The organism is Microcoleus sp. F10-B2, assembly GCF_036704965.1.
Classification (GTDB): Bacteria; Cyanobacteriota; Cyanobacteriia; order Cyanobacteriales; family Microcoleaceae; genus Microcoleus.
In genome coordinates, this window is sequence record NZ_JAUBTB010000021.1 from 1 (window position 1) to 57671 (window position 57671).

The following is a 57671-nucleotide window of genomic DNA, read 5'->3' on the forward strand; positions in this document are numbered from 1 at the left end:
GGTTTTTGGCTGGCATACACTATAACTAATGATTGCTTATTTTTTTATATTATACAATCTAGCTGCGTCTCAGCTTATCACCAATACCACTGGCACTAAGGCTACAGCCGGTGGTGCAACAGACTCTTCTCTCGTTGGCGTGGCATTTGACGTATTGAGCGGCGTTACTGCATCAGTTAAATCGACTGCAGGCAGCACTTTTACATCGTTTTGGGAAAACGTTGATATTAGCGGTTTGCAAGACGGTTTCGACTATGGCATTAGCACTCCGCGCAATAGCTTTAATGGTGGAAACGCTAATGGAGGCTTATATAAAAATGAGTCTACTTTCGTTAGCTTTTTGCTAACTGGCAGTAGCCTGAGTGCGGAACAGGCACAAAGTGCTTTGTTGGCGGGATTTCAGAATGGTACGCTCAAGGCAGGGGTTCGCTTCCAGCAGGTAAGTGGGTCTAATATTGGCACCAGTGACAAAGTTATGGCGGGAGTTTCCGCTGATGCTGAGGCAGTGCCCGAACCAACAACTATTGCAGGTATGGTGATGGGGTTGGGAAGTTTAGTAGCAGCACGCCGCAAGCAGGCAAAAAAGGCTACTGCCTAAATTTTTTCAGGGGCTCGGGCCATCCATCGCCAGAAAAGCTCGCCGCATTTCTGTCAAACAAGCTTAACTTCTAGTATCAACTCATAAGAGCCAGCGCAGCTATCCCGCCTCTGGCTCTTATTTTTGCTCTAGATTGACAAAATCTCAAAATCCCGAGAAAATATCAACCAATTTGTGGTAAGTTTTTGTGTCGGTTGCTATGTGGCAATCTTCTGCAAGTTCAGTTAAACGCGCTCTCAGCAATGTTTTTGCCAATTTTCCCCCTCGCTCAAGCAATCCCGACACCTCCGACCCAACAAGTTATCATCGAGCGAGAATTCCCGCTACCGGAAAACGAACTGGATTTACCACAACCGCAGACAACGGCCCCGCTGAACACTGTGACGGTGCCCCAGCAAGTGCGCGTTTTGCCGGGAAAACTCGACAGCATCCCGGTTTTCAACAGCAACAGCCCCGAAGTCGTGCAAACCGAAGGCATTTTGCTCTCCACATTTCCCCCGGAAGGAAAACAAGTACCTTCTGCACACTTAAACTTTCCCTTCAAAGGCAGATTTGACATCTTCGCCCACCACATCGCCAAAGCTAAAAATCGCGCCGAAACTCGCACCTTATTTCAAGGAATAATTGTCCGCAATCCCAACTCGGAACCTGTTACTTTAAATGTCTTGCAAGGAGCGACTTATTTAACTCGGCCGGATGCCTTGTTTGTCGATTTGCCGTCGTATTTAGAAAATCGATTCGGCACTGTGTTTGCGGGGCCTGGAAGCCGCATCACGAGCGATGTATTGCGGGGGTTCAGACAAGCCATTTTGCCCGCTGCGATCGAGATTCCGGCGAATGAGAGCCGAATGCTGATGAATTTGCCGATACCTGTGGGGAATGTGACGCCTTCTTCCAACGGTCGATCGACCTTAATGCGAATGTCGAGCAGCAATTCGGTTTATGTAGCATCGTTAGCAATGTTTGCTCCTAAAAGTCAAGGAGGAGTCGAGCAAGATCCGACTTTAGAACAGTGGGAAAATATTTTAAATACCAAAGGTTTAGCGGGGCCGAGAGATTTAGCACCAACTCCGAGAGGCGAAAATCCGGTGCAAAAAATTTACGGCCGCGTGGCGGGAGTAGCGGAAGGTTCCCAGTGGCAAGCTAAAATTACGGACAATTCGAGAACCGATTATTTAACTATTCCCAAGCGCGGCGAGTCATTTTCTTATGCTTTGAGCACAACGGATACGGGGACTTTTGGCACCGGTCAAGTTCAAAGCGCTAAAATGTTAGCTCGCTATCCCGATACTGCTTATTTTGCTCACGGTAATTACGGGATTCAATACAACTTGACTTTTCCGCTTTACAACAAATCTCGCGAGTCCCAATCTGTTAGCATTAAAATGCAAACACCGATCAAAGCAAATACAGAATCGGGGGGATTGATGTTTTACGATCCTCCCGAAAATCGGATCTTTTTCCGAGGGACAGTACGGGTAATGTTTAAGGATGATACGGGCAAGACTTTGACGCGCTACATTCACATCGTGCAGCGCCGGGGACAGCAGGGGGAACCTTTGGTGAATGTGAATATGAAGGCGGGGGAACGCCGTTTGGTGCAGGTGGATTTCTTGTATCCGCCGGATGCGACGCCGCCGCAAGTTTTGACTGTGCGATCGAGTAATTAGTTATTGGGTGACTGTATATTTACACTGTGCGAAACGCGGCTGAATTTCTCACAACAAAAAGTACGATCGCTACTCGACGGGCTCGCCCTTAACATACAAAGATTCGAGAAACTTAACGGCTTCATCAAGCACAGCTTCCGGTAACTTCTCAACAATCGCGATCGATTTTTGACGGATTTCTCGATCGACTGCTTTGGATTGTTGCGAGTCAGTGTCTGCTAAACTGCTATTTTCAAATTGCTTTTGCTTTGATAAAGCTGTTTCTGGAGTGACAAAAATGCCAACATCTGCCGGAAGATTTATAGTTTCATGATTGTAGCATTTAACAACGAGATTTGTCACATTCATCGCTACCCGCTGATTAAATCGGAAAACTTCTGAAAAAGTGCGTGAAGCGCAGCTATCCCGTAGGGAATCGCCGCGAGTAGTCTGAAGTAAATGTTCTCCCACTTGATTGACTTCTGTTGTAAAAATAAATTTGTGTGTATCCGTACCAACTGACACCCAAACCTGGTGAGTATTAGGTTCGCTCGCAGGTTGAATAGACAAAACTTGCACTTTCATCGTATTAATGAGTAATATCAAATCCGTTGGTATCGGAATTATTGATCTCTCTCTTCTCTTCCTCTGTGTCCTCTGCGGTCTCTGCGGTTAAATCATTCCGAAATTAGACATCTCATTAAAAGCTAAGTCTAAATCCCCCTTTCCTGCCAATAAGAGTAAAAGGGGGATTTGGACGATCGCTAAAGCGTCAAAGATTGAGGATTGGTCTCAATCAATTTCGCTAAATCTTGCAAGAAAGACGCCGCATCAGCCCCGTAAATAATCCGGTGATCGCAAGTAATATTTACCTGCATTTGGCGCTTCACTCCCATCAAACCATCTTCATTAGCCACTACTTGCGGCCGCGAAGAACCGATCGCCAAAATCGAGCCTTGATTCGGCGGCAAAATCGCGTCAAACTTGTCTACTCCAAACATTCCCAAATTGGAAAGAGTGAAAGTTCCCGTGCTGTATTCATCCGGCTTCAACTGCTTGGTGCGGGCGCGATCGACTAAATCCTTCCAAGTGCGGGAGAGCGAATAAATATCGAGGCGATCGGCATTTTGCAGCACCGGCGTAATCAAACCGCCGCCGTCCATCGCCACCGCTACCGCCACATTAATATCAGCGCGGTATTGAATTCCCGACTCCACATAACAAGCATTCAGCAGAGGATGTTTTTGTAAAGTTACTGCTACAGCCTTCGCCAGCATACCCGTCATCGTGACGCCCTTCGACTTAATTTGTTTGTAGAGTTTGTCGAGATTATCAGTAGTAATTGTGTAACCCACGCGGAAAGACGGCACGCTCAAACTTGCTTCCATATTCCGCACCACCGCATTTTGCAGCGCGTTCATCGGTACTCTTTGGCCCGAAAGTGCCACCGCCGGGACTGGTGCGGGTGCGGGTTTGGCTGCTGCGGGGGCGGGTGCGGGTGCTGTGGGTGCTGCGGGTGCGGGTGCTGCGGGGACTGTTACCGGTTGCTGAACCGGAGCGGGTTGGGCTTTGCCGGCTGCTGCTTCCACATCCTCTGCGACAATGCGACCGTTGGGCCCGCTGCCTTTGATAGAATTCAAATCTACTTTAAATTCTTTGGCTAATTTGCGAGCGCGGGGAGAAACGACGCTGCGGCCGTTTTGGCGGCTGACATTTTGCTGCAAACCTGCTGACGATGTAGCTGCGCTGACAGGAACGGGGCTGGGAGCGGGGGCTGCTGCTGCGGTTGGGGCGGCGGCTCCTTGCTGCTGAGCTGCAGCGATTTCGGCTTCTGTTTCTGCTACGAGGGCGATTGCCGCCCCCACCGGAGCAACTTCGCCCGCAGGTACGATAATTATTGCTAAATAGCCTTCGTAGAAAGACTCCACGTCCATGTCGGCTTTGTCGGATTCAACGACTACCACCGTTTCGCCTTTTTCTACTTTGTCTCCGGCGGATTTGACCCAGGAAACAATTTTGCCCTCTGTCATTGTCGAACTCAGGGCTGGCATGAAAACTTCGCGAATCATCTGTAAAAAGTCCTTTTGTTTTGGTAATAGGTAATCGGTATTTGGCAATTGATAATTGGCGATCTGCCACCGGCAATACTTATTATTATGCCAGTCTCTGGCATTCTTGATGTGTGACTGTTGACTCAAAATCAATTGCCAATTACCGATCGCCAATTACCACTTACCAATTTCTAAATATCACCTCGAATTTCTTCGACTATGCCGTCGCGGAGGAGAATTTCTACTTGCATTTTTTGAATCAAGTTTTCTCCGAGCCCGACAGTGAACGTTCCGTCAATTTGACCTTGACTCACTTCTTGTTCCAGGTCTAGCACCTGCACTTGCTGAAGCTGTTGCAGGTTTTGGTTTTTCTGTTCAAGCAGTTCGCTTTTTCTTTGATTCACCTGGACTTGAATGTTTTCTATTTGCTGCATTACTTGCGGGCCTGGGGGCTGCAGATTTTGCTTTTGGATTTCTGAAATCATCCGCTGCCCTTGCATTTCTAACTGTTGTAGCTGAGAATCTATTTGGTTGATTTGGGCTTGGAGTTGCTGTTGAGCTTCTTCTTTCCAGCGGGGAGTAACGACGACTTTAACGTTAATCGATCGCTTCAAGAGTAATTGTGGTTCCATAAAGTTGTTGCTTGTCAATTAGGAATTAGGCATTAGTCATTAGTCATTAGTTGGTAAACATGAACTAATGGCCCAGGACTGAGGACTCGGACTCGGGACTCGGGTGTTGGGATAATTTTTTCTTTTCCATTCCCCAAGTCCTGCGAATATTTCAAAACATTCCGTCAATCATATCGCGGTAGTGTTGCGTCACAACCGGGCGCTTAATTTTCAGGGTCTGGGTCAACATTCCATTTTCGATCGAAAATGGCTCCTGAATCAACCGGAACGGGCCGATGCGATCGTCCGCGCGGTATCCAGGGCGATTTTGCACCTCTCGGTTCAATTCTTTGCGGAATAAATCTTGAATTGTCTTGCTATTCCAGTCAATTTCGTGTATTGGGGGATTCTGAGTTTCTGCCCATTTCTGCACGGCTTCTGCATTGGGGACAATTAAGGCGCCGACTGATCTCTGGTCTTGACCTACTAGCATAATTTGGTCGATGTAGGGGCTGCGGACGCAGGCGTCTTCTATGGGCTGGGGTTCGATGTTTTCGCCGTTGCTGAGGACGATCGTATCTTTGGCCCGCCCGGTCAAGATTAAGTCGTTTCCCGGTGTCAGCCAGCCCAAATCGCCGGTATCAAACCAGCCTTCGGGGTCGATCGCCTTGGCAGTCGCTTGGGGATTAAGATAATAACCTGCCATGATTTGTGGCCCCCGCGCCAATACTAAACCGCGCTGGCCTGTTGGCAGTTGCTGTCTGGTTTCTGGGTCTACTATTTTAATTTCCGTATGGGCGATCGGCTGACCTGCGGAACCTTTAAGATTGTGCCAGGGACGGCGCACAGTTAAAACCGGCGAAGTTTCGGTTAAACCGTATCCCACCAACAAGCCGATATTCGCTATTTCAAAGAAATTGTCTAAATGCGTTGCCAAAGAACCACCGCCGCTAATTGCCCACTTAAAACGTCCTCCCGTAGCTTCCCTGACTTTTTGATAAACCAATTTTTCGGCGAGGGCGTGGACGGGCGTCAACAGAATGCTTTTTATGCGGGCGATGAGTTTTTCGGAAGCAGAAGCCGGTTTTAAACTAAGAGTTAATCCTTGGAAAATGCGGCGGTTCTCGATGTATTGCTGGCTGGCAGATAACAGGAAATTAACCAATTTTTGTTTGTTGGCTGGCTGTTCCCGAAATTGCTTTTGTACGGCCTCATAAATCGATTCCCAGATGCGCGGAACGCTGACCATGTACTGGGGTTTGTAAGTTTTCAAGTCTTGTTTGAAATAGCGAATACTGGTGTAAATTTGGGTGCATCCTTGGGAAAGCAGGAAGTATTCGACGCTGCGTTCGTAGGCGTGCCAACTGGGCAGAATGCTGAGGGCAGATTCGCCGGCTTCGGGCTGGAGAATTGTGCCCAAGGTGGTGAGTTGGTGCAGCAGGTTCCCGTGAGTCAGCATGACGCCTTTGGGTTTGCCGGTGGTGCCGCTGGTGTAGAGGAGGGTGGCGAGGGTTTGAGGCTTGTGGTTGGTGGGTTTGAGGGGGCGGTTGGCCCCTGTGCTCATCACTTGGGAAAATTTGACTGTGCTTAGGGTTTGGCTGGTTTCCGGTTCTTCGTCGGAGAGGAGGACGACGAGTTGGATGGGTAAATCGGGGAGGCGGTGTTGCAGTTTTTTGAGTAATGCCAGGTTTTCGACTACCAAGGCGGTGCTGCCGCTGTCTTGGATGATGTACAAAAGTTCTTCGGGGTCGGCGGTGGCGCCTCGAACGGCGTTGGCGGCCCCAGCCATCATGATGCCTTGGTCGGCTATCAGCCAGCGGGGGCTGTTGTCTGCGAAGAGGGCGACGCGGGGAGGGACGGCTTCTCCTGGATGTGGTTCGATGCCGAGGGCTTGGAGGCCTGTGGCGAATTGCTGGATTTGTTGGTAGAGGTCGGTGTAGGTAAGCTTGATTTCGGGCTGGCTGTGGGGGTCGTGGAGGGCGACGGTTTGACCGAATTGTTGTTTGACGATCGCCCAAATTTCGGGTATCGATCGAATGGAAGTGTAATCGATCAGGCGGCTGAGGTTAGCGCGATCGCGATCGGTCAGTTGAGATGATGCGTAAGATGCTGGGCCGTTCATAAGGTATTTTCCTGAGTTTGTGCAGATAAAGTTATTGGCTATTAGTTTAATATCACAGTTATTTTAGAACTATCTGGCAGTGCCGTGACAGTTTGCCAACCTGCCATTGCCTATTCAGAAAATTAGAGATGCAAGATGATGAAATTTATAGTTGCATAGAAACATATGAATTTATCAAGGTTGATAGTAATTGCTTTAAATGCGATCTTACCCTTATTTGGAAATGCGCTTTACTCCGAAATTGCGACGGCGCAACCGGAAAACAATAGGCGAACATTTGCCGATTGGTGCCACCAAAAAGCTGATTTGAGTCCAGAAACTAAACATACTGTTGATGTGCTGTTAAAGGAAGCAGGGACTACTGAGTGCAATGAGGCCGATCGAAAACTTTCTAGTCTCACGGAGCTCGACCTCAGCGTCAATGAGATCGGCGATATCAAACCGCTAGCATCCTTGACTAACCTGACTGAACTCGACCTCACCGGCAATGAGATCGGCGATATCAAACCGCTAGCATCCTTGACTAACCTGACACAGCTCTCCCTCAGCCTCAATGAGATCGGCGATATCAAACCGCTAGCATCCTTGACTAACCTGACTCGGCTCTGGCTCAGCGGCAATGAGATCGGCGATATCAAACCGCTAGCATCCTTGACTAACCTGACTGAACTCGACCTCGGCGTCAATGAGATCGGCGATATCAAACCGCTAGCATCCTTGACTAACCTGACTCGGCTCTGGCTCAGCAGCAATGAGATCGGCGATATCAAACCGCTAGCATCCTTGACTAACCTGACTGAACTCGACCTCGGCGTCAATCAGATCGGCGATATCAAACCGCTAGCATCCTTGACTAACCTGACTGAACTCGACCTCATCGACAATCAGATCGGCGATATCAAACCGCTAGCATCCTTGACTAACCTGACCGATCTCTACCTCAGCGGAAATCCGATCGCACCCAAGACTTGTCCTCTTTCGCCAGAGTCTATCTGTAAGTGGGAACCACCACCCAAACCATAAAACTTGAAAATGATGCCTGATCGCACTTCAATATTTCAATGACGATCGCTGTGTTGCTGATAAAGTACGATCGCCCATTCTATCCGCACATCGGCTTCAGTCAGAGGTAGATTGTCGGGAAGGTCGATCGTAATTTGCATGATTTATGGTAGTTTTAGGTTTTTATTGGCTTTTAAGTGCGATCGATAATGTCTCGAATTTGATTTGCTGGGATGTCATCTTGGTCTGACTTGGAGTAGATAACGATGAGTAAGATGTAGGTATCGCCTCTGAGTTGATAGATAACTCGGTAGCCACCACTTTTGCCTTTTTGGATGTCGCTGTTTTTGAGGCGGACTTTGAATACGGTGTAGCCAGTGCCGGGGATTTGGTCGCCAATTAAGTTGCCAGACTCTAGCTCATCAAGTAGCGGTTTTAGGTCGGTGCGGATACTGCGGTAGCGTTTAATTAAAGTGCGAAGTCGTGTTTTGAACTCATCGGAAAAGACAATCTGGATTTGGGGTGTCTCGTCAGTCATCAATCCCTTCCCACAGTTCGGAAATAGGATGTAATTTGCCTTCTTTAATTTGCTGGAGGGAGTTACGGAGGCTGGCTAAGACGAGTTCGGCGGGTTCGTCATCGGGATCTGCGGGCGGAGTGACAATATGGCGGCTGATTAATAGTTGGTAGAATTCGTCCACAGACATTACAGCGAGTTGAGCGGCTCGATCGAGACTGAGGCTGTGTTGCTGATAAAGTACGATCGCGAGTTCGAGTCGGACATCGGCTTCAGTCAGAGGTAGATTGTCGGGAAGGTCGATCGTAATTTGCATGATCTATAGTACCTTTTATTTTCAATTGTCTCTGAAGTGCGATCGTTACAGATTCATTAAAGTTTGATTCATTCGCTGTATTCTTCTAGATTAAAACGAGTAGATATATCAGCACTTTAACATAGCTGGGTGCTTAGGGCGCACCTTATCCCCCCAATAAAATTGAACTATGAGTGGAACAGGCATCCTGCCTGTTCATGAAACTCTTGCAATATCTCAGATTTAAGCAACACGGCGCGGTGCATCAACCATCGGCGCAGTGCCAAACAAATGCCTGAGGTAACTGCGACTGAGCTCGCGGTTCCAGCGCCGCAGCCGCACCATCACTCGCGTGAATGTAAAAGTCAATTCCAACACCAAAGAAAGCTGTTTGAGACTGAGTGAAGTATTAAACACATCATTGCCGTGCGTGCGTTCAATCTGATGGTGTTTCAGCAAAGCAATCAGGTTTTTGGTAGAGCCTTTCAGTTGATTGAAGTAACTCTGGGAGAATGCCCAGCGGCTGAAACCCCAAAACTTAGCCAAATGATTTATCTCATCCTGTAAAGGCTGGGAAATTGCCTGTTGCAGCGCTCCTGTTGAGTGTACCATCAACCATAAATAAACAGAAGTAGCTCCCCACTCGGTACTCAAGCGACTAATCACGTGTTTGTAGGTATCTTGCCAAGCATCACCTGTGGATTGACAACCCTTCACAGAGTTGGGTTTAACTTGCAGTTTTTCCCCTGTAAGTTGCTGGTAAATCTTCCTAAATGTCGGGCAATGTTGGCGTTCTTCTTTTTCCCAAACACCTATTTCTAAAATGTTGCCGTTGTCATCAAAAATTCCTCCCATAAACCGCGCCATTTGCGGGTAAATAGGCTGTAAGTAGCACCAACTTTCTCTGCCGTAGCTGCGGATGGGAGCTTCAATTTCTGCCGCACTTGCCAAAATTTGTAAAAAGATTTCTGGCTTGACACCAATAATTTGGTCGCGATTGATTCCTTGCCAATCTATGGGCTCCCAAGGGCGGGGATGCGGACTGGAAAATTGCCGGGGTAGATCCGAAAGTCGATCGCTCAAAACTTCCAATGACATATAATGGTCGATGAGAGAGTTAATCCTGGCCCGACTTTGCAAGTAGCGAGGGCTTTGATACTGATTTCCAGCCAAATCAATTGTATACACCTTACCAGTAGCTTTCATGGTTTCTGCCTGTTTTTAACTTTTACAGCTATTGTGCAAAAGGCATTTGGGAAGTCGCAACGAGTAACGTGCAGGCTGCTCAATTACTAGCAGTTGGCTTGACTGAGCCGAACTCAGGTGAAGCGGCATGAAGTAGGGTGAACTAAACAGCATTTGATAGCGGTAAGGTGCGCCAAAGAGCACCCTTATTCCTATCAATCATCTGTAGGGAAACGGCAGTGCCGTGTCCGTACCCCATAGGGAAAGGGCAGTGCCGTTTCCCTACTGAGAAAGGCTGTATCAGCGTTCATCTGCATACATCTGCGGTTAAAAACCGACATAATTTTGCCGCCACCAAGCGCGCACCAACTTAATCTCCTCAAACGTATAACGTTCTTCCAAAAACTCATAAATTGCTCTCAGTTTCTCATCCCCCATAACTTCAATTGCGTACACTATCGCCTGCTGGCGTTCCGGTTCCACCAACAAATTGATATCAACTTCCCTGCCCATTTCCATCAATTCTACCAGATGCCCAGAAATAGTATTAGGACTCATACCCCGCGCATTAGCTATTCCTTGAACTGTCAAACCTTGTCGGTATAATTCCCAGGTTTGCATCTGCGAGTAAGACGCAACGTTGGAAAGATTGGGAAGATTAGCGACATCAGAAGATGCAGCACCACTTGGCAATCCTTGTTCTTGGCAAAAACTGCGAATTGCCTCCAAGAAAACCTTGCCGTACTTATCTCGCTTGTTGCTGCCAACGCCGTAAACCTCCTCGAATTCTCTGAGATTTTGCGGGCGTTTTTCTGCCATGTCTCGCAAGCTTTTATCAGCAAAAACTACGTAAGGTGGCACAAATTGTTCGTCGGCAATTTGCTTGCGTAGCGTCCGCAGTACGGTAAATAAAGCTTCTACTTCTACTGCCAAAGACCGAACTTTTCCTTGTACTTCCCGCTGGGGTTCAATGGCGATTTCAACGGTGCGCTGACGTTTCATAATTTCCCAACTTTTTTCATTCAGTTTCAAAATGGGAAAGCCGTCTGTTTTTTCGTCTAAAAAACCTTGATTTAACAGCGAACGACTCAATTTTTTCCAATCGTCGGCACTTCTATCTTTGCCAATTCCGTATGTAGAAAGCTGGTGGTGCTGGTATTGCAATACTTTTTGACTTTTTGAGCCTCGCAGCACGTCAATAATATGATTCATGCCGAATTTTTCTTGGCATCTCGCGACGCAAGAAAGAAATTTCATTGCCTCAATCGTCCAATCTTCTACGGGTTTTTTGTTGCAACAGTTATCGCAATTGCCACAATTTCCGGGAAATGAATCGCCAAAATAACTTAACTGAACTGTGCGGCGGCAATCGCTGGAGTCTGCATAGTTAATTACTCGCCGTAACTGTTGGCGGGCAATGCGCTGTTCTTGCGGATCTGGTTTTTGCTCGATTATGTATTCGATGGTTTTGACATCGCCGTAGCCGAAAAATAAGGTACAATGGGATGGTTCGTTGTCTCGGCCTGCGCGGCCTGATTCTTGATAGTATCCTTCTAGATTCTTGGGTAAGTCGTAGTGAATTACAAACCGCACGTCTGGTTTGTTGATGCCCATACCGAAGGCAATTGTGGCTACCATTACTTGCACGTCGTCGCGAATGAAGCGGGTTTGATTGGTGGCGCGATCGATATCGTTCATCCCGGCATGGTAGGGTAAAGCTGCGATGCCACTTTGCTGCAATTTGTAAGCTACTTCTTCAACTTTTTTGCGGCTGAGACAGTAGATTATTCCCGAACCGCCTTTTTTTTGGATAATTTGCAAAACTTCGGCAAAACTGTGCTTGGTTTTGGGGCGAACTTCGTAGTATAAATTGGGGCGGTTGAAGCTGGCGACGTGGATGTAGGGATTTCGCAGAGTTAGCTGCTGGATGATGTCTTGGCGGACGCGCTCGGTGGCGGTGGCGGTTAGTGCCATAATGGGAATGTCGGGATATCGATCGCGCACTCGCTGCATTTGCCTGTATTCTGGTCGAAAGTCGTGTCCCCATTCCGAAACGCAGTGGGCTTCGTCGATCGCAAATGCCGAAATTCCTAACTTATTTGCTACTATATCTAAAAACGGTAAAAATCTCTCACCGAGCAAGCGTTCGGGTGCAACATAGAGCAATTTAATCTTACCTTCGAGAATTGCTGTTTCGCGCGATCGGGTTTCCTGACTGCTCAAAGTGCTGTTGAGAAAAGTCGCCCCAATTCCATTATCCTGCAAAGCTTCCACCTGGTCTTGCATCAGAGCAATTAACGGCGAAACAACCACAGTCAATCCCGGTTTCAACAAAGCCGGTAATTGAAAACACAAAGACTTGCCACCGCCCGTCGGCATGACAATCATCATATCCCGTTTTTGTAAAGCAGCTTCCACAATTTCCCGCTGCCCCGGGCGGAAAGAGTCATAGCCAAAAAAATGTTTGAGTGCTTGTTCCAGGGACAGCGGCACAGAAGATATGGGCGGATTCGACCCTGACATTTGCAGTAGTTGGTTGTTGGCTTCAACACTATTCTATGCTTTTTGAGCACAAATACAGTTACAATAATTGAGAATCTCAATTTAAGCAGAGAAACTGATGCCGAAAGCAATTTGGAATGGTGCCGTCCTGGCCGAAAGCGACAAATGCGAAGTCGTAGAAAACAACTATTACTTCCCCCCGGATGCCATCAAACGCGAGTTTTTCAAGGATAGCAGCACTCACACTACTTGCGGTTGGAAAGGTGTCGCTAGTTACTACAGTGTCGAAGTGGGCGGACAAGTTAATAAAGATGCTGCTTGGTACTATCCTACTCCGAAAGATGCTGCTAAAAATATTGCCGGATATATTGCTTTTTGGAAAGGAGTTAAGGTAGAGGCTTAAAGCAGTTTTGAATTACTCTATTCAGAACCCCAACTTCTTGAACAAGTCTGGGTTCTGGATCTTATTTCACTATTCTCAAGAACAGGCAAGATGCCTGTTCCACAAAGAGTGAATTTTCTTGTATCTCCACAATTAATCTTTTTCCCAAACGGCGACAGCTTCCCATCCCAAACCGCGGCGAACAACAATCGGTTCGCTTTGTGTCAAATCGAGAATGGTAGAAACTTGATATCCCGGATCGGAACCGTCATCGACAATCACATCCACTAACTTAGAAAAACAGTCAAACAGTTCAGCTTTGCCAAAACTTTCTGCTTTTGCTGCAGGGACTGGTGCTGCACCTTCATCATCGGTGGTAATGTGAGCGGAAGTTGAAATAATCGGATTTCCCAAGGCTTCCAACAGTGTAAAACAAAGCCGCTGGTCGGGAACGCGAATTCCCGTGGTTTTGCGTTTTGGGTTCATTACCAACCGCGGCACTAACTTTGTGGCTGGCAGCAGAAATGTATAAGACCCGGGTATTAACCGCTTGATAATTCTGTATGCTTCATCGCTGACGACAGCATAGTCGGTGATATTTGACAGAGAAGAACACAGGAACGTTAAAGGCTTATCATTGGAGAGTTGCTTGATCTGCCTGACTCGTTCTACGGCAGACTTGGAGTTGAGATCGCAGCCGATCGCGTAAACTGTATCTGTCGGATAAAGCATCACTGCCCCATCTTTCAGAGATTTTGTAATCTTCTCGATCCGGTCTTTTTGGGGTGCAACTGGATGCACTTCGTAAATAGTTGCCATGTTAAGCTATTTCAGGCTAAGTGGGCGATCGAAATATCGAGTGAAACAATCAATGCTGAAAATTAATTGTTAATAATGAATAAAATAGCTTATTTTGACTGTCCAACCGGCATTGCTGGCGATATGTGCATCGGAGCTCTTCTTCACGCCGGCGTTCCTTTAGACTACCTAATCGAAAAACTCAATTTGCTCGGCATTTCGACAGAGTACCAGTTGCGGACGGAATTAGTCCACCGGAATACTCAACAAGCAACTAAATTTTATGTGGATTTAAGTGCCGATTTATGGTTAAAACCAGAAAATCCCGCTAGCGACTCCACACTCGATCCCTCGGAAACGGAATCCCCGACTTTCGACGCCCGCCACCACCATCATCACGGTGAAGAACATTCTCACAGTCACGGCGAAGCAGATGCCGAAATTAGCCACACTCATCACCGCCACTTGCCCGAAATAGAGCACATCATCGTCTCGGCAAAATTGCCTCCGCGCGTGGAAGCCTGGAGTTTGGCAGTATTCCGCAAATTAGCAGATGCAGAAGGTGCCGTACACGGTATCCCCGCAAGCGAGGTTCACTTTCACGAGGTGGGGGCGACGGATGCAATTATTGATATTGTCGGTACTTGTTTGGGTTTGGATTGGTTGGATATTGACGAATTTTACTTTTCGGCGATGCCGACTGGTGCAGGTACGGTGAAGGCGGCCCACGGTAAGTTAGCGGTGCCGACGCCGGCGGTGATGCGGTTGTGGGAAACGCACCGAGTGCCGGTTTATAGCAACGGGATCGATCGCGAATTGTGCACGCCTACGGGAACTGCGATCGCCTGTACTCTCGCCTCTGCTTTCGGCCCACCACCGTCGATGCAAATTCAGGCGATCGGTTTGGGTGCAGGTTCTCGAATGCTGGCAATTCCTAATATTTTGCGCCTCTGGATTGGGGAGAAGGAAGAGGGGGAGAGGGGGAGAGGGGGAGAGTGGGAGAGTGGGAGAAAGACGGCTACTAATTCCCGATTCCCCATTCCCGATTCCCAATTACCGATTACCAATTCCTTAGAAACTATTGCGGTATTGGAAACGCAGATTGATGATTTGAGTCCGCAGGCGATCGGCTATGTTTTTGATGCTTTGTTTGCCTGCGGAGCTCTGGATGTGTTCACTGCGCCAATTGTGATGAAAAAGTCGCGGCTGGGGGTTTTGTTAACTGCGATTTGTCATCCCGAATTTGAGGATGCTTGCGAAGCTGCGATCTTTCGCGAGACTACTACTTTGGGAATTAGGCGATCGACTCAACAGAGAACTATTCTGCACCGGGAAATCCAGGCAGTTCAAACAGAATACGGTGAAGTGCAAATAAAAGTTGCGAAGTCTGGACAAACGATTGTTAACGTGCAGCCGGAATACGAAGATTGCGCGGAAATTGCCAGACTTAAAAATATTAGCTGGCGGGAAGTTCACCGCTTGGCGCTGGAAAGTTGGTACGATCGCACTTAATCAGTTCGCGATCGCACTCCGACAAAGAAACCGGGTTTTTTACCGAATCTGCGCGCCACAACGCAGTATTTTCGTAAAAAACCCGGTTTCTGACCACCCCTGCGTAAATCCTAAGAGCAATCAAGGCCTCTGATATCAATTCCGGTTGCATCGGAATTAATATCACCCAAAATCACGACACGGCAGTGCCGTGTCCCTACAATAAATCTGGCGTAGGGACACGGCACTGCCGTGTCCTGGCTTATCATTTCGGCGCAGCCGGAATTGATCTGATATCGGTTTTGAGATGACTGGATAAATTCAGCAGATTAACCGCAGCATAATCTGTCTGGCTTGCTGTTCGATCGCGCAACTAAGCTAAAATATTGCCGAGGTGCTGTTTGAGTTGAATTGCAGTTGCAAAATGGGTTAAGAGACATTCAATTAAAGGATACAAAATCAGTTTAATTTATGAGTCGCCGATCTAGTCTTGGGTTTAGGATTCAATTAAAACATGAGTTTTTATGAGTTAAGTTTGTTTGCGATAATTTCTTGCTCAGCAGTTTGGAGCAAGCGTTCTCTGACATACTCGACGATCGCAGGCTGTAGCGTTAAACTTGTCGGTGCGGTATTGTCGGGCGATCGCCGATTTTCGATGAGCGATCGTTCAGCCAGCCCCTCCAATGCTTCCATCAGTTGCCGTCCCGAAACTTTGGGCAAAATTTCCGCTTTTAACTTCGCAGGGGTCGCTCCTTCTTGATTGATGGCGATCCAGTACATGATTTGTTTTTGCAGGGGTGACAAGCGATCGAACTGGCGATCGAGCAAATCCCAGAAATCGCTAAAAACAGTATTTTTTTGCACTAAAAATGCGTGAATATCACCACCAAAAAGTGTTTTAATAGTCGTTGCAGCAAGTTTGAGGGCGAGGGGATTGCCGCCAAAGTAATTGACAATATCTTGACACTGCAATAGCGTTGCCTTTAATCCTTTGGCCGCGAGGATTTGCTGGCATACTGGCGGTGAAACTCCGAAGAGTTTGAGCGATCGCACGGGTAAATTTTCGCCCGATCGCACAGCAAACCCCCCCGGTTGTTCTCGTCCGGTTAAAATCAGACAACTTTGGTGAGGTTCGTCAGCAATGCGCGCCAATAACTGTCGGTAATCTTCATAGCCTTGTTGATATTGTCCGCTGCGATTTCCCCCTTGCAAAATCGACTCCAGATTGTCTAAAATTAACAAACAGCGTTTTTGTCGCAACTGTTCCATGAGAGCATCAATAGAGTGATTGTTTGTGGCTGATGAATTAGTTAAAATCGGTAAAATATTGCTGAGGATAACATCTAAGGTTGGTGCTTGCTGCAAACTCCGCCAAATCACAAATTCAAATTGAGATTGAATTTGCTGAGCGAGTTTGACAGACAGAGAAGTTTTGCCGATACCGCCAAGTCCAAAAATACCGATCAGACGAGTAGAATTGCCGCTAATCCAAGTTTCTAATGTTTCGAGTTCCTGTTGCCGGTTGTAAAATTGGGAAACATCGATCGCTTCTCCCCAATCTTGAGTGGTGCTATCTGCTTCGCTAGCGTGCAAGATGCCCGCACTGCAATGCTGGTAGCGGCGCAAGACTGCTTGAAGATTTTGCTTTGAGACTTTTTCCCCAAGAATTTGAGAGAGATTTCGCCACAAATGCGAACCGACGTGTTTGATATGGTCGAGTTCGTAAGCTAAGCGATCGGCTATCTCTTGATAAGAGTATCCCTCCCAAGTTTCCAGAAAGACGCGGGATTGAATGTCATTGAGTTTTTGCTTTTTGTTTGCGGATTGTAACAGACTATCAACTAGGGCGATCGCCTCTTGTCCTTTCATAGCTTGCCAATTTGACCTATTCAGTAAATTTACTGATGTTTCATGAGTGCGAGTTGCTGTTCAGGAAAGAAAACAAATTGACTGAATTAACCGCAAGGTAATCCCTTTTATACTTGGCGGTTTAAACCGATACTAAACAAGCTTTTGTTCGCATTCGGAGACTGAAAAATAAGGGGGATATTTAACCCGGATTTTGGATGAGGTTAATTGCACAATCTCAGATATCAAATCTCAAATCGATTGAGTGAATTTACGTAAGTTTACAAAACCCTGTCACTTTTTCTCACCGGCAGGGCGATCGGGGGGGTTTATTCTTTGAATTAAGGCAGAGCAAAAGTCGCTCAGACTGTTGAAATTTAAACTTCATTCAAGACATTGACACTAGAGGAAAAATATGAAACCTTCTAACGAATGCTTTGAACTAATCAAAAAATGGGAAGGACTCCATAAAAAGCTTTCTGATGGACGGATTAAAGCATACCTAGATCCGGTTGGGATTTGGACAATTGGTTATGGCTCTATTGAGCATTTGGATCTCAATAGACCGATTGTAGAGGGTGATATTATCACCCGAGAAAAAGCAGAGCGATGGTTACAGATTGAAGTTCGGGAAAAAGCAGAAGATGTTGAGCGCTTATGCAAAGTTTCGCTCAAGCAGTGTATGTTTGATGCTCTTGTTTCCTTCACTTACAACATCGGGATTGGTGCATTCGGTGAGTCAACTCTGTTGCGGGAGCTAAACAAAAGCAATTATGAAGGAGCAGTCAGGGAATTCGATCGTTGGGTACATGGTGAAGATAATGGCACAAGAAGACCATTCCCAGGATTGGTCGATCGTCGAAACGACGAAGAAAAATTATTTCGGCGCGATGGTTTTTCAGATATAGATGCAGCAATAGGCTTTGTCACAAAGCCTAAAGATTTGGCTCAACCGCCGAAGGGAGATTTTCCCTATAAACCTGCTCCCGTACCATTACCGTTCACTCGTACCCTTCAGAAACGACATATTGGAGAAGACTGTTACATACTTAATTGCGCTCTAGCAGGACTCAAATTTCTTCGTTTAGGTTCTCAGCCTAACGAATTTACTGACATTACGGAGAGCGCAGTCAAGCTTTTTCAAACCCGCGAAGTTCTTAGCCGAGTTGATGGAAAAGTAGGGCCAGAGACAAAGAGAGCAATAGAGAATGCTCTCAAACGTGCGCGTGGAGAGATATCTGTACATTCATCTGGGCTAGATGGAGGTGTATACTGCCGTCTCACACGTACACCAAGAGATGCCTACGAAGGACTTGAATGCTGCAAACTCGATTTCGTAAATCCTCAAGGGAATGTAGTTGTTGATTCATTAGACGTTATTTCTGGTGTACCGGGTGCTCAGAGATTTTTAATGTGGGATGATCCTGAAAGTCAACCGGGCAATCTGGCACCTATCCCACAAGATAACTACTACATCTCGGATATCGACTGGGCAGGTGGCAAAGACAATTACAATGCTTCACACCCCATAGATGGAGATGGACTTGGACCTGTATGGGTAGAGCTGGTTAAATCACAAAAGGCTAAAGAAAGTTGTAGGCTAAAGAATATTGGCTGTCGCGATGACTTCGGCTTTCATGCTGATTGGAACTGGATTCAAAGTGGTAGAAGCGCAGGCAGTGCAGGATGTGTGTGTCCTACTACAATTGATGATTTAAGAAAACTTGTGAAATTGCTCCGCAAGTACGATCCACGCCTGTTAGTTGTGGACTGGGGACTGTAGATATTTTTAAACATTTAGGAGGTTAATCAAATGCCACATTCTTCTAGCCTTGAGACTAAACCAAATTCTTCTGAACACGGAAAAGAGTAAGTAAAGTTGAGTTATATGGATGATTAAAGCAGCCGGACGACGTGCTTGTAAAATCTGTTGTACTGACTGTTCTCAGCATAAGGTGCATCTACTTCAAATTGGTGCAAATTTTAAAATGAGAGGAGAATAAAAAATGCAATCTCAATCTGTAATTCCAGAAAAAACAAAATATTTAAAGAATGAAGTTAAAGAATCAAGTCGATCTTCACTTGAGGACAAAAGACAATATTTAGAGAAGGAAGTTAAGGAATTAACTCAAGAAATGACTCGGCTCAGACGAATCAATCGGAACTGGGATGGAGGTTTGACAATTACCACGATCGTTCTTACTTTAATAATTACCCTTTTGTCTACCTGGGATCGAATAGACGAGCAAGACAAAAAGATAGCTACTGGCATTCTAGGCGGAGTTATCGTTGCTATTCAATCAATTGGAAACGCATTTCCCGTTAAACAAAGAGCGGGAGCCTATCGTATTCTTCAAGCGCAAGCTAATAATTTGTTGACTGATGTTAAGTATGTAGAAGGTACAGAAGAATTGAAGGCTCTTGAATCTCAGTTTTATTTATTAAGAAGTGATGCAGCAAAAACTGAAAGCTAGTAGATGGAAATCGGGCATTTTTGTTAATTAATAACAAGAAATATCGCCATATTTATCGCACGCCATCACCCATTTATTTCCTCACTAAATAACCGGAAATGAATCTGGCAGGTGCGATCTCAATTTCTCCTGATTCAACAATTTACCCATTTAATTAATAGTTGACTTTCCTGATGCAAGAAATCCCGGAAAAAATTAATGCTCAATTCAAAAAATGGCATCAGTATGCCTATATTTTCCATTTCATTTATCTGTTTTTGGGAGTAAGTTAAATCGTGTCATCTTTACTTGTGGCGACCTTTGTTGAAGAACTCGGAACTCATCGAACAAAAGTGCTTTCTGCAATTAGCGCAATTTCATTAGCCTTGATTAACACAACAGATGTTAAACGAAAAGGCAATGGGTTTCGTCAAGCTCAAAGACACTTAAGAGCTGAATCAATAAGATTTCACACTGGTAGTAGCTCACCCGAAAAATTAGTGGCAGCTTTCGCCGACGCAGAAGCGATGATAGGAGAAGTAAATTTTGACCCAAAAAAGTTATTTGAGGATTAGAAGATATGCTTACAACTGTTATAACATCTATCATCACAGCTTTGGTAACTGCAATTATTACTACTGATGATTAAAGCAGCCGCCGCGCTTGTAAAATCTGTTGTTGCAACAGCTCAAAAGTGTGCTTTTTTGAGTTATCATCTTTCTCAACGATCGCCCTTATTTGCTCCATCAGCTCGATCGCCAGCGGTACGCCAAGCTGCAATTGTTCCAAAACCTCCCGCTGAGCAAAAACGGTTTCCGGTGTTCCTTCTAAAATTAGTTTTCCTCGATCCATTACAAACACCCAATCAGCCCAGCGGTAGATGAAATCGAGGTCGTGACTTGCTAAAAGGATCGTGGTTCCGGCGCTGTGAATTTGTTGGAGTAAACCGATCAATTGTCGGGTGTGACGCGGATCGAGATAGGCGGTAGGTTCATCTAGCAGCAGCAGTTTGGGCTTGAGAACCATGATATCGGCGATCGACACCCGCTTTTTCTGCCCCAAACTGAGATTGTGAATTGGTTCGCGGGCGAGTTCGCTTAGATCGAATTGGTCGATCGCCTCTTGCACCATTCTCGCAATATTCGGTTCTGCCAAACCCAAATTGTACAACCCGTAGGAAATATCTTCTTCTACCGTCGAAGCTACTAATTGATGTTCGGGATTTTGAAAGACGAGTCCGATTTGTTGGCGCAGTTGCATCAAGGATTTGCGATCGTAGCGAAAGGGTTCACCTTGCCAGCTAATGATTCCCTGTTGCGGTTGATATAAGCCATTTGCTAACAAAAAAAAGGTAGTTTTGCCACAGCCATTTTGACCTATCAGCCCGCACCGTTTCCCAGCGGGGACTTTTAGATTTAAACCCTGAATTGCCACTCGCGAACCGCAGGGATATGAGTAGGAAGTGCGATCGAATTCGAGAATCCATTCAGACATATTCGTTATTTTTTATTTTTTATAGCCTTGTTCCCAGGCTCTGCCTGGGAATAAATACCCGGAGGCTCTGCCTCCAATTACCGATTACCGATTACCAATTTCCATTGTATTTGTGTCAGTTTTCATCTATTTTTGACAACTGCCAAAGTTGAATTTCATAACACAAATGCTGCTCAAAAAGTTGGCCCGCCTCCAATCCTTCAACCACTAGCTTCTTGAACCAGCGACGAAATATCCAACGCAGGAATTTGTGGACTGGAGGAACTGCGATCGCAATCAAATCCGCAACATAAATCATTGTGTTCAGTCCAAACCTGCGGAAAGTATCGACATACAGGTCAATCGTCGGTAAAATATGAGCCGAAATATCCTCAGTTTTTACTACATTGAACCCCGCTTGCATCAATGCAATCTGAAGCTCTTTCACCACGTGACAGTTAGAAAACATTCCCTCTGTATAGTTAACATCAGAGCGCATCATATCGGCAAGCAGTACATAACCACCAGGATTGAGGGCAGTGGCAGCACCCTTAGCAATATCAACAGCCGACATATACTGGCTACTTTCGCTAAAGAGAATAAGATCGTAGAAATGGGTTGCTTTGAAGTCTTCAAACCTCGTGAGGTGGAAAATTGCCCGATCGCCCGTACACTGAAGAAAGCGCTGTTGTTGGAACGGATCGGGTGCGAGCCCCTCCACTCCAAAACCTCGATCGAGCAAATAAGCCGCATTTCCCCCTATCCCGCATCCTACATCCAGCACGGTTTTGATGTCTTTGGGGATAAAATCCAAGAGTTTATCTGTGTAAGCTTGCTGAGCGACGCGCAATCGTGCGATCGTCAGTTCCTCAGCGGGCACAGGTAGGGTTTTCCAATAGCCGTAGTGAAGGTAGGGCGAATCTGTCAGACCCAAATAGTAATTAAGCGCTGCATTTTGGTAGCGAGTTACTTTGGAAATTTCGATTGATTTTGGCTGCGACATTCGGAAAATTTAGTAAGTTTTAGGATTTTGGGCAGAGTTGAAATTCTTCCCAGCGCTTGCATACCTGTTCATAGCACTCAACAGGAGAAATTGCCAACTTTTGCAACAAATTGATATCAATCTGAGCGTTGGCGATCGACAAAAATATAATTGCTTCCTTTGGTTCGTAGCCAGCAATGATTTGGAGCAGATTTGAAACAGTGTTCTCCTCTATTTCTAGTTGTTGCAAATAAACGGTTGCCTCCAAGTCGGAAATAAATTGCAGATCGTACTTTATAGTATCTACGCTCCAATTCACAGAGCCGTTAATGGGAGTATTGATTTTGCAAGCAACCAAGCCTCGTCCTCGATGCAAAAAACCGTTCCAAGCAGTATGTCCGATCGACAAAATATTCTGATGAATAAACAAGTTTTGCCAGTAGCCAAAACTACCCTGCCAAACACTATCTTCCACTCGCATTTCTTTTCATTTCCCTTAAAATAAGATACCCTTTAGAACACAAATCAAATTACATCAGCGTTCATCTGTGTTTATCTGCTGATATCTGCGGTTAAAAAATCCCAATCCAATAATAAAAAAAATAATAAACTCACCATCATCCATACCTCGCAGATGAAAAACATGATTGTAAACAAATCGGCGGGCATTCTGACTCAGAGAAGCAAAAATCTCCTTACAGTTGCGGGACAGCGCCGGATTCGCACCGAACTTTCCCCCTTGCGTCTGATGGCTGTTCTCCATCAGAGCCGATCGATATACGGGAATATTACCACTATTTGGAACATTTGACAAAAAACCGTCCGCCTATTCACCAAACTCAATATTTTCATACAAATCGGCCAGCGAAATTTCCACAGCAACAGATGTTAAACTCAGCCGATCGCCCATACAGCTATATTCCGAAAAGATCCACTTATTCGCATCAGTTTTAGAGTATTGCTCCACCTGTAGCCGATATTGGTCGATTAATAAATATTCCTGAAAACTAGGAATACTGCGATAGGCAGCAAACTTTTCATCGCGGTCATAAGCTTTAGTACCTTTAGACAGCACCTCAGCAATTAGCAGCGGATTGGTAATTGTATCCGTCCGTCCAGATTGCAGCTCGATCGGTTTCGCCACAACCATCATATCTGGATAAGTATAATTGTTAAGCTGCGGAACCCAAAGTCGCTGATCCGATGCAAAAATACTGTAAGGTTTACCCTTGAGACTCACCCTCAAAATAGCATTTAAGATGCTGGTAATTTCATTATGATTCGGTGTGCTGCCAGCCATCAGAACAATCTCCCCATTGATAAATTCATGCCGATCCTGAGAATTGATTTCCAATTCTAGATATTCCTGGGCCGTGTAGGTTTTGGTTTCAACTGGCGCGATCATACACAACGCTCTCCTTTAATCTACTCATTTCATTTTATATTAAAAATTTTGCTAATTCAACAGAAAAGTAGATTTTAATCATGCTAAGAAACAGGCAAGATGCCTGTTTCACAAAGAGGGAATTTTATTGTGGGGTGGGCAGGAAAGCCCGCCCCTGAAAGACTTATTGAGAATGTGCAAGATGTGAGTGCGATCGCACTTAACAAACTTACCGCAACGGGACAAAGTTATAGCCAGTGCTTCCTCCTTGTTTAACTTGCACTAAAATCGGCTTACCAGCCCGATCGCCTGTGGACAAAAACTTCACATCCTCGCTCGATCCTGCGGCCGAGAAATTCGGATTTCTGAGTGCTTGTTGCAACCCTTCCCGCGTATTGCTTTGCCCCAAGCCAGCGATGACAGCTTGAGTAGCGTCAAAACTCGTTGCGGTTCGCCAATTCACAACGCCTCCCCAACGCTGACTGGCATTTGTAGGAAATGGATTGTTGGGATTAGTTTCAGGATGCCAGGGAACGGGCAAAACAAGCCCGTCAACGTCCTTTTGCCCGTCTTTTAGCGTTTGAAAGGTGTAAAGAGTTGAACTGCTGTAAAGCGCTAATTTGCCTTGATTTGCACGGGCTAGATCGATCGCGCGATCGATGCGATCTACGTGGGATGCTACCATCAATCCTTGTGCACCTTGGCTAACAGCATCCGCGATCGCAGTGTTAGGATTAAATGTCGGCGCTGACAAGTCGCAGACAGTAGGAACTAATCTGCCACCTGATGCTGAAAGAGAAGCAATAAATTCATCCCTAAACGAAGCCTTGCCAGCAGCTTGAGAGTCGTAGCAGAAGGCTATATTGGTTTTGCCGACTTGTTTGACGATATACTCTGCTAAAGGAGCCGTCATCGATCGAGTATTGGGGACTGTCCGAAAAATATAGCTGCCAAAACCTGATAAATTATTCGTACTGCTGGTAGGTGTAATCATCACCAGTTTCTTTTCCTGATAAATTGGAGCGGCTGCTAAAGAGGCATTGCTGTCATTATGTCCGATTACCGCTAGAATTTTGGGGTCATTTGCTAATAGTGCCGCAACTTCTTTTGCAACTTCTGGACTGTTATTGTCATTGACAATTTCTACTTGCAAACCGGCACCGTTAATTCCTCCCCTAGTGTTGATTTCATCTTGAGCTTGGGCGACACCTCGGAGGATTTCTTGGGCGATGTTGGGGTTGCTGCCGCTCGGCACGCTGACGGCAATTTTCAGAGAAGTGCGATCGCTTACTCTCGCATTATTCAAATAGATTACCGTTTCCGGGTCGTTGCGATTTTGTTGCAGCGAAGCCTGAAATTTTAGAACAGCTTCTTTGTAATCTCCTTTGGCAAAAGCTGTAACGCCTGCTTGCTTTTCGGCTGTTGTTTGCGATGTCAGCAATATCTGATTTCCTAAACTCATGCGAGTTGCGATCGCACCCGATGGACTCGCACCCGATGGACTCGTTCCCGATCTAGGTGTATCTGAACTTGTGGATGCGAATAAACCGGGAAGGAACTTGTATGCGGCCAACCCAATTAAGCCGAAAATGATTATAAAAACAATGGGCGGTGGACTTTTTCTTTTGTTAGTATCTTGATACATGATTGGTTCTCCTTATTTTGATATTATTTGGAGCCTCTTCCTCCGGGTACGCATTCCCAGGCTCTGCCAGGGAACAAGAATAATTAGTCCGATCGCACTTAACAAAGTTACCGCAGCGGGACAAAGTTATAGCCAGTGCTTCCTCCTTGTTTAACTTGCACTAAAATCGGCTTACCAGCCCGATCGCCCGTGGGCAAAAACTTCACATCCTCGCTCGATCCTGCTGCCGAAAAACTCGCATTTCTGAGTGCTTGTTGCAATCCTTCCCGCGTATTGCTTTGCCGCAAGCCAGCGATGACAGCTTGAGTTGCGTCAAAACTCGTTGCGGTTCGCCAATTCACAATTCCTCCCCAACGCTGGCGGGCATTTTCTGGGAAACGGCTACCGGGATTAGTTTCAGGATGCCAGGGAACGGGCAATACTAAGCCGTTAACGTCGCTTTGTCCGTCTTTTAAAGTTTGAAAGGTGTAGAGCGTAGTGCTGCCGTAGAGTGGCAATTTGCCTCGATTGATGCGAGCCAGAGAAATGGCACGGTCAATGCGATCGACGTGGGGTGCTACCATCAATCCTTGTGCACCTTTGCTGACAGCATCGGCTAGGGCATTGTCGGGATTAAAAGAGGGTAATGAAAAGTCGCAAACAGTGGGAACTAATTTGCCGCCAGCAGCAGTAAGAGATGCCACAAATTCATCTTTAAATGATATGTTATCCGGTGCTTGGGAATCATAACAAACGGCAATATTAGTTTGACCTGCTGTTTTCACTGCATATTCTGCTAAAGGAGCTGCCATTAAGCTAATATTGGGTACTGTCCGAAAGATGTAGCTGCCAAATCCTGATAGATTATTGGCAAAGCTCGTCGGTGTCACCATTACCAGTTTTTCTCGCTGATAGATCGGAGCAGCTTCGAGAGATGCGTTGCTAGCATTGTGTCCAATTACTGCTAGTACAGTCAGATCTTTGGTCAATGTTTTTGCAGCTTCTCTGACCACTTCTGGACTGTTGTCATCGTTGACAATTTCTACTTGCAGTTTTGCGCCGTTGATGCCACCGCTAGTATTGATTTCATCCTGAGCTTGGGCAACACCTCGGAGGATTTCTTGGGCAACATTGGGGTTGCTACCAATGGGGACGCTGACAGCAATTTTCAAGGAAGAACCATTGCTGGAACGGGCATTATTCAAATAGATAATGGTTTCCGGGTCGTTGCGATTTTGTTGCAGCGATTTCTGAAAATATTGGGCGGCAGCTTGGTAATTTCCCTCAGCAAAAGCTTGAACTCCTGCTTGTTTGTCAGGTGTTGCGTAGGATGTCAGCAATATCTGATTTCCTAAACTGATACGATTGCCAATCGCTCCCGATGCGATCGTTGCCGGTGTAGATGTCGATGTCGATGTCGATGTCGATGGAGGTGTATTTGAATTTTTGGCATTCAATAAACCGGGAAGGAACTTGTATGCGCCCAACCCAATTAACCCGATGGCAATAATAAAAACAATGGGCGGTGGGTTTTTTCTTTTGTCAGTATTTTGATCCATGATTTTTTTGTTTATTTTGATACAGTAATTTTTCCACAAATTACTGTTCACGTCAATTCATTTAATTCATCGATCTAGTTCATAAAAGTCATATTTGTAATAACTGTTGCAGGAAGTGCGATCGCCCTGATTCAAATCCGGCCCGCTAAACTAACAAAAATAGGAAAATAATCAACAATAGCCCTGGACGCGCGGGTACTCAGAAACCGGGTTTTTTACGAGGATACTTGGTTACAACCCGCAGATTCAGTAAAAACCCGGTTTCTTTGCTTGTGATGCGTAAGTCTCGTTGATATTAACCGCCGCCACCGCCACCGCTACTAAGGATCGCGAATTAAATAATTTACACATATTTGTGGGATGGGCGTCCCGCCCGTCTATCGGGGACGGGCGGGACGCCCATCCCACAACAAACAGGAAAAGTGGATTTTATTTAATTCTCATTCCTAATCGTGAATATAATGCAGGACTTACCCACTCCGACCAAAGAAACCGGGTTTTTTACGAAAAGACACGTTATAGCTCGTAGATTCGGTAAAAAACCCGGTTTCTGGCCCCCATTCGTCCAGAAATAACAATAAATTTAGCGTTGAAATACCGCGCTTAACAAAGTTAAAACCGTGCAACCAAACACGGCTTCCAATGTATATCTTCGCGAAGGTTTATAAGGGTAAGAATTCCAAACGCGCAGTTCTCCATTAAAGCCGCGCGACGCTAAACTCAGCGAGACTTGACGGTAGTTTTCCAAAGTTCGCTGAAGCAATTGCCCGATTAAAATGCCTAAACTGTGCATTCCCAGTTTCCAAGTGCGATAGCCGCAGCGGGAGTTTTGGGCTATCCAAAGTTCATCGGCGATCGCCAATAAGCTAAAAATAAACCGATACATTAGTAATAGCAGTTCTGTGACCAACTCTGGACAGCGTAATTGTCTGAGAATCTGCAAGATTTCGGTAAATGGAACCGTCAAGAGGATGAAATACATACAGCTTGTCGATGCGAAGGCGCGGGCAAACAGCAAGCTCACTTGGTATATGCCAGAGCGGCTCACATACAGATAAAAAGTGCCGGTGCTGATGCCCCAACCTTGCCAAATATCCCACCCAATTGCGGGGATACGATCGCCCGCAACCGCACCCAGCGCCAAAGCAGGCAAACTTGTCAGCAAAAACATCAACGGTAGCGACAGCAACCGCAAATACAGTTTCCCCGGAATCCCTGCATAGACGACGATCCAGACGGCCAACCAAAGGGCGATCGACAATTGGACGATCGCCCCAGAAACCAGAGACAGAATTAAAAGGGCGATCGCAAAGGATAACTTGTGAGATGGCGGCAACCCCCGCAAGCGATTTGTATAAGCCAGACTGTCAATCTGATGGTTCATTCCAAAGTCTTCCAGTCCGCGCAGGCGGACTTTGTATGTGCAGAAGCGAATTCTATTCGCCGTTTATTCGCCATTTATTCCGACGGCGATTCATCATCAGATTTATGAGATTCCGTGCGCCCCTTGTACAGCCCGATCGCATACCCAATTACGCCAGCCCCTAGCGCCGCTTGAGTCGCAAACAGCAAACTTTCAATTTCTCCGCTAGCAGGCTCAAAAAAGTGGTTAAACCAAGGTTGATAGTCAGGTTGAATTTCCGCAATCGCTTTCTGTGCTTCCCCATCCGCTCCGCCGTATTCACCCCGGACAAAAACTAGGGGCATAACGGCAAGCGCGATAACAGCAATTACCAACATCCAATTTTGTTGTGAAGTAGCTTGCTGATTTCTTGTGTTTTTTTGACTCACGGCTTATGACTCCTGTCTCAATAATTTCAAAGTTTCCAACTCCGGCTTTCCGTAAGAATGCAGCCAATTCCAGACTAATACAGTCAGCAATCCCTCACTAATCGCCAGGGGTACTTGAGTGATAGCAAAGATGCCAGCAAACTTGAGAAACGAAGCCATAAAACCGCCGCTTGCTGCGGGAAAAGCTAATGCTAATTGAATCGAAGTCGTCACATAAGTCAGCAAATCTGCCAAAGCTGCCCCACAAAAAATTGCCGCCCGCTGCCTGCCAGTTCGCAACAGCAATTGATAGATAAAATAGGCAGCGAAAGGGCCGACAATCGCCATCGAAAACATATTCGCTCCCAGGGTTGTCAAGCCGCCATGCGCTAACAGTAACGTTTGAAACAGCAGAACTAAAGCCCCCAGTACCGCCATCACCGAAGGGCCGAACAAAATTGCACCCAAACCTGTACCCGTTGGGTGAGAACAACTGCCCGTTACCGAGGGAATTTTTAAAGCAGAAAGCACAAAAGTAAACGCACCCGCCAAAGCAAGCAATAGTTTAAGTTCCGGGTGTTCTTTTGTAATGCGAGTAATCGATCGCAAACCTACTGCAAAAAAAGGCAACGCCACCATCCACCAAAACGCAGCCCATTGCACCGGCAAAAAACCTTCCGAAATGTGCATAGCTGCGGCGGGCGTTGCCGAGCCCAAGACAATATAACAACTCAAGCCAGCCATCAATCCCAAGCTGACCAATTTCCGATTTCCGGTCTTCACGCTGAACCTCGCAGATGAGACTATGTAAATTAACACATCGGCGGGCATCCTGACTCAGAAAGCGACATGACCTTCATTACAGTTGCGGGACAGCGCCGGACTTGCACCGAACTTTCCCCGTTTCCTCTAATGGCTGCTCCCCATTAGAACCGAATCGTTAGGCTTAGTATAGTCGATCGCGTAAGTCTCAGCAAATATTTTACAAAAATTCATTCAGATTAACTCAGTCAAAATTACCTATCCTATTTTCTTTTTTTCCTTCGCGTCTTCGCGGTTCGTTCAATCAATACTATCGCCAAACAAATCAACGGTATAATATTAATTAGTTTTGAGGAAAGCCACCATGTTAGATTACAACTTTCCGAGGCACTGGCCCTCAGCCGACGAACTACCAGACTCAGATGAAACACCTGTGGATAACGAACTGCAAGAATTAATACCGGGATTGCTAAAAGCAATCTTGCTGATACTTTGGTCAGAACGCATGGACTGGTTTTTTGGTATAGATATGGGTATTTACCATCACCCAGAAAAACCTGCCATCGTGCCAGATGCTTTCTTGAGTTTAGGTGTAGAAAGATTTTATGATGAAGAATTGCGTCCCAGTTACGTGCTGTGGGATGAAAATGTTTTGCCGACTTTTGTGCTGGAAGTAGTTTCCCCAACTTATCGCAAGGAATACAGCACAAAGTTGGAGGAATATCAAGCTTTAGGCGTACTTTATTACGTCATTTATTCTTCCCGCCGCCGCCGTAAACCCCGTTTGGAAGTACATAAGTTAGTCAATGGGAAGTATGAATTACAGCCAGGACATCCAGTTTGGATGCCAGAAATTGGTTTGGGGATTGGTTGTGAAAGGGGAAATTATTCTGGGGTGACAAGGGAGTGGTTGTATTGGTATGATGCCAATGGAAAACGTTATCTGACTCCTGAAGAACAGGTGAAAGAATCAGCGCAGCGCGCCCAACAGGAATCGCAGCGCGCCCAACAGGAATCGCAGCGCGCCCAACAGGAATCGCAGCGCGCCCAACAGGAATCGCAGCGCGCCGATCGATTAGCTCAGCGATTGCGAGAGTTGGGGATAGATCCTGATAATCTGAGTTGATGGCAATCAAGAGCACCAGACTGACGGACTCTGGACGCTTAGAAACCGGGTTTTTCAACCGAGGTCGATCGTCCTCAACGAAAGCTTTTCTGGAAAAAACCCGGTTGCTGCATCCAGGAATATGTGAATATTTATCGCAAAAATCAGGAAAGATGCAGCTAGATTTGAAAAAAACAGAGAGTTTGACGGAAAACATTGAGATGCAGCTCGAAAAAATGACAATCAGCAGAGGTTATTAAACAATGGTCGTGGATCTGCGTTCTTACGATGTCATCGGCTTTGGTGATGAAGTTCCAGGAGTTCTAGCTGTTATCTCGGCGGCCAGAGAATATCGTCGCCGCACAAAGCGTTATCCGCGAGTTCTGCTGATGTCTAAAGGAAGCTTGCAAGAAGGAATTGGCGGGCATTTGGTAAGAGGCGGCCTTGCTTATTTAGATAGAAGTCAGATTAGTGAAGAACTTCAAAAATCTTTAAATTTAGATATCTTTGGTTCACCGGCGGCAATCTATAAAGAGTTCCTGCAAAAATCCGGTGTCACCGCAATTGCACTTGACCCCCGCAAAGCCAGTGCAGCGCTGAAAGAAATGCTGTTACAAGCTGGAGTCGATATCCTCAGCAAAGTAGAAATTCAATCAGTCAACAAAGAAGGTCAGAAAATTGCCAGTATAACCACATCTAAAGGCATAGTTTATGCCGGCAAGCAATTTATTGATGCCACTGTCAATGCCGAATTAGCTCAAGCCGCCGGCGTGAGAAAGCTGAAGGGATTTGAAACATTTGGTCTGCCTAATTCAGAACTTCCAGTCACCCTCGTTTTTGAAACCCAAGGACTCACTGCAAGAGCACTGAAAGAACTCGATTACATTTATCTCAAACGCTTCACAAACCTCGCCGATTCCGAGAGTCAATATTTTTTGCTGTACGCAGCAGGCAAGGATGCCAAACTAGCAGAAGAACTTCGGCGGGAAATGATCGACACTAGAGGCAATCTCAAAACTCTGTGGGCGGGTAACGATTACATAGATGTTCGCTCGCCGGCTCTGTCTGTAGCTTACCACTCCTTTAGAGGAATAAAACTATCTTTTCCTGAAACCGGCGTAATTTTAGATGAGGGAAATATAGCAATACTTCCAAATCAAAGACTTTCGTGGAATGCGATTTTATTTGCAGTCAGCGCCAGCGAAGCAGAAGCCTTAGCGAGAAGCGGAAGCAAACCCACGGCTAATATGCAAAAGGAGATGTTATTTCTTACAACTTGGCTGAGGAGTTTGGGGGCTACTTCTGTTACTTATGCCTCAGAACTTTATATCCGACACGCCGGCAATGTGACGGGAGTTGTAGAACCTTTAACTGGCGCACAAATGCTGTTAGGTGGCGTACCAGTTAATGAGGCACTGGCAACATTTAGCTATCATTTTGATGTCCGCGGAGGCATCCCGGGTATTGGCGAGAAAGCAAACAGTTTAGGATGGTTTAAAAGTCTGAGTTTTAAACAGCCTATCTTTAATATTGGCATCCGCCACGCATTAATTAAAAACGTTCCTAACCTGGCAGTAGTCAGTCCGTGTTCTGGATTTGAAGGGTTGGCCTGTTCTGTCGGCAGAATAGTTGAATTCAACGCCGCAGTTGGTCAAGGTGTGGGTATCGCTGCGATTAATGCGCTTCTAAATAACAAAAATCTAGCCGATGTATCTAACCGAGAAGTGAGACAAGTTCTCGCTGAAACAGGTCAGCTACCTAAAATTTTTGGAATTCCAAATAATAGTGATGGAATGCTATTGGCGCAATTTGAGAATCTTGTCAGTTCGGATGCTATTGCGTGATATCAATTCCGGTTGCACTCCTCCGGAATTGTTGACTGTTGAATGTTGACTGTTGGCTGTTGACTGTTGACTGTTGGCTGTTGACTAAAATTATGCTTTCCTGACAACTAGCTGTTTGAAATTTGAACAAATACCGATGCAACCGGAAAGGATATAATAGCAATTTCAATAAACAATGCAGTAGTAGGTTGGGCAGGGGGAATGAAACTCAAGCCAAAAGTTTTTACCAAAAAATGAGTGAAATTGCTATTAGTATTATGCCACATCGAATGACAACCATTAAGTTGGTTTGTAGTGAGGAATTTAATCCTCATAAAATTCTGAGCACTTCCGCCGTCACTACAAACCTATAACGGTGATTTTACCGGAAATTGTACAATACCTCGATCGCCTGCACCGAATTATTGTGCTGCGCGGCACTAACCGGTTAAACAACTTTTCAACTTGAGACTTCACTTGATGTTTCCAGCTTGGTTTCCCGCACAAACAAGAAAAGCGGGAAAGCACATGAAAACGAAACCAGCACACCCAGAAGTATGTACAGCCCTACAAAACTTATATCCAATCGTTTTGACTCAGCGTAAATCCAAGTGCTTCCTGCTAGAGTTGCGATAAACAAATCTAAACTTACCGATTTTGCAGCAAGATTAGCCGAACTCTCGTTTACAAAGTCGAGCAAGCCAGCATGGCTAAAAAACTGTAAGTTATAGTACCAAGGCAGCACAAGCCCCAGAATTGCTAGGATGAGATAAATGATTCGCTTAACGCTCATAATTTTACCCTACCAGTTCTTTGCTCAACTGTATTACCCTACTCGCTAACAACCAATCCTTACTTTTTCTGCGGGCACTTCGGATGAATCCCCCCCTGCAAACAAATGTAAGCAATTTGACTTTTATCTAAATTTTTAGCCTCCGCAAAATCAACTCCTTGGAACCGACCGGATTTACTACCAGTCGGACTTTGAATAAATTGATCCGGAGCTGTTTTCCCCAGAAACACAGCGCCTTTAAAATTCGCTCCCGCTAAATTCGCGCCCCTGAAATCAACAGAACTCACCTCCGCATTCCGAAAATTCGCATCTTGCAACCGAGCATCTTTTAAATTCACGTTGGCGAGTTTAGTCGAACTCAAATCGGCATTTTGTAAGTTCGCGCCGCTCAAATCAGCACCGGACAAATCAGCACCTTGCCATTCCGATTTAGACAAATTTGTCAAGGACAACTGAGCGCCTTGAGCCTTCACTTTGCCCAAACGCGCACCTGACAAATCTGCTCCCGACAAATTCGCGCTTCCTATATCTGCCCCGGTAAAACTTGCATTTTTTAACAGTGCTTGCTGCAAATTTGCTCCAATTAAAATAGCACTGCTAAAGTTAGCTGAATTCAAATTGCCGCTTGACAAATTAGCTTTGTTCAGGACAGCGCGCACAAAAGTAGTCCGGTTCATTACAGCACTGTTCAAAGACGCCCCGGTCAAATTTACTCCTTCCAAATTAGCGCCGCTCAAGTCAGAAATCCAATCGTCAAAGGTAGCCGGACGCCTGTCTTCGCCGGTGCCGTAAAAGCGAGCTCCCTGCAAGCTGGCATTGGTTAAATTGGCATTTCTCAGCTTAATTCCCGACAAGTCAACTTTGTTTAATACTAAAGTAAACTGAGACGGGCCGGCAGGGCTTTGAGCTAAATCCGTGCGGCTGAGATCCGCGCCGTTGAGCTGGCTGCTATACACTGTGAGAATTTTGCCGATCGCCCTTTGTACTGTTCGCTGGCGGGCGGCCGCTAAGTCGCGTTCCGGCGCTTTGCCGCCGAAGCGCAGGGAATCGAGGTCGTTGCTGAGGGCTTGATTCAACCGCTGCAACTCAGGCAAAGCTTTCGGCCCGCTACTGACTAAAGCTTGCTGGATCGCGTCCAGCATGGCGCGGTTGTCTTCTTGAGCGAGCAAATCCGCTAGCAGCGGTACGGCGCGGGAGTCTTCCACCGCCCCCAAAGCCAAAATTGCCGATCGCCTGCCCGCTGCCCCGCTAGCTGATGTGGGAGACAATTTGCTGACTAAAGCCACAAATAATTCGTCGTTCCGCTGCCGCGAATCCCGCATATTTGCTTGACTTTGAGTGTAGATGAGAGTGCCGACAAACAAAGTTAAAATCAATCCCGCGCTACCGATGGTAACTATCACTAAAGTTGTGCCCGGGTGTTGGCGCATCCAATTCCACAAACTGCGATTTACTTTCAGCCCGCTTTGTGGAGTCACAACCAAAGCCGCAATCTGCGCGTCTTCCTCAGTCCAATCTGGACTCTTGACAGGATTGTCAGACAGTTGATTCGATCGAGCGTTGACGACCAAAGTATTCGCGAGGCGATCGTGTCCCGCTTGCCGTTTGTAGCGCCACGCAACCGCGCCGTCTGCGAGCACTGCCAAGCCGCACAGCCCCCCTAAAATCACCAAATCCGGAAACGCACCCGTCAAGCGCCAAATGCCGTAAGCGACGCCCAGAGGCACTCCCCAGCGCCCCAAACTTTCGCGAATTAGCACTTGCCCAAAACCCGGAGGAGTACCAGACGCTGTGACAACTTTGACGCCGAACCAGCGTTTGGGGAGAGTTTGACCGGTTCTCGCCAGCAAAAACAGTTGCCACCCCGCTAACACTGCCGGTGCCAGCAGCGCCCCTGACCAGAATAGATTAGTTAGGGGTGCGACTCTGGGGCTGCGATCGCGCACGGGTATGCCCAAAGTACGGGCGACGGTTTCGGATGCTGCTGCTACTGAGGAATTGAGCGGCACTGTTTGAGATTCGCTGTTAACCAATGCCCCGATACTGAAGGGAACGAGGGCGCTGGCGGCAATTAACGAAATTTCCACGGCCCAAGCGCCGCACCTGCGAACCAGCAGTGGCATTTGCTTGGATTGTGTTTGCCAAGACGGATCGGGTTGATTGATGCCGCTGGGCGCGGTGGGGTTAGCCATATTTAGAAATTCCTATTATTTGTCGTTAGTATTTGAGGACTGGGGGGAAATTGCCAATTTATATGCTATGTAGATTAGCACTCCGAGAACGGCAAGAGTCATCAGCGCGGAAATTAGCTGTACGACGCTATTGAAGACTGTCAGGACAATTATCGCTCCGACGGCAAAGGCAGCCACCTGCCCGGGTTTGGGGAGTCTTTGAAACTTGTCGAGTAATTGATTGTATAAGGTTCCGAGAGCTTGATAGCTGTCGGAATTTTGTGTAATGAGTGGCGATCGTTCTAGTTTAGCTTTTAGTTCTCCGAACGCTTGCTGCCAATTGAAGTTATGTTGAGGATTCATAAAAAAATTCGGAAGTTTGTTTAGATTAATGTGTTCGGAACTGCCATTATCCCCTACCGTCAAAGAACTAGAACCAAATGCCATTGTGTGAGGAAACATGAAGATCCATTATCCGGGCGATCGCGGCAAACTGTGGTTTAGCTCGATCGTGACCCTAGCCTTGGCAATGATTTTAGCGGATGCCGGTGCCCTTCGGAGCCAACCGCTACAAATTGCCCCGGGATTTCCCGAACCGCTGGGAGTTTCTGGAGTTTCCGGCGGCCCGAACAATAGCGGCGACTGCGGTTTTGTCTCCCAAGCACCGAACCACGTCATCGAAGTAACGCAGGATTTGCCTTACTGGCGGATTGCAGTACAAACCGCTGGAGCTCCAAGTTTGATGATTCAGGGGCCGAGGGGGCGTTTCTGCGTGCTGCCGGCGAATGCTGCTGCGGGGAATGTAGAATTTTCCGGTTATGGGGACAAGGGGACTTATATTATTTTTGTGGGCGATCGAGCTCAAGGTCAACACCCTTACTCTCTCTCGATTTCCCAAAAGCGAAATTAAAAATACAGCGGGATTAGGACGCTTGCTGTGAGAAAATGGCTTTTTTGCGATCGTAAATAAGCCGGAGTTGTGACAGCAAGTGCGGGCAATAGGGATTTCATATCAATTTTGTATTTGGTTTTTCACCCACTTCCGAAACAATCTGAGAGTTTGACTCGTGCCCGCTGTTTGGCTTTGTTCGCAATATTGAGAAATAGCTTCAATAATTGGCAGGTTGGGAAAAATCGGACTAATTTCAGATTCAACATATTTCCCATCTTGAAGCACATTAATCAGAAGCTTGTTATTTTCATAGCGCCATATTTCAGGTACTCCCAAAGCTTCATAAGCGTCCAGTTGAGTTTTGGAAGTTAGATCGACTTCAATTGCTAAGTCAGGCGGCGGATCGACAGTTAAGTCGATCCGCTTTTTACCAATCATTAGAGCGTGATTCTGAATGTAAAAGCAGTTGTCAGGTTCAATTCCTTGTAACATATTTTTTCGTTTAAAAGTCGTCGAACCAAAACATTCTCGATCAATTTCAAGTTCTTCAAGTAATATTTTCACCATATCGCCAATGATTTCCTTATTGAATTCGTGTTCTGGTAGCGGCATCCTAATCTCCAAAGTTCCTTGACTGTAAGCTATTCTAGAGGCACGGTGTTCTCCCAACTCTTCTAAAATTGCCTCAAATTCCTGCCAGTTGACATCATGGAACAGCACTCTATGTCCTGGGGGTACACTGATTTGCCTTAATTGCAGCGTTACCATTTGAACCTCCGATTTATTTAAGTTTATTATAACTGATACCATCTTTTAAGTTGATGGTGTACAGCACCCCCTCAACTTAATTTACTGGTAAATATCGCCAAAAATCGAGCTGTCTAATCTGAGTTTTTTTGCTGCTTGTACAGTTCCTTAAACTTGCGCTGCTGCTCGTTGTGGTCTACGATCGGAGACGGATAAGGAAGAAGTCGGCGTTCTAAAGGCGAAATATTTCCTGTTAGCAAAAGTTTAGTATCAACCCGGCGCAATTCTGGAACCCAGTGCCGAATATATTCCCCTTCTGGGTCGAATTTTTGAGCTTGACTGGCGGGATTGAATATTCGCAAAGGTTTCGGGTCCATGCCGCTCGATGCGCTCCACTGCCAGCCGCCGTTGTTAGCAGAAAGGTCGCCATCTATCAATTTTTGCATGAAGTATTTTTCGCCCCACTGCCAGTTAATAATTAAGTCTTTGGTGAGGAAACTGGCGACTATCATGCGGCAGCGATTGTGCATCCAACCTGTCTGGTTTAACTGCCGCATTGCTGCATCGATAATGGGATAGCCAGTTTTGCCCCGACACCAAGCTTGAAAGAGCTTTTCATCGTTTTCCCAAGGAAAGTCTTTGAATGCTTGACGGTATGGGCCGTCTGCTAATTCTGGGAAGTTATACATAGCGTGTTGGTAAAATTCCCGCCACGCTATTTCCTGTTGCCAAGTGCGGATGCTTGTGCACGCTTCTTCGCTGCGGCAAGTTTCCATTACTATCTGGGTAGCTTGCCAAACAGTGCGGATGCCAATTGCACCAAATTTGAGGGCGGCGCTGAGTTGAGATGTGCCGTTAGTTGCGGGGAAATTGCGCTGTTCTTGATATTCGTAAATTGCCCGATCGCAAAATTCTTCTAATTTTTGTTGCGCTGCATCTTCTCCGGGTTCTATTACTAATGGGTTTTCCCAAATAAATCCCAAACTAGAGGCAGTTGGCAGTGTTTCAATTGCACCTGCTTGGTTGGCGACTTCTTGTTCTTCTGCGGTTAATCCGGTCATTAATTCCAGATAAGTTATCGGCAGTGTCTCTACTGGTTGGGCTTTGGGTTTACTGTTCCATTTTTTCCAAAAGGGTGTATAAACTGTGTAGGGAGTCCCTGTACCGCTGCGAATTTCATCGGGGGCGTGCAGGACTTGATCCCAGAAATTTTGAACTTTAATTCCTGCTTGTTGGAGGGCGTTTGATACGGACAGATCGCGCTGTTTTGCGTATGGTTCTACATCCCAGTTCCAAAATACTGCTTTGGCATTTATAGCTGTTGCTAATTTCGGTATTCCGAGACTCGGGTCATCTTCAATTATCAGCAATTGGCTGCCTGCTTCCCTGTAACGCGAGGAGAGTTTTTGCAAGCAGCCGATCATGTAGGTGACTCTGGCTGGCGCTACGTCATCGCGATTTAGGATATTGCGGTCGAGACAAAAAATCCCGACTACTTTCGGGCTTTGCTGGCGCGCTGCTGCCAGTCCGATGTTGTCAGAAATACGCAAGTCGCGGCGGTGCCAAAATAAAATTAGATCGGACATTCGATTTTAGATTTTAGATTTTAGATTTTAGATTTTACAGTCCTGGACACACGCGGGGTCAAAAACCCGGTTTCTAAGTTAAGATTTATCGGTTTGATGCACGATTATAAGAAACCGGGTTTTTTTCGTCAGTCCTATTTAAGTCAAAAATGGACGCGCCAAGAAAAAGCTAGAAATTGATTTCGCGTCAATTGGTTCGCCAGCTAAGATAGCTTTTTCTAATTCTTCCGGGGTGAATAAAACTGTCTCCATGTCTTCATCCTCGTCTTGTGCCGGCGGCTTTCCCAGTTTTTCCAAATCTTGGGCTAAAAAAGCATAAATGATTTCGTCGGAATAACCGGGGGCGAGAAAAAATTGCCCTAATTTCTGCCATTTTCCGGCGCGATATCCGGTTTCTTCTTCGATTTCGCGTTTGATAGTTTCGGCGGGATTTTCATTGATTTCTACCGTACCAGCGGGAAATTCTAAAATTCGCCCTTTTGTGGCAAAGCGATATTGGCGTACCAAGACGAGTTTACCTTCGGGTGTGACGGGAACTGCAAGTGCTCCGCCCGGGTGGCGAATACATTCCCACTCGCCTTCGGAACCGTTGGGAAGACGGAGGGTGGCTACGTCAAAGTTAAATTTGCGCCCTTGGTAAAATAGGCGCTGTTTGAGGAGTTGGGGTAGTTCTTGACCGATCGACATAAGCGACAAGCGAATAATGTTTGATTGCACCGATTTAAGACATCATAGGCGATCTCATAGGATTTTAGATTTTAGATTTTAGATTTTAGATGGGGAATGACTGATAACTATCACAGTGTGGAGCTTACCTACGGTTGCATTTTTTTTTGACTGGTACGATCCGTGAATTTTGCTCAATTTTTACAAGGGCAATTTTTGCACTCCTGAACAGTCTGCGGTTTCCAGGAGTTGGGCGATCGCACTTTTCGTCACCGGATGCACCCAATCCGGGGCAATTTCTGCTAAAGGTACTAATACAAAAGCTCTTTCGGTCATCCGGGGATGAGGTAGAGTCAGTGTCGGAGTTTCTAGGATTAAATTGTCGTACAGCAGCAAATCTAAGTCTAGAGTTCTCGGCCCCCATTTTTCTCGGCGAATGCGATTAAATTTTATCTCGATTTCTAATAATTTTGCTAGCAATTGTTCGGGTTCTAGTGCAACTTCTAGGATGGCGCAGGCGTTGATGTAATCGGGTTGGGGCGGCCCGACGGCGGCGGTTTGATACCAGCTAGAATGAGATTTTACTGCTATTCCTGGGGTGTTGTTGAGGGTTGCGATCGCGCTAGAGAGTGTGGCTAGGGAGTCGCCTAAGTTGCTACCGAGGGCGATCGCGCATTTTGTTAATTTCATAAAGAAGAAGGTTCGGCAACGGATTTTTATACAGGATTTAACGGATTGACTTTAGGGGGAAAACCCGACTCTACAAAATAGAGTCAGTCTTGGACGAAGGCGCAGTCAGAAACCGGGTTTTTTACGTAAATATTTCGCAGGCAGCCCGCAGATTAAGTAAAAAACCCGGTTTCTTTAGTCTTAATGCGTCGTCAGTCCTGAGTTTTTTAATCAAAGCTTAATTGGCGGTTAATTTTTCTTTATTATCATTGACAAGTGTCAGCATTTAGTTGAAAAAATAATGAGTTTCCACCGACGCTTATTTTCAGCCTGGATTTTGGCAACGGTCTTTTTCGCGGCAAGTATATCAGTATCTTTAGCAGAAACTAAGGAAAGCAATCTTACCCTAGATTCGGACGGCAGTCAATCTTTTGCGAGTTTGGTGCAGCAGGCGGAAGATTTAGCGAAAGAGTCGATCGCCCGCGAGTTTCAAGAAAATCCGGCATTGACAGAAGTTACAGTCATCATTACAGCCGATCGCAGCCGGCAAAGAGTTCCGGTTTTGCGATCGAGAGTATCCCGCCGCGACTGGCAGAAAGATGCGAGAATCGAACAGTGGACTAGATATTTTGCCGGTGCTCAATTGCTGCTGGGATTCAGAGACGGCAATACTTCTGCCGCAAATTATGGGTCTTCGCAAGCGATCGGTGTACCTGCAGCCAGTCGATCGACATCCCGAGAAAACGATCCGGGTTTTCGAGATGATTGAAATCGGGCATCGGGCATCGGGCATTGGTAACAAATAACAAATAACAAATAACCAACAGCACGACACGGAAATCACGGATACACGGATAGATATGTTTTCCTAAATCTCTCTCTATTCCCAATTACCAGTTGCCAATTACAATATTTAACTTTTTATTAACCTAAATATCTCCCTATTTTAATTAACCTTCAGGTTAACTCCTCTTAATTGAACAGTGATAGAGTTTCATACGGAATCATCAGATTAGGGAAGTTGGTTTGAAAAGGAATTTATGTCTAAAATAACTCGCCGACAACTGTTAATTTTCTTCGGCAGCAGTGCAGCTACCACTGTGCTTGCCCCTCAACTAACTCAAACACTCTTCGGCATCAATTCCACCTCGGCGGAATCTGTTATAGGGCCGCTATCTTTCACTCCGTTAAGACTTCCCCACCCGCTGCCGATTTATCGAGAACTGCCCAGCTTTATGCCGACGGGCTTAAACGGACAGGGAACCGTGATGGCTGCCTCCCAGGATACTAAATTAACGAGTTACAGCGTTGTTGACGATGTGGTTGTGCCGCCGGAATACGAACGCTACGTGATTCTCCGCTGGGGCGATGGAGTTTTTCCCAATCCAACCGACTATTTCGGCTACAACTGCGACTACACCGCCTTCCTACCCCTTCGCGGCAGTAATGACGACGGCTATCTCTGGGTTAACCACGAGTACGTATCCTTCCCGATGTCGAAAGTGGCACCGGAAGCGCCTGCAGATGTGGCATCATTTCCAGCAACGGATCGCGCCGTACTCGGTAAAGACTTATCCGTAAAAAATCAGGCTACCCTCGGCGAATTCCTGTACAACCTCGGCGGTTCGGTCGTCCGCATTACCAAACAAGCCAACGGTAGATTTGGGGCGATCGCCCGCGACCCCCTCAACCGACGCATTCACGGACTTTCCGGCCTCGGAATCAACAGCCAGCGTGCCGACAAATACAAAGATATCACCTCCTGGGGAACCAGACAAGGCGATAACGAGTACCTCACTGGCACGGGCCCAGCAGCTACCCAAGTCTTCGCGCAAGTCAACAGCGACGGACTCGGAAACCGCATCATCGGTACAGCCTACAACTGTTCCGGCGGCACAACCCCTTGGGGCACAATCCTCTCTGCCGAAGAAAATTTCCAAGGTAGCGAACTATTCTTCGTGGGAGTTCAGGAAAACGTCAAACCCAACGGCGGCCAAACCGGCTACCCCAAGGGCACTACGGGCGAGGAATTCGGCTTAGTCGGCGAAAAATACGGCTGGATGGTAGAAGTCGATCCTCAAGATCCGAGTTTCCGCCCCCGCAAACACACGGCTTTAGGCCGTTTCCGCCATGAAAACGTCGCGATTCGCGCCGCAGCAGGCCGCAGATTAGTAGTGTACATGGGGGACGATCGGCGCGGCGGTCACACCTGGAAATTTGTCAGCAGCGGTACTGTCACCAATCCCGCAGATAAAAACAACAGCCGCTTGTTTGAAGACGGCACTTTGTACGTTGCCCAATACAACCGCAACGGTACTGGAAGATGGCTGCCGCTAACTATAAATACCCCGACGAATCCGGTGCGTCCTTCTAAAGTTGGCGAAGCGGAATTAGCAAGTTTTGGCAAAGCTCAAAGAGATGCAAATACTCGCTTGCCCAAACGCGCCGGAATTGCCGGTCAAACCGAAGACGGCGGTTCTTTTGTGATGGATACAACCAACGAAGCAACAGCACTTCCTGGGTACGCAAATAAAACTCTTGCTAATTTTTATAGCAGCCAAGGTGCGGTTTTAGTTGATGCTTTTTTAGCTGCTAATTTGATTGGTGGCACTCCGACGGCGCGACCGGAAGATTTGGAAATAAATCCTACTACTCAGGAAGTTTTTATTGCTTATACTGACGGCGCACCGGGAAGCGACGGTTATCCAGATTCTCGCATTTTTAATGTTGCTAAATACACTGCCGGACTCAATAGCACCCAGCAGTCGGGAGGACTTTACAAAATAATTGAAGACAGTCCCGACGGTGCGGGTTTGACGTTCCGCTGGCAGCGTTTGGCCCAAGGTGGAGAAGCGGGTTCGGTAGCTGGGTCAGGATTTGCTAGTGCAGACAATTTGGATTTTGACGCTCAAGGTAACATTTGGGCCGTCACTGATATGTCTACTAGCACGCATAACGGTTTTGATGTCGGTGCGGCTGGAAAGCCAACGGCGATCGACCATAAAAAGACGGGCAATGTGTCAGATTTTACTGGAGTTTTCGGCAACAATTGGCTGTTTTATATTCCGACTTCCGGCCCGAATGCAGGAACAGTAATTCCGTTTGCTTACGGCCCGAATCGGTGCGAAATGACGGGGCCGACTTTTGTGGGGGATACGCTGTTGCTTTCGGTGCAGCATCCGGGGGAAGATTGCCCGATCGATGACGGTACTGTACTGAGTCGGCAAATTGAAATGTTGGATTTGAACGGTGCTGTTTTTAATCAGACTCGCACTGTTTCTCGCGGCAGTTTGTGGCCTAGCAATATTGAGAATGACAGGCGCCGTTCGCCGATGCCGTCGGTGATTGGAATTCGCCGCGTGCGATCGACCGGAACGGGTCAGTTTGTTTAAATAGGAGTTACGCGTGAAGCTATAGAAACCGGGTTTTTTGCCCAGATATGTCGTCGCAGCCGACAGATTCGATAAAAACCCGGTTTCTTTTGTCGAGTGCGTAAATCCTGCTTGAGTAAGCGCATTTCAAAAAACTGAATACCCAGAGCCCAGACTTCTTCATTAAAGTCTGGGCTCTGAAATATACGAAACTAAGAAAATTGTACTTGGCGGTATAAATTGTCGATCGCAATTTCTAGATTCACCGATTCAAGTTGCAAGGAATCGCCCAAACCGTACTCGGAGAGAACCCATTGCCCTTGTCTATCGCGCCGAAACATCTCTACTCCTGGCTGTTCAGCTTGCACCAAGACATACTCTCGCAGTGTTGAAAATTGGCGGTATTGCGCAAATTTAATGCCGCGATCTGCTGCTTCAGTGGAAGGCGATAAAACTTCGATAATCAAGGAAGGGAATTGCACTAATTGCGGATCGTTATCATGCTCATCACAAGTTACTACAACATCAGGATAAAAATACTTTTTTCCTGGTTGCACTTGAATTTTTACATCTATAATGTAAATTTCGTAGGGGAGATTAAGGCTATCATCTAATAGCTTGAAAAAGTTTATGGTAATTCGATTGTGATTGCGGGTTTGACCGCTTATCGCGACTACTTCGCCATCCCAATACTCGTAGCGTTCCTCTTGGGTGGGTTCCCAAGCCAGGTATTCTTCTGCACTCATCGATGGGCGATCGGGTAAGGCAACCATAATGCGATCGGGAATCAAGTATGTTTCTAGAATAGCTCGAATCTACCTGTGTAGCCTATAATAAAGTGTAAAAATACCTTGTACTTGCAATAATCAGAAAGGTAGGACGATCGCCCTATTTTGCTGTAGGGATTTTTACGTACTTTTTTATGTACTTATTATCTGCGGATACAACAGTAATTTTTCCGCCAGAAAACGCACTTATTTCATTGGCTAGCCATTCTATTTCTGGAGGGGTTAGCTGATAAATTCCTAGGGTTTTATAATATTTTTCTTGCCCTGAAATTGCCATCGAATGCCGGATATACATACTCCATTCGCTAAAATTTTTATTCATAATTGGAGCCACCTGACATTTATACCAAGGCCCCAGGTGAGTCACTGAAATCTGATTTCGAGCGATATTTATTTTAGTCGATCTTAAATATAATGTGTTCGCGATCCGTAAGATAGCAAAACCTATGCCTCCCACGGTGAGTGTAATGAACGAGAATAACATCACAAATGAATTAATGTATTGAAGCCCGCCGTGAATCACGAGTATTATCGATATAAAAGGCAATAAAACTAACAATGTGAATACCAACCTCACGCAGGCGTTCAAAAAAGTTAACCTTTGTGGCGGAATCAGAATCTCTAGATTCTCCCCATCTTCCTTCAGTTCAATCCTACTCCCAAACGGTTTTTGTCTAATCGCCGAGATATCTGTTTGCTGGCGGGGATTTTTTAATGCTTTCAGCGCCTCCCCAGCAGATGCGAGACGGCGATTCAAACTCGGTTGTGTCATCCACTTCAGCAAATCGATCAAATCTGGATTGAGATTAACTATTGACTCAAATTGAATTTGCAAATTACCTTGGGATAACTCGGCAGGATGCCTACCTGTTGCTAAATAAATTAATGTCGCACCCAAGCTGTAAATATCGGAAGCGGGACCATTCCTGCCGCCAAATTGTTCGGGTGGCATATATCCGTAAGTGCCAACAACAGTAATCGTGCTACATTTTCTGGCCGCTAGTGTCTGTACGGAACCAAAATCAACTAAATAAACATCACCCACACTATTGCCAGATCTATTTGCCAGTAAAATATTACTCGGCTTGATATCTCGGTGAATAACTTGCGGCTGTTGGCTGTGAAGGTAACGCAAAATTTCCAGTAATGCTTTAGCCAGTTGCTTGATTTCTGCTTCGCTAAAAGTTCGCCCGCTTTTTAACCATTCCTCTAACGATTTGGCTGGGATATAGCTTTGTACCAAGGCAAATCCTTTACCAGTTGGTGTATCCACATCAAAGTAATCCAGGTAACGGGGAATTGCCGGATGAGAAAGGAGTTGTAAAGTTTGCGCTTCTCGTTCAAATAGCTTCAAGCTATCCCAGTGAAAATCTTCCCCAAAAATCAGTAACTTGATCACCACTAACTCTTGGGTGTACAAGTCGCGCGCCAGCAACGTGTCCCTTCCCGCATTTTTACTTAGCTGTTTCTGAATGACATAACGTTCTTTTAAAATTTTACTTGCCATTTTTTCCAATCCTCTTGAGAATAGTGGTTGTTAATTTCATCTGCCATTTATACTTTATTCACTAATAGGCAAATCTAACCATTCGCTGAGTTCCCCTGCTATCCAATCAATCTCGCCATCGGTGAGATGGCTGGTAATAAGTTTGTATTCCTGTGTTCCCGCCCAAATCTGAATGTCGCGATGAGGATGAGGGCGCGATTCTGTAGGTTCATTCACTATGAATCGTAATTTACAGATAGCCATCCTTGGACTTGGGGTCCGAAGATTATAACGTACAAATCCCAACCAATTGGAAGTCAAAGAAATTTGTTGGCGATCGATCCGCACTCTACTAGATATGGGAGCGGGAATTATTTCTTTAACGCATATTAAACATACAATTCCGCAAAAAAAACCGAAAATTACCGCTAATAATCGAGAAAACCAATCGTCAATAATAAACGCCCCTCGAATAAACACTACACCTGCGTTAAGCGCAAAAAGCAATATATATGACGAGAATGATATATCGTAAATAACTGACAATAGAGAACGAGAAGGAGAAGTTATAATTTCCAAACTCTTCCGGCTTTTCGTAATTTTAACCCTACTCCTAGCAGGTTTTGGCACAACCAAGGGTATCGCCTCTCTCGGTTTCTCCAGCGCTTTTAATGCCCGATCGGCAGAGGTTAAACGGCTGTTTAAATCTGGTTCAGTCATCCACTGCAGCCAGTCCACAAAATCCGAACTAAGAGCGATTTTTGGCTCAAAATTAATACGCAAATCCTCCTGCGGCAATTCGGCTGGATGGACTCCCGTTACTAAGTAAATTAACGTCGCACCCAAGCCATAAAGATCCGAAGCCGGAACCGCGCGCCCGCCAAATTGTTCGGGCGGCATATATCCGTAAGTTCCCACTACAGTAACGGTGCTACCTTCTCTCGCTGCTAAGGTTTGAACTGAACCAAAATCTACTAAGTAAACTTCACCCAACCAACCACCTTTATTAAGGGCGGAGTGTTTTTGTTTGAGGGGCGATCGATCTGCTAGCAGAATATTACTCGGTTTAATATCTCGATGAATTACTAGCGGGTTTTGGTGTTGCAAATATATCAAAATTTCCAGCAACTTATTAGCGATTAGCTTGATTTCTTTTTCGTTAAAAATCCGTCCCGATTCAACCCATTCTGCCAAAGATTTCGCTTCAATATAGCTTTGTACCAGTGCCAGCCCTTTAGTCTTTGGTGTCTGGAATTCAAAATAATCTAAGTAACGAGGCATTGCCGGATGGGAAAGTGACTGTAAGGTTGTGGCTTCTCGTTCAAATAGTTTTAAATCGTCCCATTGGAAATCTGCACTAAAAGTGAGAATTTTGATGACGACTAACTCCTGAGATTGTAAGTCGCGCGCCAGCAAAGTTTGTCGTCCCGCATTTTTCCCCAGGCATTGCTGAATGGCATAACGTTCTTTTAACACTCGCTCTACCATATTTTTTACTATAAATATTGACAGTTCTTACTATACCTCTGCCTTAACAAAAGCTGCTAGGAAAAAGCTCGATTTGTAACAAACATTAATTATGACTATTATGATATGACTATTATGAATTCAAGCAATGGCACAAGCGTTGCTAAAGTACGCGAAGCTGTTGAGAAAGTGCTGGCACAAGAGTCTTACAAAAAAAAGCCGATCGAGATGGAAGGGGCGATCGCGCGATCGCACGGGATTAAGCGCGCTGCTGATATTCGATCATTATGATGCGATCGACATAGCTTGTCGAAGAATAAACTTTAACAGTCCTGGACGCACGGGGGGCCTTTCAACGCGGTTTCTGCGTCAGTATCTCAAGGGATATATCCACGATTTTGAGGGGAACCGGGTTTTTTGCGTCCAGGACTATTTAAATTCGATCAATGTTTGTTGAACCCAGGCTGTACTCGATACGCCGGGGACACGGCCAGCCTGTAGTTGCGGGCGATACCTAGCCGAAAGTTCGGGTCGTTCCCCCGTCTGGAGATCGGCTGCAAGCTAGTCTTTTTATTAGCTGAAAACTCTACTGCTGGTTAGGGTGTTGCCGGAGTTAATTGTCGTACAGTGATTTTACAGGCAAGCTGCAAACAGGAGTGAGAACATTCAAGTAATTGCACGGAAGCTTTGAACGTTTGTTGGGAAATTGTTTTTGCCTCAATTGACTTCCAAGGAATTTCCCCTTCAAATACACCCCTGCTTGCAGCCGCGATCGCACTTTCAAAAGGATTAGCTGATGCAGGTAAAACAAAACAAACTTTTTACTACTGAAGCGATCGATCGCTTATCTTCACCGGAACGCCTCGACGAAATGATGCAGGTGGTTAGTCCTCGATCGTGGCTGCCGCTAACTGCAATTGGCTGTTTAGTTGCTGCTGCTGGGGTTTGGAGTGCGATCGGGCGAATTCCGCTGACTGTTTCCGGTCAAGGCGTGTTGCTTCTGCCCCGCCGAGTCGTGCAATTTCAAGCTGCTAGTTCCGGTCAATTGGTAAAGCTAAATATCAAGCCGGGAGATGTTGTTAAACGGGGTCAGGAAATCGGTAGAATTGATAAACTAGACCTCAAGCAGCAGTTGGAGCAAGAAAAAGCCAAATTAGTTGAACTGCAAGGGCAAAAACAAGATACTAATAAGCTGCAAAAACAGCAAATTGCCCTGGAATTAAAAACCCTCGAACAGCAGCAAAAAGACCTTCAAGAAAGCTTGAATAGGGAGTCAGTCGCACCGATATTGCACCAGCAAAGTATGGCGGCATTAGAGCAAAAACGCCAAAGTTTGGAAGAAAGTTTGCGCCGAGAACAAATTGCGCCGGTACTGCGGCAGCAAACTCTGACAGCCTTAGCAGAAAAACGCCAAAGTTTGGAAGAAAGTTTGCGGCGGGAACAAGTTGCGCCGATATTGCGGCAGCAAACTCTGGCCGCGATCGCCAAAAAACGGGACAGTCTTTTGCAGCGAAAGCAGCACATCACTTCTTTGGTGGAAACTTTACAGCAGCGGTTTGAAACTCGCCGCGTTCTTTACGAACAAGAGAGGGCGATTAGCGAAGATGTAATGCTGCAAGCGAGACAGGAATTCGCGGACTCTCAGACGCAACTGGCGGATATTGAAACGCAGTTAAAGGAACTCGACGTTCAGAAAACCAATAGCGATCGCGAATTCCTGCAAAATCTCAATAAAATTGACGACCTCAAAAACAGCAGGCAGCAACTCAAGGTAGAAGCTACGAATACCGAACGAGAGTACCTGCAAAATCTCAACCGTCTTAACGAAATTAAAAACAATCTCCAAGAACTTAAAGTTCAGAAAAGTAACACCGAACGGGAGTACCTGCAAAACCTGAACAAAATTGACGAAATCAAAACTAAGATTAAAGACATGGAAACCCAAGCGGTCAAACTAGCTCAACAAGATTTAGAAAAGTCGATCGCCCAAACGAATCAAATTCAGGAAGTCAAACGCAAGATTGCCCACTTGCAGAATCAGTTGACGACCGACAGCAAAATTACCAGCCAATACGACGGCCGCGTTTTGGAAGTTAGCGCCGTTGCAGGTCAAATGCTGAACATCGGTACAAGGATCGGGACAGTTGAATCTCAAAATGCTCGCGAAAAAATGGTCAGTCTTGTTTATTTTGCTGACAGAGACGGCAAGCAAATTAAACCTGGAATGACTGTACAAGTTACCCCTAGCGTCGTCAAGCGAGAGCGCTACGGCGGCATTGTAGGCAAAATAACGCAAGTTTCTCCTTTTCCGGTTACTAATCAAGATATGTCGGCAATTATCGGCAATGAAAATTTGGCTGACAGCATCTCGAAAAACATAGCTGGTGGCGGTGCTCCCGTGCAAGTTTTTGTGGAATTGCAGGAAGATCCGAACACTATCAGCGGTTACAAATGGTCTTCCTCGAACGGGCCTCCTCTCAAGATTTCCCCCGGTACTACTGCGCTAGTTCGGGTTCAAATCGGGCAGTTAGCGCCGATTTCTTACGTGATTCCTATTTTTCGGTCTTTGACAGGAGTTTACTAACAACAGGACTGACGCATGGGTAGTCAGAAACCGGGTTTTTTACCTAATCTGCTCGCCCTCACGAAGTATTTTCGTAAAAAAACCCGGTTTCTAGGTCTCGGTGCGTCAGTCTTGTTCATTTACTAATTACCCGTTAATAAACAATGAAAATTCCCTGGATTGACAAGTTTTTTACGCCGCGCAAATTAAGGCGAGTTCGCACTCCCACCCTGCTGCAAATGGAAGCAGTAGAATGCGGTGCTGCTGCTTTAGGAATTATTTTGAGTTACTACGAACACCCAGTACCTTTAGCCCAATTGCGGAGCGAGTGCGGCGTTTCTCGCGATGGCAGTAAAGCTTCTAATATCCTTAAAGCAGCCAGAATTTACGGCTTAGATGCTAAAGGGTTTAAAAAAACTGTCGAAGAGTTGAAAACTGTACCGCCACCTTTTATTGTTTTTTGGAATTTCAATCACTTTTTGGTGGTTGAAGGGATGAAGAAAAAGCGCGTTTACCTCAACGACCCCGCATCGGGGCCGAGGACTGTTTCTATAGAAGAATTTAAGTCTGCTTACACTGGCGTTGTTTTGATTTTTGAGCCTGGGCAGGAGTTTAAAAAGGGCGGGAAAAAACCGAGTATTGCCCGTGCTTTAGATTCGCGATTGCAAAGTTCCCGTTGGGCGATCGCATTTTGTTTAATTGCTGGTTTATTACTGACTGTTCCCCGTTTGGCTGGCGCGGCATTTACCCAAATTTTTGTGGATGAAATTATCGTCGAAAACCGTCACGAGTGGCTGCGACCTTTAATACTGGGAATGCTGTTTGCGGCGGCCGTCCAAGGGCTGCTAGCGCGGATGCGGCTTTTCTATTTGCGACGGCTGGCAAACAAGCTTTCGATTTCGATGTCGGGACAGTTTCTCTGGCATACTTTGCGCTTGCCTGTGGGATTTTACGCGCAGCGGTTTGCAGGTGAAATTAGCAGCCGCTGTCAAGTTAATGATAAGGTTGCTGAAATTTTATCGGGGAAACTTGCTGCAACTGCGATCGACGCGGTGATGATGGTTTTCTATGCGATGATTATGGTGATGTACGACTGGGTATTGACGAGTGTAGCTGCTGTTTTTGCAGCCTTAAACTTTTTAGCCCTGCAATCTTTATCCCGCAGCCGCGTCGATGCTAACACCAGATTAGCTCAGGAAACAGGTAAGGTTGGCGGTGCTGCAATCGCAGGCATTCAATCTATTGAAACTGTCAAAGCTAGCGGTTTAGAATTCGATTTATTTTCTAAGTTTGCCGGGTACTATGCGAAAATGAGCAACGCCCAGCAAGAATTGGCTTTGCCCACTCAAATATTGTCAATATTACCAGCATTTTTAACCGCATTAGCAGCAGCTGCTATCTTAGTTGTTGGAGGCTTGCGGGTGATGAACGGCGGTTTGAGTATCGGGATGTTAATTGCCTATCAAAGTCTCACTCAGCAATTCCTCCGACCCGTCAACAATCTCGTCAATTTTGGCAGCACTCTGCAAGAATTAGAAGCCGATTTAAATCGGCTTGATGACGTTCTGCAAAACCCGATAGATCCAGAAGCAGACCGCGATTCTTTTAATAGTGGAAACAGCCCCGCCGCCCTTGCACCAGATTCTTTTCATTTGCAGGGCTGGATTGAATTGCGCGGTGTCAGTTTTGGCTACAGCCGTTTGGAAGCGCCGCTAATTGAAAACTTGAACTTAACCGTAAAACCGGGTCAGCGCGTAGCGTTAGTCGGGGGAAGCGGTTCTGGCAAATCTACTATTGCCAAACTTGTGACCGGGCTTTACGAACCAATGAATGGCGAAATTTTATTTGACGGGGTTCCTCGCAATTTGATTCCCCGTTCTATCCTAGCAAATTCGCTGGCAATGGTCGAACAAGAGATATTTCTATTTGCCGGCACTGTTCGGGAAAATCTGACGCTTTGGGACCCGACAGTACCGGAATCAGATTTAGTGCAAGCGTGCATTGATGCGGCAATTCACGAACTTATCTTGAATATGCCGGGAGGATACGATGCTCAACTCAATGAAGGGGGGACAAATATGAGCGGCGGACAGCGGCAGCGCTTGGAAATTGCCAGGGCATTAGTGAGGAATCCAGCGGTGTTGGTGCTGGATGAAGCAACGAGTGCTTTGGATGCTGAAACTGAGTTAATTATCGATCGCAATTTGAGGCGTCGCGGTACTTCTTGTATTGTGGTTGCTCACCGTTTGAGCACGATTCGAGATTGCGATGAAATTATTATGCTTGCAGGGGGGAAAGTTGTTCAGAGAGGCACTCATGAGGAGTTGCAAAACCTTGGAGGATCTTATGCTCGTTTGGTTGGGAATGAAGAATAAATAGCAGAAATACAGTAGCCAGCCCGACAGTCCGCCAGGGAATGAATTCCCTGTCTAATAGCTAAAGTCCTCTGAAGAGGACTGAAATGAATGATGGTTTGATTTGGCTATTCAGTCGGTTTTAACCGACTTTAGCTATGAGACGGGGATTTTAATCACTCCTAGGATCTGTGGATTAGCCCGATCGATTCGATCGAACTTTCTTCTTTGACGCAGGCCTTTAAACCCCTGCCCGACTTGATATTACTAATCGCAAATTACTAGCTATGCTCGATCTAAATCCTGTTAAGAAACTGCACCGAATTAAAGGAAATGAACCGCTGCTGCTGAATGACCCGCATCAGGTATGGATTGTTAAGTCGGGCGCGATCGCAGTTTTTGCAGCAAAGATACAAAGTGAGAAGCCTGCGGGAAACCGCTATTATCTGTTCAGCGTCAGTTCCCGCGAGGCTTTGTTCGGCGCTGCTACCCCCCCCAGCCAGGGCGGGCACGGGGGCACCGCCCCTACAAGGGGGGGAGAAAATTTAAAACCAGGTTGGGGACTTCTGGCGATCGCGATCGCCGAAACGGAACTGGAACCGATCGCGATCGCAGATTGTGCCGCTTTAGTTGCTGCTGGTGACAGCAAAATGCGATCGCTTGTGGAAGGGTGGATAGAGCATTTGGGAGAACGGGCGATTCCCTACGGGATAGATCCGCTTCACGCGCCGGAGGAAAAAGTTGCGCCAGAAACTGTTGTTTTAGCGGCCTCGCAGCAGATATCGCTGCAAAAAGGTCAAATGCTGCGATCACCCCCGGGAACTGTTGTCTGGGTGCAGGTGCGATCGGGCGATGCGAGTGTCGGGGAATTGAAGTTAAATTCCGCTTCCCCAGCGTTTCCCCTGGCTGGGAATATGCTGCTGGTGGCATCCGGGGAAGTTGAGGTGCAAGTTTTCTCAACAGCAGAAGTGGAAAATGCCGACTGGCTGCGCCCGAGTTTAGCTTTGCTGCACGAGTATTTTTGCTGCTGCTTGAACTTGCTGGTTTCCCAGCAAAAAGCCGAGGAATTCCGGCGCTTTCAGGAACGCGAACAGCTAAACCGCCAAGTGACTCAGACAGCTTTGGGAGAGTTAACTGAGGTGCTGCATCCCCGGAAAACCGCGTTGTCTGAGGAAGGAACGCCGCTGTTAATCGCTGCTGGGGCTGTAGGTAAGGCACAAGGGATAACAGTCAATCCCCCGGCGGGTTCCGAAGATTTGGGCCGAGTTAAAGATCCGATGGAGGCGATCGCGCGATCGTCCCAATTTCGCACCCGCCGCGTGTTGCTGGCAGGAGATTGGTGGCGGCAGAACTGCGGCCCGCTGTTGGCTTATACAAAGTGCGATAATCGACCTGTAGCTTTGTTGCCCGGTAAGGGTTCTCGCTATACTTTGTTCGATCCGATCGATCGCAGCCGCCAACGGGTAACTAAAGCAATAGCCCAAGAGTTGTCGTCAGAAACTCTCATGTTTTATCGGCCGCTGCCGTTATTGCTTCACAACGCTGCGGAACTGTTTCGCTTCGGGACGAAGGGCTACGAACAAGACATGATCGCTGCTTTCGGGCTGGGGATATTGGGAACGCTGCTGGGGATGGTGACGCCGCAAGCTACCTCGATTTTGGTCAATGATGCTATTCCCGACAGCGATCGTTTGTTACTGTGGCAGTTAGGGCTGGTATTGTTAGTTGCGGCGATCGGACGGGCTGTATTTAGCATGGCCCAAACCATTCTGACGCTGCGGATCGAAAATGCTGCCAGCGGCACTCTCCAGCCGGCAGTTTGGGATCGAATGCTGAGATTAAAACCGGCATTTTTTCGCAGCTATTCTTCTGGCGACTTGCTGACTCGCTTATTAGCAGTTAATCAAATTCGCGCCCAACTCAGCGGCGCGACGCAGCGGACACTTTTGAGCGCCATATTTTCCCTGCTGAATTTGGGGCTGATGTTTGTTTACAGTCTGCCGCTGGCTTTAGTCGGAATTGGTTTAACTTTGATCGCGGTTATAGTAACAGTCACATCGAGCTTGCTTTTAATCCCAAAAGAGCGGCAGATGGAAACAGGAGAAGGCGACATTAACGGGCTGACAGTAGAACTGATTAACGGAGTATCAAAGCTGCGGGTAGCGGCCGCCGAAGGGCGAGCCTTTGCAGCTTGGGCGAAAAAATACAGCCAGCAAATCAAACTAAGAACGGGAATTAAACGAATTGACGACAGCGTTTCTGTATTTAACGAAGCGCTGCCGTTAGTAAGTTCTATTCTGATGTTTTGGTTTGCAATTGTGTTCATGCAAACCTCTCAAACAGAAGGAGGCGGACTGAATATGGGAACCTTTCTTGCTTTTAATTCCGCCTTCGGAACCTTTCTTTCCGGCGTCACAGATTTGAGCAATACTCTAACTGATATTTTAGGAATTGTACCGCTGTGGGAGCGAGCAAAACCGATCGTCCAGGGCATCCCGGAATCTGACCCGACAAAAGCCGATCCCGGCCGCTTGCAAGGTCAAATTACTGTCGATAGGGCAACTTTCCGCTACCGCGATGACGGCCCCCCAATTTTAGATGATGTCAGCATCAATATTCAACCGGGGGAATTTATCGCGATCGTCGGGCCTTCTGGTAGCGGCAAATCAACATTATTTCGGCTGTTATTGGGATTTGAAATAGCACAAAGCGGCACTGTTTATTACGACAATCAAGATTTAGCAGGACTCGACGTTCAAGCTGTGCGGCGGCAGTTAGGAGTAGTGCTGCAAAACGGCAGAATTAATGCTGGTTCGATGTTTGACAATATTACCTGCGGGGCGATGGTAACGCAGGAGGAAGCTTGGGAAGCAGCGCGAATGGCCGGTTTAGCCGCCGATATCGAACAAATGCCGATGGGAATGCACACGGTTGTCAGCGAGGGCGGCACGAATCTTTCGGGAGGACAGCGGCAGAGATTGTTAATTGCCCGCGCGATGGTTGTCAAACCAAAGGTTATTTTGATGGATGAAGCTACGAGTGCTTTGGACAACCGCACGCAGGCGATCGTTACTGAGAGTTTGGATAAGTTGAATGTGACGCGAGTTGTCATCGCCCACCGCCTGAGTACGATTCGCAATGCCGATCGCATTTATGTAATTGAAGCAGGCCGCTTAGTAGAAGTGGGTTCGTTTGAGGAATTGGTAAAACAGGGAGGATTATTTGCTCGATTGGTGGCGCGGCAAATAGAGTAGAGATTCAAGGTAAAACCATTTTCAAGAACGGGCAAGATGCCCGTTCCACAAAGAGTAAATTTCTTGTGGAACGGGCATCTTGCCCGTTCATAAAATCATTATGAAAAATGGTGCAACATCTCAGTTACATCCGTTACATTAAGAACGGGCAAGATGCCCGTTTCACAAAGAGTAAATTTCTTGTGGAACGGGCATCTTGCCCGTTCATAAAAGCCTTATGAAAAATGGTGCAACATCTCAGTTACATCCGTTACATCCCGTACATTGCTCGTTGCCGAACTGCTTATTTTTTTGTTAGCAAATCGGGCAACCACAACAAAATTAGCAATAGCAAGCAGATGATAACTAAGCCAACGCTAAATATTGTTGTGTTACCCATATCCGGGGCTTGCTGCATCAGGTAAACTGGCTGTATCGCATCCATGTTTTATGTAGTTGGGATTGTTATATCTGTCATTGTACAACGGAAAAGCAATCGCAGAGTATGCGATTGCTTCGGGAATTTTATCCATTATCGAGCGGCTTTTGGCAATTACAATTTGCTCATTGCCGATTGCCGAAAGCGCGCGTCGCTGCTTCTATTAAGTTCATGGACGGGCCCCGAAATTCGGGCCCTGGTGAATTGGTTGTCATCACACGGATACCTGCTGCGCGAGCTCGATCGGCCCCATCAGAACAGCCGCCCGCGATCGCATCTAATTCTAATGCATCCAATTCTTCAGCGGTTGAGTTTTCTGGTTGGGATTCGGACGGTAATTGTTGAAAGGATATATCGTTAGTTTCCATCGCTGTTTTCTCCTTTAATTTGTATTAGGAAAACAAGTCAAAAATCTTGGTAGGGATTGTCAGACGAAATTTGGGCTTTTCGCCGCTGACTGTGATAACAGGGATACCGGCAGCGCGAGCTAGATCGGCCCCATCAGAACAGCCGCCCGCGATCGCATCTAATTCCAAATTGTTCAATTCTTCAGCGCTTGAGTTTTCTTGTTGGGATTCGGACGGTACTTCTTGGGAAAATTTATTGTTGCTTTCCATTGATGTTTTCTCCTTGCACAATTAGTGAAATTTGTTTCCAAAATCGATTGAAACAACTCCTATGAAAGTTGCCTGATCTCCAACTTTTTTACCCGCAAATGCGTCATAATTTCTCGGAGAGAAGCGGGGGATATTATGCCAATCTTGAAACATAAAACCCAAACCGCCCGCGATCGCATCTAATTCCAATTCGTTCAATTCTTCAGCGACAGGATTGGCAGGCAACTGTTGCTGCAGCACGGCACAATCTTGCTCAAGTTCTTGGGAAAACTGATTAGTGCTATCCATCTGATTGCTCCTTTTGATTTGGGTGTTGGATTCAACAAAAGATTACCTATGCTCCAGGAGTAAGGAGACCGGCGACACCCCCAGCAACAGCTCCTTCTAGCATTTTCTCGCCTATCTCATCGAATTTTCCTGTGAAAATAGCGCTGAAAAGTCCACCTAGGACACCGCCAACTACTCCTATAGCACCGGCCACTGGTCCAGCGCCAGCAACAGTTTCCAGTTCACTGTCAGACAACTCGCCTGAAGTATCTGACTGACTCTGATATTGGGCCTCGATCGCATCCAGCCACTGTGAAACTTCTGTTGGCGAGAAACTGTAGCTTTTTTCTTTGCCAAGTTCCACCGTTTTATTCACTAAGGTTTCCCGATCCGCGATCGATCGAAACTGTAGCTGGAGTTCGGGATCTTGCGAGACTTCTTGAAAAAAATGATTGATGCTTCCCACTTCAAAAGACATGAGATTTGCTCCTGATTTAATTGTTAAGGAAGTTACTCCTTAATTAATTTTTTACAGCTAGGCTATGGCTGGCCTATGCGTAAATTTAGTTTATGAAATTACCCGGCTAAAGTAGCTAGCTCAAAGTTGAGTTTTGAACCTATAAAAACAACTTAGTTTGAACTAACCTTTAGTTGAGGAGATTACCTGAACTTTTGGCTAGGTATCGCAGATCGCATACAACTATATACTGGTAACACTCTCTGGCAATGACTAAAGCCTGCATCCGATTCCTGAGTTCCTCTAAGCGATCGCCCCAACGCCCCAAGGCCCCAACACCCAACAAAAACCAGTCCTACCGCCGATTCCATGCTAAAAAGGTTAAATTCACACGGAGCCTTTACTAATGACCCACTTCGGCATTTTCTGTCCAGCCGGCGACGGCCACCTCAACCCCATGACAACATTAGGCAGCGAACTGCTTCGCCGAGGCCATCGAGTCACCGTATTTAACTTCCTTGATGCTAAAACCACCACCTTAGCCAGCGGCTTAGAATTCCAGCCATTAGCTGAAGATGAATTTCCCGCAGGCTCAATGGCAGAAGGGTTGGGGCAACTGGGGAAACTCAGCGGACTGACAGCCTTTCGATATACTATCAAAGCATTCACAGAGATTTCGACTGCTATCATCACAGAGGCTCCAACTGCCATTCAAAAAGCCGGTGTAGAAGCTTTACTCGTAGACCAAGTTTCATTCGAGGGAGGAACAATTGCAGAATTTCTCAACCTTCCTTTTGTCACAGTATGCAGTGCTTTGATGGTAAATAGAGACCCTAACATTCCTCCGTTTTGTACTTCTTGGCAATACAATCCAACTTTACCAAACCGCCTACGCAATCAACTCAGCTATCAGTTACTAAATCTGGCAGTCAAACCGATTCGAGAGGTGATTGCTGAGTATCGCCACCAGTGGAAATTACCTTTGTACTCTCACCCGAATGATGGTTACTCTAAACTCGCTCAAATCACTCAACAACCCGCTGAATTTGAGTTTCCCAGACAAAATTTACCCCCGCATTTCCATTTCACCGGCCCTTATCATAATCCTGCGACGCGCAA

Annotated in this window: 52 protein-coding genes and 2 riboswitches (1 of these 54 running past the window's edge); of the genes, 19 read left to right on the forward strand and 33 right to left on the reverse strand. The window is 46.3% G+C overall.

From position 1 onward, the window contains the following. Nucleotides 1-28: 28 nt before the first annotated feature. Together QUA99_RS10550 and QUA99_RS10555 are read left to right on the forward strand one after the other, a co-directional pair. Nucleotides 29-598: a PEP-CTERM sorting domain-containing protein gene (locus QUA99_RS10550; protein WP_333236051.1), complete on the forward strand. Its 570-nt coding sequence runs from the start codon at nt 29-31 to the stop codon at nt 596-598. A 242-nt stretch (nt 599-840) separates the two neighbouring features. After that, on the forward strand, nt 841-2268 hold the full coding sequence (locus tag QUA99_RS10555; protein WP_333236052.1) for a DUF3370 domain-containing protein: 1428 nt from the start codon (nt 841-843) through the stop codon (nt 2266-2268). Between the two features lie 69 nt (nt 2269-2337). Here QUA99_RS10555 and QUA99_RS10560 read toward each other — a convergent pair whose 3' ends face one another. The 4 genes from QUA99_RS10560 to QUA99_RS10575 all read right to left on the reverse strand — a co-directional run bounded on the left by QUA99_RS10560 (nt 2338) and on the right by QUA99_RS10575 (nt 7031). Then, nucleotides 2338-2817, reverse strand: coding sequence for a hypothetical protein (locus tag QUA99_RS10560; protein ID WP_333236053.1), 480 nt, complete (start codon nt 2815-2817; stop codon nt 2338-2340). Nucleotides 2818-3011: 194 nt separating this feature from the next. Further along, nucleotides 3012-4316 carry a dihydrolipoamide acetyltransferase family protein gene (locus QUA99_RS10565; protein ID WP_333236122.1) on the reverse strand — a complete coding sequence of 435 codons (1305 nt, stop codon included), beginning with the start codon at nt 4314-4316 and terminating at the stop codon, nt 3012-3014. Nucleotides 4317-4489: 173 nt separating this feature from the next. Further along, nucleotides 4490-4930, reverse strand: coding sequence for a YlqD family protein (locus QUA99_RS10570; RefSeq protein ID WP_015179467.1), 441 nt, complete (start codon nt 4928-4930; stop codon nt 4490-4492). A 151-nt stretch (nt 4931-5081) separates the two neighbouring features. Then, nucleotides 5082-7031: a long-chain fatty acid--CoA ligase gene (locus QUA99_RS10575; protein ID WP_333236054.1), complete on the reverse strand. Its 1950-nt coding sequence runs from the start codon at nt 7029-7031 to the stop codon at nt 5082-5084. A 165-nt stretch (nt 7032-7196) separates the two neighbouring features. Between QUA99_RS10575 and QUA99_RS10580 the strand changes: the two genes are divergently transcribed. Further along, nucleotides 7197-8054, forward strand: a complete 858-nt coding sequence (locus QUA99_RS10580) for a leucine-rich repeat domain-containing protein (protein WP_333236055.1) — start codon at nt 7197-7199, stop codon at nt 8052-8054. A gap of 172 nt (nt 8055-8226) precedes the next feature. Here QUA99_RS10580 and QUA99_RS10585 read toward each other — a convergent pair whose 3' ends face one another. The 4 genes from QUA99_RS10585 to recQ all read right to left on the reverse strand — a co-directional run bounded on the left by QUA99_RS10585 (nt 8227) and on the right by recQ (nt 12553). Further along, the gene (locus tag QUA99_RS10585; protein WP_333236056.1) at nt 8227-8571 is read right to left on the reverse strand and encodes a type II toxin-antitoxin system RelE/ParE family toxin; all 345 of its coding nucleotides are present in this window, start codon (nt 8569-8571) and stop codon (nt 8227-8229) included. Further along, nucleotides 8564-8866, reverse strand: coding sequence for a UPF0175 family protein (locus tag QUA99_RS10590; RefSeq protein ID WP_333236058.1), 303 nt, complete (start codon nt 8864-8866; stop codon nt 8564-8566). Before QUA99_RS10590 ends, QUA99_RS10585 begins: the two co-directional genes overlap by 8 nt. 222 nt (nt 8867-9088) lie before the next feature. Beyond that, the gene (locus QUA99_RS10595; protein WP_333236059.1) at nt 9089-10051 is read right to left on the reverse strand and encodes a hypothetical protein; all 963 of its coding nucleotides are present in this window, start codon (nt 10049-10051) and stop codon (nt 9089-9091) included. Nucleotides 10052-10357: 306 nt separating this feature from the next. Beyond that, nucleotides 10358-12553 (reverse strand): DNA helicase RecQ, encoded by a 2196-nt coding sequence (recQ, locus tag QUA99_RS10600; RefSeq protein ID WP_333236060.1) that lies wholly within the window; start codon nt 12551-12553, stop codon nt 10358-10360. 97 nt (nt 12554-12650) lie between these two features. Between recQ and QUA99_RS10605 the strand changes: the two genes are divergently transcribed. Next, the gene (locus QUA99_RS10605; RefSeq protein WP_172186059.1) at nt 12651-12935 is read left to right on the forward strand and encodes a DUF427 domain-containing protein; all 285 of its coding nucleotides are present in this window, start codon (nt 12651-12653) and stop codon (nt 12933-12935) included. A gap of 132 nt (nt 12936-13067) precedes the next feature. Here the strand turns inward: QUA99_RS10605 and QUA99_RS10610 are convergent, their stop codons facing one another. Continuing rightward, a complete protein-coding gene (locus QUA99_RS10610) occupies nt 13068-13733 on the reverse strand; it encodes an L-threonylcarbamoyladenylate synthase (protein ID WP_333236062.1) in 666 nt (221 codons plus the stop codon). 75 nt (nt 13734-13808) lie between these two features. On the opposite strand from QUA99_RS10610, the gene larC reads away from it, so the two are divergent. After that, nucleotides 13809-15224 carry a nickel pincer cofactor biosynthesis protein LarC gene (gene larC / locus QUA99_RS10615; protein WP_333236063.1) on the forward strand — a complete coding sequence of 472 codons (1416 nt, stop codon included), beginning with the start codon at nt 13809-13811 and terminating at the stop codon, nt 15222-15224. Between the two features lie 501 nt (nt 15225-15725). Here the strand turns inward: larC and QUA99_RS10620 are convergent. Then, nucleotides 15726-17072: an NB-ARC domain-containing protein gene (locus QUA99_RS10620; RefSeq protein WP_333236064.1), complete on the reverse strand. Its 1347-nt coding sequence runs from the start codon at nt 17070-17072 to the stop codon at nt 15726-15728. 394 nt (nt 17073-17466) lie between these two features. Here QUA99_RS10620 and QUA99_RS10625 point away from each other — a divergent pair, with 394 nt between their 5' ends. The 3 genes from QUA99_RS10625 to QUA99_RS10635 all read left to right on the forward strand — a co-directional run bounded on the left by QUA99_RS10625 (nt 17467) and on the right by QUA99_RS10635 (nt 20079). After that, nucleotides 17467-18834, forward strand: coding sequence for a glycoside hydrolase family protein (locus QUA99_RS10625; protein WP_333236065.1), 1368 nt, complete (start codon nt 17467-17469; stop codon nt 18832-18834). A gap of 223 nt (nt 18835-19057) precedes the next feature. Further along, nucleotides 19058-19525, forward strand: coding sequence for a hypothetical protein (locus QUA99_RS10630; protein ID WP_333236066.1), 468 nt, complete (start codon nt 19058-19060; stop codon nt 19523-19525). 275 nt (nt 19526-19800) lie between these two features. Then, a complete protein-coding gene (locus QUA99_RS10635) occupies nt 19801-20079 on the forward strand; it encodes a hypothetical protein (RefSeq protein ID WP_333236067.1) in 279 nt (92 codons plus the stop codon). Nucleotides 20080-20149: 70 nt separating this feature from the next. Here the strand turns inward: QUA99_RS10635 and QUA99_RS10640 are convergent, their stop codons facing one another. The 9 genes from QUA99_RS10640 to QUA99_RS10680 all read right to left on the reverse strand — a co-directional run bounded on the left by QUA99_RS10640 (nt 20150) and on the right by QUA99_RS10680 (nt 29040). Continuing rightward, on the reverse strand, nt 20150-20998 hold the full coding sequence (locus QUA99_RS10640; protein WP_333236068.1) for an ATP-binding cassette domain-containing protein: 849 nt from the start codon (nt 20996-20998) through the stop codon (nt 20150-20152). Between the two features lie 115 nt (nt 20999-21113). Continuing rightward, on the reverse strand, nt 21114-21980 hold the full coding sequence (locus QUA99_RS10645; RefSeq protein ID WP_333236069.1) for a methyltransferase domain-containing protein: 867 nt from the start codon (nt 21978-21980) through the stop codon (nt 21114-21116). Between the two features lie 19 nt (nt 21981-21999). Continuing rightward, nucleotides 22000-22440: a hypothetical protein gene (locus tag QUA99_RS10650; protein ID WP_333236070.1), complete on the reverse strand. Its 441-nt coding sequence runs from the start codon at nt 22438-22440 to the stop codon at nt 22000-22002. A gap of 162 nt (nt 22441-22602) precedes the next feature. After that, nucleotides 22603-22747: riboswitch (cobalamin riboswitch) on the reverse strand. Between the two features lie 38 nt (nt 22748-22785). Beyond that, a complete protein-coding gene (locus tag QUA99_RS10655; protein ID WP_333236071.1) occupies nt 22786-23364 on the reverse strand; it encodes a Uma2 family endonuclease in 579 nt (192 codons plus the stop codon). Nucleotides 23365-23572: 208 nt separating this feature from the next. Further along, nucleotides 23573-24988, reverse strand: a complete 1416-nt coding sequence (locus QUA99_RS10660; RefSeq protein ID WP_333236072.1) for an ABC transporter substrate-binding protein — start codon at nt 24986-24988, stop codon at nt 23573-23575. 107 nt (nt 24989-25095) lie between these two features. After that, complete coding sequence (locus tag QUA99_RS10665; protein ID WP_333236073.1) at nt 25096-26526, reverse strand: ABC transporter substrate-binding protein; 1431 nt, start codon at nt 26524-26526, stop codon at nt 25096-25098. 583 nt (nt 26527-27109) lie between these two features. Then, nucleotides 27110-27910: a cobalt ECF transporter T component CbiQ gene (gene cbiQ, locus QUA99_RS10670; RefSeq protein ID WP_333236074.1), complete on the reverse strand. Its 801-nt coding sequence runs from the start codon at nt 27908-27910 to the stop codon at nt 27110-27112. 74 nt (nt 27911-27984) lie between these two features. Next, on the reverse strand, nt 27985-28317 hold the full coding sequence (locus tag QUA99_RS10675) for an energy-coupling factor ABC transporter substrate-binding protein (protein WP_333236075.1): 333 nt from the start codon (nt 28315-28317) through the stop codon (nt 27985-27987). Between the two features lie 3 nt (nt 28318-28320). Then, nucleotides 28321-29040: an energy-coupling factor ABC transporter permease gene (locus QUA99_RS10680; RefSeq protein WP_333236123.1), complete on the reverse strand. Its 720-nt coding sequence runs from the start codon at nt 29038-29040 to the stop codon at nt 28321-28323. A gap of 61 nt (nt 29041-29101) precedes the next feature. Continuing rightward, a riboswitch (cobalamin riboswitch) is annotated at nt 29102-29248 on the reverse strand. A 174-nt stretch (nt 29249-29422) separates the two neighbouring features. Between QUA99_RS10680 and QUA99_RS10685 the strand changes: the two genes are divergently transcribed. The 3 genes from QUA99_RS10685 to QUA99_RS10695 are packed head-to-tail and all read left to right on the forward strand — an operon-like array spanning nt 29423 to nt 32007. Beyond that, entirely contained in the window at nt 29423-30184 is a 762-nt protein-coding gene (locus QUA99_RS10685; RefSeq protein ID WP_333236076.1) for a Uma2 family endonuclease, read from the forward strand. After that, nucleotides 30184-30423, forward strand: a complete 240-nt coding sequence (locus tag QUA99_RS10690; RefSeq protein WP_333236077.1) for a hypothetical protein — start codon at nt 30184-30186, stop codon at nt 30421-30423. The genes QUA99_RS10685 and QUA99_RS10690 overlap by 1 nt, the downstream gene beginning before the upstream one ends. A 3-nt stretch (nt 30424-30426) precedes the next feature. Then, a complete protein-coding gene (locus tag QUA99_RS10695) occupies nt 30427-32007 on the forward strand; it encodes an FAD-dependent oxidoreductase (RefSeq protein WP_333236078.1) in 1581 nt (526 codons plus the stop codon). Nucleotides 32008-32446: 439 nt separating this feature from the next. Here the strand turns inward: QUA99_RS10695 and QUA99_RS10700 are convergent, their stop codons facing one another. The 3 genes from QUA99_RS10700 to QUA99_RS10710 are packed head-to-tail and all read right to left on the reverse strand — an operon-like array spanning nt 32447 to nt 35412. Beyond that, the gene (locus QUA99_RS10700) at nt 32447-32779 is read right to left on the reverse strand and encodes a DUF2834 domain-containing protein (RefSeq protein WP_333236079.1); all 333 of its coding nucleotides are present in this window, start codon (nt 32777-32779) and stop codon (nt 32447-32449) included. A 59-nt stretch (nt 32780-32838) separates the two neighbouring features. Further along, the gene (locus QUA99_RS10705) at nt 32839-34971 is read right to left on the reverse strand and encodes a pentapeptide repeat-containing protein (RefSeq protein ID WP_333236080.1); all 2133 of its coding nucleotides are present in this window, start codon (nt 34969-34971) and stop codon (nt 32839-32841) included. Between the two features lie 15 nt (nt 34972-34986). Next, the gene (locus QUA99_RS10710) at nt 34987-35412 is read right to left on the reverse strand and encodes a hypothetical protein (RefSeq protein WP_333236081.1); all 426 of its coding nucleotides are present in this window, start codon (nt 35410-35412) and stop codon (nt 34987-34989) included. On the opposite strand from QUA99_RS10710, the gene QUA99_RS10715 reads away from it, so the two are divergent. Then, nucleotides 35411-35860 carry a hypothetical protein gene (locus QUA99_RS10715; protein ID WP_333236082.1) on the forward strand — a complete coding sequence of 150 codons (450 nt, stop codon included), beginning with the start codon at nt 35411-35413 and terminating at the stop codon, nt 35858-35860. The genes QUA99_RS10710 and QUA99_RS10715 overlap by 2 nt on opposite strands. 102 nt (nt 35861-35962) lie before the next feature. Here QUA99_RS10715 and QUA99_RS10720 read toward each other — a convergent pair whose 3' ends face one another. The 4 genes from QUA99_RS10720 to folK form a co-directional block, all read right to left on the reverse strand. Then, the gene (locus tag QUA99_RS10720; RefSeq protein WP_333236083.1) at nt 35963-36610 is read right to left on the reverse strand and encodes a Uma2 family endonuclease; all 648 of its coding nucleotides are present in this window, start codon (nt 36608-36610) and stop codon (nt 35963-35965) included. Between the two features lie 113 nt (nt 36611-36723). Beyond that, a complete protein-coding gene (locus QUA99_RS10725) occupies nt 36724-38175 on the reverse strand; it encodes an FAD-binding domain-containing protein (RefSeq protein ID WP_333236084.1) in 1452 nt (483 codons plus the stop codon). A 138-nt stretch (nt 38176-38313) separates the two neighbouring features. Next, the gene (locus QUA99_RS10730; RefSeq protein WP_333236124.1) at nt 38314-38862 is read right to left on the reverse strand and encodes an NUDIX hydrolase; all 549 of its coding nucleotides are present in this window, start codon (nt 38860-38862) and stop codon (nt 38314-38316) included. Between the two features lie 180 nt (nt 38863-39042). Beyond that, the gene (gene folK, locus QUA99_RS10735) at nt 39043-39531 is read right to left on the reverse strand and encodes a 2-amino-4-hydroxy-6-hydroxymethyldihydropteridine diphosphokinase (RefSeq protein WP_333236085.1); all 489 of its coding nucleotides are present in this window, start codon (nt 39529-39531) and stop codon (nt 39043-39045) included. A 280-nt stretch (nt 39532-39811) separates the two neighbouring features. On the opposite strand from folK, the gene QUA99_RS10740 reads away from it, so the two are divergent. After that, nucleotides 39812-40279, forward strand: a complete 468-nt coding sequence (locus QUA99_RS10740) for a hypothetical protein (RefSeq protein WP_333236086.1) — start codon at nt 39812-39814, stop codon at nt 40277-40279. A gap of 271 nt (nt 40280-40550) precedes the next feature. After that, the gene (locus QUA99_RS10745) at nt 40551-42902 is read left to right on the forward strand and encodes a PhoX family phosphatase (protein WP_333236087.1); all 2352 of its coding nucleotides are present in this window, start codon (nt 40551-40553) and stop codon (nt 42900-42902) included. 191 nt (nt 42903-43093) lie between these two features. On the opposite strand, the gene QUA99_RS10750 is transcribed toward QUA99_RS10745, so the two are convergent. The 3 genes from QUA99_RS10750 to QUA99_RS10760 all read right to left on the reverse strand — a co-directional run bounded on the left by QUA99_RS10750 (nt 43094) and on the right by QUA99_RS10760 (nt 46643). Beyond that, on the reverse strand, nt 43094-43654 hold the full coding sequence (locus tag QUA99_RS10750; protein ID WP_333236088.1) for a Uma2 family endonuclease: 561 nt from the start codon (nt 43652-43654) through the stop codon (nt 43094-43096). A gap of 115 nt (nt 43655-43769) precedes the next feature. After that, on the reverse strand, nt 43770-45176 hold the full coding sequence (locus QUA99_RS10755) for a serine/threonine-protein kinase (protein WP_333236089.1): 1407 nt from the start codon (nt 45174-45176) through the stop codon (nt 43770-43772). A gap of 54 nt (nt 45177-45230) precedes the next feature. Next, nucleotides 45231-46643 carry a serine/threonine-protein kinase gene (locus QUA99_RS10760; protein WP_333236090.1) on the reverse strand — a complete coding sequence of 471 codons (1413 nt, stop codon included), beginning with the start codon at nt 46641-46643 and terminating at the stop codon, nt 45231-45233. Nucleotides 46644-46757: 114 nt separating this feature from the next. On the opposite strand from QUA99_RS10760, the gene QUA99_RS10765 reads away from it, so the two are divergent. The 4 genes from QUA99_RS10765 (at nt 46758) to QUA99_RS10780 (ending at nt 54793) form a co-directional block, all read left to right on the forward strand. Then, the gene (locus QUA99_RS10765) at nt 46758-46913 is read left to right on the forward strand and encodes a hypothetical protein (protein ID WP_333236091.1); all 156 of its coding nucleotides are present in this window, start codon (nt 46758-46760) and stop codon (nt 46911-46913) included. Nucleotides 46914-47418: 505 nt separating this feature from the next. Continuing rightward, the gene (locus QUA99_RS10770) at nt 47419-49206 is read left to right on the forward strand and encodes an NHLP bacteriocin system secretion protein (RefSeq protein ID WP_333236092.1); all 1788 of its coding nucleotides are present in this window, start codon (nt 47419-47421) and stop codon (nt 49204-49206) included. 143 nt (nt 49207-49349) lie between these two features. Next, complete coding sequence (locus QUA99_RS10775) at nt 49350-51560, forward strand: NHLP family bacteriocin export ABC transporter peptidase/permease/ATPase subunit (RefSeq protein WP_333236093.1); 2211 nt, start codon at nt 49350-49352, stop codon at nt 51558-51560. 266 nt (nt 51561-51826) lie between these two features. Further along, nucleotides 51827-54793, forward strand: coding sequence for an NHLP bacteriocin export ABC transporter permease/ATPase subunit (locus tag QUA99_RS10780; protein ID WP_333236094.1), 2967 nt, complete (start codon nt 51827-51829; stop codon nt 54791-54793). Nucleotides 54794-55336: 543 nt separating this feature from the next. Here QUA99_RS10780 and QUA99_RS10785 read toward each other — a convergent pair. Genes QUA99_RS10785 through QUA99_RS10800 form a run of 4 tightly spaced genes read right to left on the reverse strand, consistent with a single transcriptional unit; the run spans nt 55337 to nt 56573 of the window. Further along, nucleotides 55337-55579: a hypothetical protein gene (locus tag QUA99_RS10785; RefSeq protein WP_333236096.1), complete on the reverse strand. Its 243-nt coding sequence runs from the start codon at nt 55577-55579 to the stop codon at nt 55337-55339. 24 nt (nt 55580-55603) lie between these two features. Next, nucleotides 55604-55828, reverse strand: coding sequence for a hypothetical protein (locus tag QUA99_RS10790; protein ID WP_333236097.1), 225 nt, complete (start codon nt 55826-55828; stop codon nt 55604-55606). A 21-nt stretch (nt 55829-55849) separates the two neighbouring features. Next, nucleotides 55850-56116, reverse strand: coding sequence for a hypothetical protein (locus tag QUA99_RS10795; protein WP_333236098.1), 267 nt, complete (start codon nt 56114-56116; stop codon nt 55850-55852). 46 nt (nt 56117-56162) lie between these two features. Continuing rightward, on the reverse strand, nt 56163-56573 hold the full coding sequence (locus QUA99_RS10800; protein ID WP_333236099.1) for a Nif11-like leader peptide family natural product precursor: 411 nt from the start codon (nt 56571-56573) through the stop codon (nt 56163-56165). A gap of 385 nt (nt 56574-56958) precedes the next feature. Between QUA99_RS10800 and QUA99_RS10805 the strand changes: the two genes are divergently transcribed. Beyond that, a protein-coding gene (locus QUA99_RS10805) for a glycosyltransferase (protein ID WP_333236100.1) crosses the window boundary here: on the forward strand, nt 56959-57671 show its 5' portion. It continues 565 nt past the right edge of the window; only the first 713 of its 1278 coding nucleotides appear in the window; it begins with the start codon at nt 56959-56961; the stop codon falls past the right edge of the window.

What these genes read in the sequence shown, in the direction of transcription:
- QUA99_RS10755 (WP_333236089.1), bottom strand. Translation starts at nt 45,176, where the DNA reads ATGGCAAGTAAAATTTTAAAAGAACGTTATGTCATTCAGAAACAGCTA.
- QUA99_RS10575 (WP_333236054.1), bottom strand. Translation starts at nt 7,031, where the DNA reads ATGAACGGCCCAGCATCTTACGCATCATCTCAACTGACCGATCGCGAT.
- larC (WP_333236063.1), top strand. Translation starts at nt 13,809, where the DNA reads ATGAATAAAATAGCTTATTTTGACTGTCCAACCGGCATTGCTGGCGAT.
- QUA99_RS10720 (WP_333236083.1), bottom strand. Translation starts at nt 36,610, where the DNA reads ATGGTAACGCTGCAATTAAGGCAAATCAGTGTACCCCCAGGACATAGA.
- QUA99_RS10565 (WP_333236122.1), bottom strand. Translation starts at nt 4,316, where the DNA reads ATGATTCGCGAAGTTTTCATGCCAGCCCTGAGTTCGACAATGACAGAG.
- QUA99_RS10765 (WP_333236091.1), top strand. Translation starts at nt 46,758, where the DNA reads ATGAATTCAAGCAATGGCACAAGCGTTGCTAAAGTACGCGAAGCTGTT.
- QUA99_RS10690 (WP_333236077.1), top strand. Translation starts at nt 30,184, where the DNA reads ATGGCAATCAAGAGCACCAGACTGACGGACTCTGGACGCTTAGAAACC.
- QUA99_RS10740 (WP_333236086.1), top strand. Translation starts at nt 39,812, where the DNA reads ATGAGTTTCCACCGACGCTTATTTTCAGCCTGGATTTTGGCAACGGTC.
- QUA99_RS10605 (WP_172186059.1), top strand. Translation starts at nt 12,651, where the DNA reads ATGCCGAAAGCAATTTGGAATGGTGCCGTCCTGGCCGAAAGCGACAAA.
- QUA99_RS10680 (WP_333236123.1), bottom strand. Translation starts at nt 29,040, where the DNA reads ATGGCTGGCTTGAGTTGTTATATTGTCTTGGGCTCGGCAACGCCCGCC.
- QUA99_RS10620 (WP_333236064.1), bottom strand. Translation starts at nt 17,072, where the DNA reads ATGAAAGGACAAGAGGCGATCGCCCTAGTTGATAGTCTGTTACAATCC.
- QUA99_RS10725 (WP_333236084.1), bottom strand. Translation starts at nt 38,175, where the DNA reads ATGTCCGATCTAATTTTATTTTGGCACCGCCGCGACTTGCGTATTTCT.
- QUA99_RS10700 (WP_333236079.1), bottom strand. Translation starts at nt 32,779, where the DNA reads ATGAGCGTTAAGCGAATCATTTATCTCATCCTAGCAATTCTGGGGCTT.
- QUA99_RS10795 (WP_333236098.1), bottom strand. Translation starts at nt 56,116, where the DNA reads ATGGATAGCACTAATCAGTTTTCCCAAGAACTTGAGCAAGATTGTGCC.
- QUA99_RS10660 (WP_333236072.1), bottom strand. Translation starts at nt 24,988, where the DNA reads ATGTATCAAGATACTAACAAAAGAAAAAGTCCACCGCCCATTGTTTTT.
- QUA99_RS10595 (WP_333236059.1), bottom strand. Translation starts at nt 10,051, where the DNA reads ATGAAAGCTACTGGTAAGGTGTATACAATTGATTTGGCTGGAAATCAG.
- QUA99_RS10570 (WP_015179467.1), bottom strand. Translation starts at nt 4,930, where the DNA reads ATGGAACCACAATTACTCTTGAAGCGATCGATTAACGTTAAAGTCGTC.
- QUA99_RS10585 (WP_333236056.1), bottom strand. Translation starts at nt 8,571, where the DNA reads ATGACTGACGAGACACCCCAAATCCAGATTGTCTTTTCCGATGAGTTC.
- QUA99_RS10640 (WP_333236068.1), bottom strand. Translation starts at nt 20,998, where the DNA reads ATGTCTGAATGGATTCTCGAATTCGATCGCACTTCCTACTCATATCCC.
- QUA99_RS10790 (WP_333236097.1), bottom strand. Translation starts at nt 55,828, where the DNA reads ATGGAAAGCAACAATAAATTTTCCCAAGAAGTACCGTCCGAATCCCAA.
- recQ (WP_333236060.1), bottom strand. Translation starts at nt 12,553, where the DNA reads ATGTCAGGGTCGAATCCGCCCATATCTTCTGTGCCGCTGTCCCTGGAA.
- QUA99_RS10750 (WP_333236088.1), bottom strand. Translation starts at nt 43,654, where the DNA reads ATGGTTGCCTTACCCGATCGCCCATCGATGAGTGCAGAAGAATACCTG.
- folK (WP_333236085.1), bottom strand. Translation starts at nt 39,531, where the DNA reads ATGAAATTAACAAAATGCGCGATCGCCCTCGGTAGCAACTTAGGCGAC.
- QUA99_RS10550 (WP_333236051.1), top strand. Translation starts at nt 29, where the DNA reads ATGATTGCTTATTTTTTTATATTATACAATCTAGCTGCGTCTCAGCTT.
- QUA99_RS10590 (WP_333236058.1), bottom strand. Translation starts at nt 8,866, where the DNA reads ATGCAAATTACGATCGACCTTCCCGACAATCTACCTCTGACTGAAGCC.
- QUA99_RS10695 (WP_333236078.1), top strand. Translation starts at nt 30,427, where the DNA reads ATGGTCGTGGATCTGCGTTCTTACGATGTCATCGGCTTTGGTGATGAA.
- QUA99_RS10745 (WP_333236087.1), top strand. Translation starts at nt 40,551, where the DNA reads ATGTCTAAAATAACTCGCCGACAACTGTTAATTTTCTTCGGCAGCAGT.
- QUA99_RS10800 (WP_333236099.1), bottom strand. Translation starts at nt 56,573, where the DNA reads ATGTCTTTTGAAGTGGGAAGCATCAATCATTTTTTTCAAGAAGTCTCG.
- QUA99_RS10625 (WP_333236065.1), top strand. Translation starts at nt 17,467, where the DNA reads ATGAAACCTTCTAACGAATGCTTTGAACTAATCAAAAAATGGGAAGGA.
- QUA99_RS10775 (WP_333236093.1), top strand. Translation starts at nt 49,350, where the DNA reads ATGAAAATTCCCTGGATTGACAAGTTTTTTACGCCGCGCAAATTAAGG.
- QUA99_RS10705 (WP_333236080.1), bottom strand. Translation starts at nt 34,971, where the DNA reads ATGGCTAACCCCACCGCGCCCAGCGGCATCAATCAACCCGATCCGTCT.
- QUA99_RS10650 (WP_333236070.1), bottom strand. Translation starts at nt 22,440, where the DNA reads ATGCGAGTGGAAGATAGTGTTTGGCAGGGTAGTTTTGGCTACTGGCAA.
- QUA99_RS10685 (WP_333236076.1), top strand. Translation starts at nt 29,423, where the DNA reads ATGTTAGATTACAACTTTCCGAGGCACTGGCCCTCAGCCGACGAACTA.
- QUA99_RS10780 (WP_333236094.1), top strand. Translation starts at nt 51,827, where the DNA reads ATGCTCGATCTAAATCCTGTTAAGAAACTGCACCGAATTAAAGGAAAT.
- QUA99_RS10785 (WP_333236096.1), bottom strand. Translation starts at nt 55,579, where the DNA reads ATGGAAACTAACGATATATCCTTTCAACAATTACCGTCCGAATCCCAA.
- QUA99_RS10760 (WP_333236090.1), bottom strand. Translation starts at nt 46,643, where the DNA reads ATGGTAGAGCGAGTGTTAAAAGAACGTTATGCCATTCAGCAATGCCTG.
- QUA99_RS10655 (WP_333236071.1), bottom strand. Translation starts at nt 23,364, where the DNA reads ATGATCGCGCCAGTTGAAACCAAAACCTACACGGCCCAGGAATATCTA.
- QUA99_RS10710 (WP_333236081.1), bottom strand. Translation starts at nt 35,412, where the DNA reads ATGTTTCCTCACACAATGGCATTTGGTTCTAGTTCTTTGACGGTAGGG.
- QUA99_RS10610 (WP_333236062.1), bottom strand. Translation starts at nt 13,733, where the DNA reads ATGGCAACTATTTACGAAGTGCATCCAGTTGCACCCCAAAAAGACCGG.
- QUA99_RS10630 (WP_333236066.1), top strand. Translation starts at nt 19,058, where the DNA reads ATGCAATCTCAATCTGTAATTCCAGAAAAAACAAAATATTTAAAGAAT.
- QUA99_RS10770 (WP_333236092.1), top strand. Translation starts at nt 47,419, where the DNA reads ATGCAGGTAAAACAAAACAAACTTTTTACTACTGAAGCGATCGATCGC.
- QUA99_RS10715 (WP_333236082.1), top strand. Translation starts at nt 35,411, where the DNA reads ATGAAGATCCATTATCCGGGCGATCGCGGCAAACTGTGGTTTAGCTCG.
- QUA99_RS10730 (WP_333236124.1), bottom strand. Translation starts at nt 38,862, where the DNA reads ATGTCGATCGGTCAAGAACTACCCCAACTCCTCAAACAGCGCCTATTT.
- QUA99_RS10580 (WP_333236055.1), top strand. Translation starts at nt 7,197, where the DNA reads ATGAATTTATCAAGGTTGATAGTAATTGCTTTAAATGCGATCTTACCC.
- QUA99_RS10645 (WP_333236069.1), bottom strand. Translation starts at nt 21,980, where the DNA reads ATGTCGCAGCCAAAATCAATCGAAATTTCCAAAGTAACTCGCTACCAA.
- QUA99_RS10665 (WP_333236073.1), bottom strand. Translation starts at nt 26,526, where the DNA reads ATGGATCAAAATACTGACAAAAGAAAAAACCCACCGCCCATTGTTTTT.
- cbiQ (WP_333236074.1), bottom strand. Translation starts at nt 27,910, where the DNA reads ATGAACCATCAGATTGACAGTCTGGCTTATACAAATCGCTTGCGGGGG.
- QUA99_RS10555 (WP_333236052.1), top strand. Translation starts at nt 841, where the DNA reads ATGTTTTTGCCAATTTTCCCCCTCGCTCAAGCAATCCCGACACCTCCG.